Raw genomic sequence first — 56,615 nt, forward strand, 5'->3', positions numbered from 1 at the left:
CGCAAGAGCTGTCGCTGCCAGCGCAGCAACTAGTACCTTTTTCATATCTTTTTCCTTCCTGTTTTGGTTCAGAATGCCGAAAATGTTAGTGTTGTGAGTGTACGTTCGATGCCCTCTATGGGGCTGATGTTATCGTTGATGAAACGCCCGATATCTTGTCCTTCAGGGACGTAGATTTTCAGAAGAAGGTCAAAATCGCCACTGGTTGAGTACATTTCGGAGTGAACTTCCTTCAACAAGATCGCATCTGCGACGGCGTAGGTCTTGCCGGGTTTGCAACGGATTTGAACGAATAGGCAGGCCATCTTGAACTCCTTCTTATCCCTTCAGTTTAAAACGCTGAATCTTCCCAGTCGCGGTTTTCGGCAACGCTGCACAGAAAACTAAAGATCTTGGATATTTAAAAGGGGCGATAGTCGCCTTCACATGTTCTTGCAAAATCTGCGTGATCTCTTCTCCTGGTGAAAAGCCATCAGCCAAGACAACATGCGCTTCGACAATGTGTCCGCGATCGGTGTCGGGCACACCGATGACAGCGCATTCAGATACGGCCTGATGGGACAAAAGGGCCGCCTCGACCTCGGGACCCGCGATGTTGTAGCCCGAGGATACGATCATGTCGTCGTTGCGCGCGGCAAAGTGGAAATAGCCGTTTTCGTCCCGCGAAAAGCTGTCGCCGGTGATGTTCCAACCGTCCTTGACATAAGCGCCTTGCCGGTCCCCACGCAGATAGCGGCAACCGGTTGGGCCACGGACTGCCAGGCGACCCACTTCGCCATTTGGCACTGGATTGCCTACCGCGTCCACGACTTTGGCTTCGTACCCTGAAACCGGTTTGCCTGTGCATCCCGGGCGGTGATCGTCGAAACGGTTGGAGATGAAGATGTGCAACATCTCGGTGGCACCAATACCGTCAAGCATTGGCTTGCCGGTCTTCGCAATCCACTCATCATAGACCGGGGCGGGCAGAGTTTCGCCTGCTGATACCGCAGCGCGTAGAGACGACAAATCCGCGCCTTCATCCATAGCGCGCAACATGACACGATACGCTGTGGGCGCTGTGAACGAAACGGTCGCTTTATATTTCTGGATGATCTCGATCATATTGGGCGGGGTCGCTTGTTCCAGAAGGGTTGCCGTCGCACCGAAGCGCAGCGGAAATATCGCCAGACCTCCGAGCCCAAAAGTGAAGGCAAGGGGCGGTGAACCGACAAATACATCATCCGGTACCACGCCTAGGACTTCTTTGGCATAGCCATCTGCGATGATCAGCAAATCCCGGTGGAAATGCATGGTCGCCTTAGGTGTACCGGTGGAACCGGAAGTGAACCCCAAAAGGGCCACATCGTCGCGACCGGTTCGCACGGCGTCGAAGTGTACTGGCTTCTCCAACGCCAACCGATCCAGCTCTGCATCGTGGTTTGAAGTGCCGTCAAACCCCATCACGCGCAGGCCGAGGCACGCGGCTGCACAAAGCTCCATCTCGTCCATGAGGCGTGTGTCGCACAATGCGTAGGTGATTTCGGCCAGTTCGACATATTTCTGCAACTCACCAGCGCGCAGCATGGGCATGGTGTTTACCACCACCGCACCCGCCTTCGTCGCGGCCAGCCAACAAGCCACCATTGCCGGGTTGTTGGCCGACCGGATCAACACACGGTTACCCGGTTCCACACCCAAATCCTCTACCAGCACATGGGCCAGTCGGTTGGTCCAGTCGGTCAGTTCTTTGTACGTGCGCTGGCGACCGTTTCCGATTAGGGCGGTGTGATCGCCAAAGCCTTTGGCAACCATAGCATCGGTCAACTCGACGGCTGCATTCAGCCTCTCTGGATAGGAAAACCCGTCAAGATTGAACTCCGGCCATTGATCCGCCGGAGGTAGATTGTCGCGCGTGAAAGTGTCGATATGCGCGGAGGGTCCCAACATCACGCACCTCCTCTCGCTTCACTCAAAGTCTCGCGCGCGATGATCACCTTCTGAACATCGCTTGCACCTTCATAAATTCGAAGCGCCCGAATTTCGCGGTACAGCGTTTCGACCGGCGTCCCGCTACGCACACCGTCGCCGCCAAAGAGCTGCACTGCCTTGTCGATAACCTGTTGCGCCTGATCCGTCGCAAAAAGCTTGGCCATAGCGGCCTCGCGCGTGATCCTTGGCGCGCCCGCATCACGGGTCCAGGCGGCGCGATAGATCAATAGCGCTGCCGCATCAATATCCACGGCCATATCCGCGATATGACCTTGAACCATCTGTAAATCGAATAATGGAGATCCCTGGACGTGCCGCGAGGTGACACGACCAAGGGCTTCATCAAGCGCTCGGCGGGCAAAACCCAATGCCGCCGCAGCTACGGTCGCCCGAAAAACGTCCAGCACGGACATCGCAATCTTGAACCCCTGCCCCGGCGCGCCGATCATCGCGCTTTCTGGTACGCGGCAATCGGTGAAGCGCAGCGTGGCCAGCGGGTGTGGGGCGATCGACTCCAGTCGCTCGACCACCTCAAATCCGGTCAGATCGGGGGTAACGATAAAGGCCGACATCCCCTTGGCACGCGGTGCCTCGCTGGTGCGGGCGAACAGCGAATAGACATCGGCAATCCCCCCATTCGATATCCAAGTCTTTTCCCCGTTCAGAACAAAGTCACCCCCGTCGCGCGTGGCCGTCATCGTATTGGCAGCCACATCCGAGCCAGAACCCGGTTCCGTCAAGGCAAAGGCCGAGATCGCCTGCCCGGCGCGGGTTTTAGGCAACCACGCCGCCTTTTGAGCCTCGGTTCCAAACAGGGTGATCGCGCCGGTGCCGAGGCCCTGCATCGCGAAGGCGAAATCCGCAAGCCCGTCGTGACGGGCGAGAATTTCGCGCGCAAGACAAAGCTTGCGGACATCGAAAGCACCATCCTCGCTACTTGTCGGGCCAAGCGCACCAGCTTCGCCAAGCGCTGCCACCAACTGACGGCAGGCGGCATCGGTGTCTGTATGGTCAACGACCAGCGCGCCGGCCACGTCCTCGACATGGCGGGCCCAATCGCGGTGGCCGTCTTCGAAAAAGGGCCAATGGAGAAAGCTCTGATCCGCCATCAGTCGCCCTCGAACACCGGTTTTTCTTTGGCGACAAAGGCGTTGTAAGCGCGTCGGAAATCGTTGCCTTGCATACAGATAGCCTGCGCCTGTGCCTCGGCTTCGATGGCCTGATCAAGGCTCATGTTCCATTCCTGAGCCAACATGGTTTTGGTCATACCATTGGCAAAGGTCGGGCCAGAAACGATCCGCCCTGCCAACGCCAGAGCGTCAGTCTCTAATGTATCCGCTGAACTGATAGAGTTGAAGAAACCCCAGCGTTCGCCTTCTTCGGCACGCAGGGTACGACCTGTGTAAAGCAACTCGGCCGCGCGACCCTGACCAATGATCCGGGGCAGCATCGCACAGGCCCCCATGTCGCAGCCCGCAAGACCCACGCGATTGAACAGAAACGCTACTTTCGCGTCCGGACCTGCAATGCGCATGTCCGATGACATAGCCATGATCGCCCCGGCCCCAGCGCAGACCCCGTCCACGGCCGCGATCACAGGCTTTCCGCAATGAATCATTGCCTTGACCAGATCACCCGTCATACGCGTGAAGGCCAAAAGATCTTTCATCGACATCTTGGTGAGCGGACCAATGATGTCGTGCACATCGCCGCCGGATGAAAAGTTGCCGCCGTTTGGCAGGATCACGACTGCATGCACATCGTCAGAATAGACCAGCGCGCGGAACCAGTCGCGCATCTCAGCATAGCTGTCGAAGGTGAAAGGATTCTTGCGTTCGGGTCGGTCATGAGCGATGCGCGCAATGCCATTTTCGATGTCGCAACGGAAGTGTTTTGTCTCGCTCAGGGTCACGACGCGTCATCCTCTGTTCGTGCCTTTTCCAAAAGCCGAGACAGTGTCTCTGCTTCGTCCAGCGATAGCCCGCCAAGCAATTCGTCGACCCAAGCCTCATGGTGCTCAGCCAAAGTGTCAAAGGCCTGCTTCCCTTTTGGGGTCAGCCGCGCCAATTGCGCTCGACGATCTCCGGGGATCGCGACGCGCAGCGCCAATCCTTCTTCGGTCAGGCGGTCGACAATGCCGGTCACATTGCCGTTGGACACTTTCAGATACCCGGACAGATCGCTCATCTTCAGCCCATCTGGATGGCGCGACAGCGCCGCAAGCACGTCAAAACGCGGCAGGGTCGTGTCGTGTCCGTCGCGTAATCGCCGGCGCAACTCTGCCTCGATCCCGGCTGATAGTTTCAATAGCCGAAGCCAAAGCCGCAGCCGCGTTTTTGAGATTGGTTCTGGGATGGTTTTTGATTTTGCCTTCATATTTCACCTCCCGACATCGCAAGCGCATGGCCGTTGATGGACTTCGCTCCATCGGATGCAAGAAATAGAGCTGTTTCCGCCACCTCTGCCGGGGTCACAAGACGTCCTTGAGGGTTTGCAGAGGTCACCAATTTTGTGGCCTTTTCGCGGTCCACGTCGAACCGGGACATCAACCCTGTGATCGCAGTCTCTGCTAGATCGGTGTCTGTGAAGCCGGGACAGATCGCATTGCAGGTTATCCCGTCTTTGGCCGCATCAAGCGCAACCGCGCGGACCAAACCCAACACTCCGTGTTTTGCTGCGGTGTAGGCGGGGACTGATGGATTGCCCTTCAATGATGCGGTCGAGGCAATGGCAATCAAACGCCCGCCCGCGGACATGTCGCGCAAGGCTGCGCGGAAAGTCAGGAACGTGCCCGTCAGATTAACGGCCAGTGTGGTGTTCCAGTCTTCAAGCGAGGTTTCTCGGATTTTCACCGCAGAGCCACCACCGGCGTTCGCGATGACCACCTGAAAGGGTTTTTCAAAAAGCGCATTCACTTGCGCCTCGTTCGTGACGTCGGCTTCGACATGAGCCATGTTGCGCCCCTGCGCGGCGGCCTCGAGAACGGATGCCCGGCGTCCGGTGATCGTGACAGCGTCTCCCGCATCGGCAAATGCATGAGCAATAGCCTTGCCAATCCCGGTACCGCCGCCTGTCACCAGAACCCGCCTCATGCCTTTGTCACCTCTGCGTCTCGGTCGGCAAGTCGCCAGACCTGGTCACGTCCCGCAAGGTAAGGAAGCGGCCAATCAGGTGCTGCACGGTCACCGATTTTGGCGCCTTCGCGCAGTGTCCAATACGGGTCAGCCAAATGCGGGCGTCCGACAGCCACCAGATCAGCCCGCCCAGCCAACAAAATCGAGTTGGCGTGATCCGCCTCGTAGATATTGCCGACCGCCATGGTCTTCAGGCCTGTCTCATTGCGGATGCGATCGCTGAAGGGGGTCTGGAACATGCGGCCATAGACAGGCTTGGCGTCAATGCTTGTCTGCCCAGCCGAGACATCAATCAAATCAGCACCGGCCCCTGCAAACGCCTGTGCGATTGCAACAGCCTCTTCTGGCGTCACGCCCTGCGGACCCAACCAGTCGTTCGCCGAAATGCGCACCGACATTGGTTTGCGCTCGGGCCAGACCGCGCGCATTGCGCGGAAGACTTCAAGCGGCCACCGCAGACGGTTTTCAAGTGTGCCGCCGTAATCGTCAGTCCGGACGTTCGACACCGGCGAAATGAAGGACGAAAGCAGATAGCCGTGAGCCGCGTGCAGTTCGATCATGTCGAACCCTGCGCGTTCGGCCATTTCTGCCGATGCAACGAACTGGGCTGTGATTTCGTGCATTTCGTCACGCGTGATTTCGCGCGGAGTGGCGTTGTCTTTGGACCATGGGATAGCGGAGGCGCTGACGATATCCCAATTGCCTGCGGGCAATGGCGCATCCATCTGTTCCCAGCCCAACTGGGTCGAGCCCTTGCGACCGGAATGCCCTATCTGACAGCAAATTTTGGCGTCCGTCTCGGCATGGACGAAGGCCGTCAACCGCGCCCACGCGACCTCATGATCGGGCGCATAAAGCCCTGGACAGCCCGGTGTGATCCGGCCCTCTGCCGAGACGCAGGTCATTTCGGTGAATACCAAACCCGCACCACCCTTCGCGCGCTCGCCATAATGCACCAGATGCCAATCTGTTGGGCAGCCATCAACAGCCTTGTATTGCGCCATCGGCGAGACAACTACGCGCGACTTCAGAGACAAATCTCGCAATTTGAGCGGCGCAAACATCGGCGTACGCACAGGTGCGTCACCGGAAACACCAGATTGGTGCATGAACCAGCGCTCGGCACTTTCCAGCCAATCCTTGTCGCGTTCGCGCAGGTTCTCGTGGCTGATCCGCTGCGACCGGGTCAGCATGGAATAGTTCAGTTGCACGGGGTCGAGCACAAAATACCGCTCTACCATCTCGAACCATTCCATCGAATTGCGCGCGGCAGATTGCAGACGTAACACCTCCAGCCGCCGGTCTTCTTCGTACCGCGCAAAGGCGGTCTCCATATCGCGCTCGGCCTGCAACAAATCTGCAAGTGCAATCGCCGATTCCAGCGCTAGCTTGGTGCCAGACCCGATCGAAAAATGCGCCGTGGCTGCCGCATCGCCCAACAGCACGACATTGTCCTTGTGCCACCGTTCGCACATCACCCGGGGGAAGCGCAGCCATGCCGAGCCGCGGATGTGATTTGCATTGGTCATCAACGGGTGCCCACCCAGGTGATCTTTGAAGATCTCCTCACAGATCGCGATGCTTTCCCGCTGACTCAGATCGGCAAACCCATGGGCGTCGAACGTCTCTTGCGTGCATTCCACAATGAACGTCGCGGTGTCTTCGTCGAACTGATAGGCGTGCGCCCAAACCCAGCCCTTGTCAGTTTCTTCAAAAATGAAGGTGAAGGCATCATCGAACCTTTGATGGGTGCCAAGCCAGACAAACTGGCAGTGGCGCACGTCAATCTCTGGTTTGAATGTGTCCGCAAAATGTGCCCGAGTCTTTGAATTCAACCCGTCGCAGGCAACGACAAGGTCGTAGTCCTTGGCGTAGGTTTCGACACATTCAACCTCGGCCTCGAACTTCAAATCGACACCCAGTTCGCGCGCCCGGTCCTGCAACAGAAGCAGCAGCTTTTTGCGCCCAATGCCGCAAAACCCGTGGCCTGATGAGATCAGATGCTCGCCCTTATAACGCAGGGCTACATCGTCCCAATAGGCAAAATTCTCGCGGATGGCTGCGGCGCTTTTGGCGTCATTTTCAGCGAGATTGTCGAGAGTTTCATCCGAGAGAACAACACCCCAACCGAAAGTGTCATCGGCTCTGTTGCGCTCGAACACAGTGATCTCAAAACTCGGATCACGCAGCTTCATTGAAATTGCAAAGTAGAGGCCCGCAGGTCCACCACCTAAGCACGCAATTCGCATCTTCGTAGCCTTCTTCTCTCAGAACGTAGCTTTCTCCATCTCCTATTTTATTTCAAGTATAAAATTTCAAACTTAAATTTTTCATGCTTATAGATCCTGGTTCGAACGACGCCAGCAAGCGAGAACCGCAATGCCAGACTCAACCAACAGCCCGGAAGTCGCCCGCGCCAAGCCGTTTGCGCTGGATTGGTCACACACGTTTGGTCTGAATGATCGACGGACAGAGGAAGAGCGGATGGTGCACGACACGGTGCAGATCGCCCTTTAGATGGCCGATTTCCTGTTCATGGCAAAACAACGTTGTCCAGCCGCCAAGCGTTTGCACTGGCGATTGATCCTACCTGCGAATTGGCGTTGTGGCTCGTGCTACAATCTGTGGTTGTACTTGCGATGGCGCTTAAGGGCGCATAACACTTTTGGCCAAAGTCCGGTTTGTGAACTCAACCGCAGCGATGGCAAACCGAGTTCAATGGCGTTCAAGAACGGTGCTGCATGTATCAACATCAGAAACTCGGGTTCGACGCTATTTGTACAAGGCGCGGCAACCCCTAATCAGGAAGACCAAGCGCAACCGAAGCCTCTTCTGTAAGGGCTCGAAATTCAGTGTGACTCCTCGGAACGAGAGCCATTGCTTTTGATTTACTGAAACCCGGGTTTCTGCGTTTCGTTTCTTTTAGCCACTGCGACACTCCTTCGTCATTGCCAACCAATCGGTTTGTCATCGCCGCAAACATCGCGTGGCCCGCGTGCGCACCAGGCGTCAGCGCGGTTCGTTGTGCCCACTGAACGGCAGCATCATAGTCCTTTGCAGCAAGTGCGATCCACATCTTGTTGCAGAGCATGCCGCCACGCAGCGGGTCAAGCGGGCTAAGGGCAATGGCAAGGTCAGTCATTTCGTTTCCGCCAGCGTAATCCGATGTGAAAACCTTTGCCCAACTGGAAGCGTAACGGCCAAATGCATAATTCGGGCTTTCAAGGACCGCCCGGTCAAACCACGGTTTACTCGCCTCTGTATCTCCTGTCAGCCACAGGCTTCGGCCCATCACAACATTCGAAAACGGGTCCCGCGGTTGCAAAAGCACACTTTCCTCGGCGCTGCGCCTGGCAGCCAGTCGGTCCGCGGCAAGGTCTGACGAGTAGCCCAGAAACACGCGTTGGAAAGTGGTGAACGAAATCCCAGCATGCGCGCGTGCCAATGTTGGTTCCAACGTCACGGCGCGCTCGAACATCTTTCGGGCTATTTCCGTATCTGCCTTGTTGAACCTATACATGTGACGAATTCCAAGATGCAAGGAAGACCAGGCATCCAGGTTTTCTGCGTCATCCACATCTAAAAGCCGCGCCTCATGTTCCGGCAGCTCAAACTCGGAAATATTGAGTACAGCCCCGGCAATCTCGGTTCGCAAACGTTGCACCTCGTCAATCGGGGCCTCTTTACGAATTGCCCAGACCACCTCACCGGTGCGGGTATCTGCCATTTCAACATCTACATAAAGGCGACCCGCCAACGCCTCGACCATTCCAGAGATGCAGTATTGTGCACCGAGTAGCGACTTCACATCTTGAAATTCAATCGTTTGTCCACGAAACCTGAATGACGATCCGTGTGCAATGACCCGTAGCCAACGCACACTGGAAAGCGATCTGATCAATTCGCGCGGGATCGCATCTGCCAATGATCTTCCGACCTCTGGGTCGCCAATCGCCGAAAACGGCAGCACTGCAATACATGGTGGCGCCGCGACTGTTTTCTGATCGCTTGTTCCCGACGCTTCCTGAGTTTTAGCGCTTTCTATCGATACCAATTTTGCGGGTGCCACAAAGCGAAACCCTTGGCCGCGCAATGTACGGATGTATTTCTGAGCGCTCCCATCATCGCCCAATGCCTGACGCAGCGATTTTATGCGGCCAAGGATCGTCCAATCCGAAACCACGCGTCCAAACCAGACGCGTTGGACAATCTCATCTTTGGAAACCACCCGATGGCGGTTTTCGAGCAAAAGAACCAACAGATCGAAAACTTGCGGCTCAAGCGCGACAGCGGTCGTACCACAACGAAGCTCGCGGGTATCGGTGTCTAACGTAAAGGCATCGAACTCGTATCGCATTCTCGATCCGCCCCCTCGGTCTTGCCATTTTATCCCAAGCGAAGCCTCAAATATAGATTCCCAATCATCTCCCAAAAATCTCCCAATTGACTTCAAGCAGCGCAGGCGATGGCGCGGTAGAGCCATCGCATTCGGGCGATCCGCCCATTCAAGACAGAGATTGGAGAAAGACATGTCCCATCAAGAAACAAGATTGTCCGGAAGTCGGCCGACTTCAGGAGCAAAAGACGTTGCTGAGGATTATTTCAACGCCGCGATGCGCGCGTTCAACATATATCGGGGCGATCCCGTCGAGCTCGCTGACCAGGCGATCGAAGCCGCACCGGATTTCGCCATGCCGTATATTCTAAAAGCCTATCTGTTCGGGTTGGCAACCGAGCCTGAAGCAGCCATTGAGGCGCGCACCATATTGGCGACGGTGCGCCCTCTTGCGAGATCTGACCTGGAGAGATCTCATGTTTCGGCGCTGGACGCGCTTCTGTCGAACAATTGGACAGAGGCTGCCGTCAGGCTGGACCGCCATAACATGGAATTTCCACATGACATCCTGGGTCTGCAAGCTGGTCACCTGATGGACTTTTACCGTGCCAATGCGCGCGACATGCGTGATCGGATCGCCCGGGTTCTACCAAAGTGGTCCGAGGATCAACCGGGGTATTCCATCTTGCTTGGTATGTATTCGTTTGGACTGGAAGAGACCGGAGATTATGCCCGCGCTGAAGCCTTTGGTCGCGAAGCAGTCGAACGCGATCCCTTGGACTGCTGGGCGCAGCATGCCGTCGCGCATGTTCTGGAAATGCAAGGTCGTGCTGAAGACGGCATCGCTTGGATGGCATCTCGGGAGCCTCATTGGTCGGGTAACGACAACTTCTTCAAAGTCCATAACTGGTGGCACAAGGCGCTGTATCACCTCGACCTTGGCCAAGCCGACGAGGCGATCAACCTGTATGATGCGCGTATAAGAGACGGGAAAAGCGAAGTCGCATTGGATCTGGTCGATGCTTCGGCTTTGCTGTGGCGCTTGCATCTGGAAGATCACGACATTTCAGACCGATGGTCAGATGTCGCGGCCTGTTGGGACAACCACGCTGACGGCAAACTGTACCCATTTAATGATTGGCATGCAGCTATGGCCTATCTCGGCTCTGGCCGCGATGACGAAGTTTATCGGATCCTCGATCAGTATCGCAATTCACCCGCCGGTGGTGATGAGACATCGCGTTGGGCCGCTGCAACAGGACTGCCTCTGATCGAAGGGTTCCGGGCGTTCTGGGAGGGTCGTTACGCGGACGCGACCGAAGCGCTCCATGGTGCGCGGTTTATCGCAAACTCTTTCGGTGGCAGTCACGCGCAGCGCGATATCATCGATTGGACGTTGACCGAAGCCGCAGTGCGTTCAGGCAATCGAAATGCGGCTGAGGCCCTGGCAAACGAGCGGCTGGCAGTAAAGCCGCATAGCCCCATCAACAAGCGCTTCTTGGGTCGCGCCGGAGAGCAACCAAACAACGCCGTTGCCGTCGCTTGATTGCCACGGCCGGAAAGAAACTTACGCTGGCGCGACACGTTCGCGTCAGACAATCTGATTGGAAGGACAAACAATGAGAATTGATATCCGCCATGTAGAAGCACAAGATGTTTCGGACATCAAAGGCATTCTAACTGATGAATCAGTGATGCTGGGCACGATGCGATTGCCACATGTTGCAAACGCCAATGTCGAAGCGCGCATCAAGTCGGGACCAGGTGATTACAAACTGGTGGCAGAAGTTGATGGATGCGTTGTTGGCATCTGCTTTATGTCGACTGAACCGAACGTACCGCGCCACAACCACGTGGGCCAAATTGACCTGCTAGCAGTGCGCGAAGATTTCCAAGGCAACGGAATAGCCAAAGCGCTGCTGGGTGCAATGCTGGATTTGTGTGATAACTGGTTGCAGCTTGAGCGAACTGGTCTTTTGGTCTGGTCGGACAACACCCACGCCTTGGAACTTTATGAGGCGTTTGGGTTCGAGAAAGAAGGCGTAATTCGCAGATACGCACGTCGTCCGGGCGGGTATGCCGACGCTGTCATGATGGGTCGATTGTCGGATCGAGTATCGGCTGCAAGTGTGCGTAAAAGCAATCACGTGGTGCACACGCCGTGAAGGTCCTCCTACCAAGCAAACCCAACGCATCGAAGTAAGCCACCCCTTCGCCACCCAAAGGTTAACAAGAGACCCGAGACCCTGTAGGTTTATTTCGAAAACGTAGCGGCTATTGGAGCGGATTCAGAATGGCGCGACAGTTCCCTTTCGAAGCTGACAAGACCTTTCTCGTTTATGCCGGCACTGGCACCGACCTGATATTCAATCATGGTGTTGAGTTGCCCGGTTTCGCGTCGTTTCCATTGCTGGAAAAACCCGGTACCAGGGCGATATTGGCCAGTCAGATGCAGGCTCTTGTCGATCTCGCCGGTGAAATGCGCGTCGGGTGCATCCTCGACGCGCCCACATGGATGGCAAACGCCGACCGGTCAGCACCTTTGGGGTACGACGCCGAACGGCTTGTTGAAGTAAACAAAGATGCGGTCAGTCTAATGGAAGACGTACGCCAAGCTGCCGCGCGCGATGATGTACTGGTGTCGGCTTGTATTGGCCCGCGCTATGATCCTTACGCAGACGTACCACCGGTATCCATCGAAGACGCACGGCAATACCACGCCGCTCAAATGCACAGCCTGAAAGACACCAGCGTAGACCTGGTCACCGCATATACATTCAACCGGCCAAGCGAAGCAGCGGGATGCATCCTCGCCGCCCGAGACGCCGACCTGCCGATCATCATGTCTTTGGTTGTCGAAACAGACGGATGCCTTGCAGACGGTACCAAACTTGTGGACGGTATTGATCAGATCGACGCGGCAACCGACGCGTCTGCGCTGTTTTTTATGGTCAACTGCGCTCATCCGACCCACTTCGCCGGAGCGCTTGGCAACCACCCCCGACTTAGAGGTCTGGTGGCAAATGCTTCGAGTTGCTCGCATGCGGAACTTGACGAAGCCGATGAGTTGGACGAAGGCGATCCAATTGAACTTGGGAAACAAATTGCCGCGATTGCGCAGCAGAACCCGTCGATACATATTTTTGGAGGGTGCTGTGGCACCGACATGCGTCACCTGAAATCGATGGCAAGCGAATTGGTGTAGCCAACTTGGTTCGATCTTAGCGTTAGCGCTGAGATCTGACGTGATGCCGTGCCTCGCTTCCACAACCTGTTTGTGCGGCTCCTTACCGCCGCTCATCTTCAAGATACAGTGTTTTTTGGCAGTACCTGAATGCAGCCATCCGCCGAGCATTCGCAACAAATGCTAGGCCGAAGCTTTGATATGCTCACAGCAATGCAAAAAGACGGACCCAGAGCCCGCCTTCGCCTCAAGCATCGCGAGCACTTAAGTCAGCGCGGCGATGTTCTTGAGGCCGAGTTCATAGGTCTTGCCGAGCATACGATCAATGAAGAGACCGAAAATCCGGAAGACTGGATTGAAACCCATGTCCGAGGTCACGGTCCATGTCACGCAAGCGCCGTTGCCGGTCGCTATGGCTTCGATGGTTTGCACCGGTTTGCCCATCGCACCTAGATCGATGAGGTGCGTGACCCGCGTCGCGGTAACATCGGTCACAGTCTGGGTGCCTTTGCCCTCCTTTCCTTCGAAACGGAAGCCGGAACCAACACCTTCGGTAGGACCAAAGGGCGTGATTTTCAGGTTAAGTTAGTGAGGGCGCGTCAGAGACGAGGAACCTCGCTGTCGGTATCGGTCAATTGCAATAGCCCTGCTCGATCCGACAGAACCGTCATCGCCGCGCTGTGAAGGTCATCTGTTGCCGCCGCACATGCGTCTGCTACCAGTCGGACAGTGCGCCCGTCGTCATTCGCCTCGATGGCAGTTCCTAGAACACAGCAATCCGTAGCGACGCCGCACATAACCAGTTCGGCGTTCGGTGGCACCAGCGGTGAGGCTTCGTACCATTTGGCGAAGCGGTGGCTGGCCACAGACGGGCTTCCGTACCAGCGCTGGTCAAGCTCCCAAAGTGGTCGACTTTGAGGGTCCAACGCAAACTTATGCTTGGCGTAGTAGGACCGCCAACTTCCGTCAGGGTCACGCGGCGGCACAAAGCGGGTGAACAGCACGCGATCGCCAAAGGCATCTACCAGACGCACAACTTTCGCGGCGCAGTCTTCATAGCCCGGCACGAACCAGGGGCTTTCCGGGTTGCCGAACGCGGGTTGCATGTCGATCACAAGAAGCCACGGGTTTGCGGTCATCGACTTACCTCCAAAGAGCTCCAGAAGTCCCCGAACGCGCCCTGAAAAAGGGATAACGCCGGAAGAAGTGCGCCCCAGGTGTAGAAACTATCCGTGTCCACCTGATCGTTGATCTGCCCGTCCACAGCGCTGTAGTTTTCACCGCACTTTCGGTCGACCCAGTGTGTGTTGAACATGTCCAGGCTCTTTTCGGCCAACGCTCTGGCCTCGTCCAGCCGTTCGTATCGTATAAGCCCTTGATGCACCCAGAAATTCAAAGGTGCCCAAACCCGCCCACGCCAATACGTGTTGTCTTTGTACGCCGGTTGGTCGCGCGGCGCAGAAGGCAATGCATACGTCCCGCCGAACTTGGTATCGGGCCGAAGATATTTTACTAGGAGCGCTTCGACCTGATCTTCTCGCGCAGCACCAGCTACCATTGGAAAGAAAGACGTAGGTGCCAAAGCCTCGACGAATCTTCCACTGGTCAGGCGATTGGCGAATACCGAGCGGTTGTCGTCCCAAAGAAACTCTTTGATCTGAGCCTTGTGCCGCGCTGTCCGGTCAGACAACTCGGTAAAGTCTTCAGAGTGGCACAACAACTCCGCCATCGCCGCCAAAACTTCACCGTCGAGTGCCAGAAGGGAATTGAGCCCGACGTCGGCCGATTGCATAAGCCCTGTCTCAGGATCGAACTCTGCTTCGTCATGAACCGCCATGTTGTCCATCGCCGACTCGTTTCTGGCGGCCAGCTTGGTGCCTTTGTAAAGCCCGTCGCCTGGGCCTTTACTGGTGCCATAGGCAACCAATCCGGTATCCGCCAGCGCCCGATTGCGCCACCACCACCGATGGTTGGCCATGAGTTTCGGATAGGCCCATTTCAGAAACGCAAGGTCGCCTGTTGCCCGATAGATCGCCCAGATCACGTAAGACGCCATTGGCAGCTGTGAGCGATCCAGCCAGGCGTCATTGCCGGTCACGAGACAGGGGAAGTTACCCGCTTCGGTCTGATGGGCAAAGACGGCTTCGACGTTTTCTCGTGATTTCGATGGATCGAGCAGCGACCACAAGAGCCCATGGAACAGGATATCGTTCAACCAAACGCCGAACCCACCGAACTTTCTTGCACTCCAGTTGCGTGTGAGCGCTGTGTAGGGGCGTTTGTTCACCGGATCGAAGACATGGTTCCAGGCGAGGACATCGTGGACGGCCTGCAAAGCGCTTTCTACCTTCGGAGACGGGGCCGACTTTACGCGCTCAGATTCACCAATGTCGAGTTTGATCGACATCTCAGGCGTCTCGTCCAGATTGAAACGCAGGGCCAGAAATCTGCCTTTGGTGCTGCGGGACCCCAAATAGAAATACCCGTTGGTTTCAAGCTCGTCGATCAACCCAGCGGCATCGTCATGGGCGGTGACCAATAGTGGGCGATGTTTGCATTCGGCGCTAAAGGCGCTGCCTTCCATCGTGATCGCACCCGTCTCAGGGTCGAAATCAACGGCCGCACCTGACGGGGCGCTCAGACACAGGCAAACCCAATACCGCAGGCCCCATTCCCCGTTCGAGCGGCAGATCCAGGACAAATCCAAAGCATCGCCATACCTGTCGCAGGTCCAGTCAAGTTCTGTATCTTCGAACGAGGTAGTGAACTCGATCAGCCCATTACGGATACCGCGATGCCCGTATCGAATTTGATCACTCGGAGGAAGGTCTGTGGCGGATTCGGCCCGATCGGAATACAGCACCGTTGTCAGCTGCAGCCCGGTTTCGAGATGAAAAAACTCTGCCGGACGCTCGGCCGTCCATGTTCCCCAGCCAAAGGCATCACCGATCATGGCTCGCTTCCGATTGGCGTCAGCTGCGCGGTTTTCCATGTCAGCCAGACCGGGGAACCATCCTCAGCATGTGGCATATCCCGATCAAGCGCGATGGCCTTCATTCGACGTCCGTCGCTCAACTCGACGACACAGGTCGTCATCGCGCCAGCAAACACTCGTTGCACCATCTGGGCCTGAAGGCTGCCGATACCGTCGCCATTAGGTTTCTCCTGGGCAAGCGACAGGTTTTCGGGCCGGATTGCAAAGGATTGAGCCGTCTCGGACCCTTCCGGTAAAGCGATCAGGGACCCATCAGTCAGTCGCAGGCCACCGCCTTCGCGGGTGCCGTCAAAGACATTGGCCTCCCCCAGGAATTCGGCGGCAAAAGTGCTTGCCGGGCGATCATAAACGTCGCGGGGCGGGCCTGCCTGCACCATCCGACCATCCTTCAGAATGCCGATCTTGTCAGCAAGCGTCAGCGCCTCGTCCTGATCGTGGGTGACGAAGATCGTCGTGATACCGATCTCGCGCTGGATGCGTTTCAACTCGATCTGCATGTCGACGCGAAGCGCCTTGTCCAGCGCAGAAAGTGGCTCGTCCAACAGCAATACCCGCGGATTGGTTACGAAGGCGCGGGCAAGGGCCACACGCTGCCTCTGACCACCCGAAAGCTCGCTGGGCTTGCGATGCGCCAGATCCGAAAGCCGTACAAGCTCCAGCGCTTCGCCAACGCGCCTGGTCTCTTCCGAGGCGCCAACCCTTCGAACGCGCAGCCCAAAACCGATGTTGTCAGCCACGGTCATGTTGGGAAAAAGCGCATAGCTTTGAAACATCATGCCGATGTCGCGTTTTTCAACAGGGACGCGATCCACTTTCTCGCCACCGATCCGAATATGCCCGCTATCCGACAGGATAAAACCGGCGATGGTGCGCAGAAGCGTGGTTTTCCCGCTGCCAGAAGGGCCCAGCAGCGCGAAGAACCCACCATCTGGGAAGTCCATCGACACGTTGTCGAGCGCTTTCATCGGGCCAAAAGACTTTGTGACGTTCTCCACGACAACCTCGGCCATCAGCGGTCTCCTCCGAAGTTCGAAAATCGGGCCGCCAGCAGCATGATCGCCATGGAGATGACTATGATGATGGTCGAAACGGCGTTGATCTCGGGTGTGAAACCCTTGCGAATAGAAGTGTAAATCAGCACAGGTAGCGTCGCGTCGCCGGGCTCGGACAGGAAATAGGACACGACAAACTGGTCAAAGCTGACGGCGAAGGCAAAGAGACCACCGGCAATGATGCCCGGCAGAATCCAGGGCACGGTGACGCGCATGGTGACTGTCCAGGACGACGCCCCAAGGGATCGCGCAGCTTCCTCCAACGTTGGATCGAATGTTGCCAACCGAGCAGAAACCACCACGATTACGTAGGGCAACGCCAGGGCCACATGGCCGATCAGCACCGAGGGCGTGCCACGCCCCAGCCCGATGCCGAAGAAGAAGATCAGCATTGCCGTCCCCGTAATCAGCCAGGGGATCGCTATGGGTGGGAACAAAAGAACCTGTAACACCCGTTTGCCCGGAAAGCTGTAGCGGAACAGTGCGATCGAGGCGGCCGTGCCCAGCGTCGTCGCGATCACCGTAGTGGCGATGGCGATCAGCACCGAACGGATGGCGGCTGTCTTGATCGCGTCGTTGCTTGCCAAAGCTTCGTACCAATCCAGAGAAAACTTGAACGGCAGTTGATAGAATTGGGATTCGTTGAAAGACATCATCGCCATGATGAGGATCGGTGCGTACAGAAAGACTAGGATCAGAACCAGCCAGATGCATCCCAAAACACCCATCACGTGCGTGCATTCCGCAAGATCGGGCTTGAAAGCGCAAGGATCACCAGCACCACAGCAAGCAGTATGAAGGAAAGTGCCGCGCCCAGGGGCCAGTTGAATACGGCTGTGAACTGATCCTCGATCACGGTGCCATAGTAAGTACCGAAGCGCCCTCCGAGAATGCGGGGTTCCATGAACGAGCCCACAACGGGTACGAAGATCAGCACCGCGCCCGCCAAAAGGCCGGGCATCGACAGGGGCAGAATGATCCGCCACAGGATCGTCAGGCGTTTGGCACCCATCGACCGCGCGGCCTCGATCAACGAATTGTCGATGGCCTGCAGCGCCAGATAGGAGGTCAGGATCACATAGGGCAAATAGCTGTGCACCAACCCGATCACCACTGCCGTGGGCGTGAACATCAGGCCCAGACGAATGTCAAAAGGCAGCACCCAGTTTACCGCCAGTTCCAAAACGCCGTTGCCACGCAGCACGATTGCCCAGGAAAAGATCCGCACCAGCGAATTCGACCAGAAAGGCAAGATGATCAAAAGGAAAAGCGCCTCGCGCGAGCGGCCCTGGATCACCTTTGCCAACACCAATGCGCAAGGAAAGCCAAGCAGGACACAGATAACCGTGACCGTCAGGCCCAGCTTGATCGACTTCCACAAAAGCGAGGCATAGGTGCCGGTTTCGAAAAACGCTCTGTAGTTCTCGGACGTGTAGTACCAGTCAGCCTCAGGTCCAAAGGGAACGTCCGACAGAAAGCTGAAATAGAGCATGGCCGCAAGTGGCAGAAAGATCGCCACCGTCAGCCACAGATAGGCAGGGGTCAAAAGGCCCGCCGCGCGCCGCGTATCCTGTGAAAGAATGTTTGCCACGGGCAGGCCTCCTGTCAGGTCTTACTGCGCAGCTTTCAGCGCCTGCCACATCTCAAGATAGGCCTCGCGGTTCTCTTCCGAAACAGGCTCCATGAACTGGACCCGCGCAGCCACCTCTGGATCACCCAATACCTTGCGATTGAAGGCGTCCTCGGGCAGAGCTGCCGCTGCGGCAGCGTTGGCAGAAGCCGGTGCGCCATTCGCGTTCCATTCCGAGTAGAATGCCGGGTCGATCATCCAGTTGATGAAGGCATGGGCAGCGTCGACATTCTCTGACGAGGCTGGAACGGCCAGGCCGTCAAGCCAGCCGATTGCACCCTCATCGGGTACCACGAACTGCACCGGCAGGCCCGATGCAGCCGATCGCTCTGCGGAACCAGACCAATAGCTCGCCACGTCAAGTTCGCCCGCAGCCATGAACTGGTTCCAGTCGTTTTCCGAACCCCAGAAAGTGCGGATTTGCGGCATCAACGCACCGAGTTTGGCCTCGACCGCGTCCATGTCCTGGATGTCGTTGATGTTCTGGCCTGTCGCCAGCGCCGCCAATTGCACCGCCTCAACCGCGTCATCGCGGATCGACACACGCCCCTTATGGGCCTCATCCCACATAACGTTGATCGAGCTTGGCGTCTCGGAAATGGTTGAGGAGTTGATCGCGATCGAAGTCAGGCCCCAGGTCCACGGCACGCCATATAGTGAGCCGTCGACGTTCAGACTGTCATTGGCGGCAAAGTCCGGGGCCACATCGGCGAAATTCGCGACCTTCGAGGTGTCGATCGGTTGCAGCAAATCCTCGGCCAGCACGTCCGGGAAAAAGGCCGCGTTGATCAGCACCACGTCATAGGCGCCGGGGTTGGTCCTAAGCTTGGTGAGCATCTCCTGCTCCGAATTGAAATAGTCGTGGACGACGGTGTGGCCGGTCGCCTCGGTAAATGGAGCAAGCGCGAATTCCTGGTCCGTGCCATAGCCTTGCCAGTTCAAGACACGGATTTCGTCGGCCATCGCGCCCGAAGCGATCAGAACCAGCGCAGACGCTACAGCAGCCTGTTTTTTCATGTTCATGTCAGTCTCCCTTTCAATTTGGTTTTCCGTTGGTTTCTATCCCGCTTCTTTTAGGCGAAGCGTTTCCTCGATTGTGGTCAGGTTCGGCGCAGTTGCAGGCCCATGCCGCGTGGTCGAAATCGCGGCGGCGATATTAGCGTAGAGCGCGGCCTCGGCCGGGTCTTGTCCCCGTGCCAGGGCCGCGATGAAAGCGCCGATATGGGCATCCCCCGCGCCGTTGGTGTCTACCGCCACAACAGGGTGGCCTGGAACCCGCCGGTGGTGCCCGTCCCATGCCACGATAGAACCTTCACTTCCAAGACGAACCACGGCGCCACCGGCGCGACCCTCGGCCAGCCTTTGAGCGGCGTTCAACGGGTTGCGTTCGCTTGTCAAAACCGCGGCTTCGGCGGCATTCGCACTGACCCATGCCGCTCGGGACAGAACTGCTGCAATCGCTTCGGGTCGGACAGAAGCAATCAGCGGTCCGGGGTCAAATACGAGGTTTGGAATCTTCGGCTCAACCTCAATCCAGCGGGTCAAAGCCGGGCCGGAACCTTTGTAGTAGAGCGTATAGCCCGATATGAGGCTCCAATCGAATTCCGCCGTCGCTATGCGACGTAAGTCGGGCTCGGCAATATGTCCCTCGGCACCCTCAGCAGCAACGAATGTGCGCTCGCTCGCTTCGTCGATCATCACGGTGCAGCACCCCTGATCGCGCTCGCTATCGCGCGGGTGCAGGTATTCGATCCCTTCGGTGTCCAACGCGGCACGCACCATCTCACTCAGCGGACCGGTCCCCAAAGACCCGGCATAGATGACGGTGAGCCCCGACCGCTTGGCCGCCACCATGGCATTATACCCGCCACCGGGGGAAATATCGAAACCGTGCACGATGGTCTCGCTGCCCGGCCTTGGAACAGCCTCGACGCGGTAGATCAGATCTACAATCACACCATGAAGCTGCAGCAAGCGCGCGGGAGCACTCATGATACAACCTCCCTCGAATGGACGGGTGCGCGCCTACGCAAGGCAATTAATCCCTCCGATATGTCTTCGATTTCAAGGGCGTTCGCCGATTTCAGCCTTTCGAGATGCTCTTGCGGGAGTCCATCCATGCCACATCCCGACGCACACATTGCACAAGCCATCGCTCCGATCGTGTCGGTGTCATCGCCGATATTCGCCGCCAACAACCCCGCGCGCCAGACATCGCCCGCCGCCATGCGCATCAGGCCGAACGCAGCGGGGACAGCCTCGTGGCTGACCACCGAGGTGCCGACACTTTCGGCAAAGACATCCACCGGGACCCCCGCTCCCGCAAGTTTGACCGCATGCGCGATGCGCTCTGCCATGTCACCGATACCAGCCGTGTGGCCCCGTTTTTGTCCCAACTCGGCAGCTCTGATGGCGGTTTTGAAAGCAGCACTGTCACTGGCGCCCCAAACCCGCGCGCTGATGTAACCCGCCACAGCGGCCGCAGCGGCGATGGCCTCGCCAGTGTTGTGGGTCACGCGACATGTCTCTTCAACCGCAGCCACCAGAGCGTCGATATCCTCGGCCGGAACCATGATGCCCACAGGGGCGATGCGCATTGCCGCCCCGTTTGTTGTTCCCGACTTGCCCGCCTCTGCGGGGTTCGCTCCGTGGCGGATCGCCTCCAGTGCGGCTTTACTTGAAGGCCCGAGCAGATCCAAAAGGCCGCGCGCCTTAACCCCGGCTTCCCACTCAAGCAGGTCCTCTGTCCAACCTTTGGCGTCAAACGCACCCGGACAATCGATCAATCGGCGTGCCAAGAGAACGGTCTGCTCGGTGTCGTCGGTGACCTGGGCAGCATCAAGCCCGTCGGAAACCGGGTGGCCCGCGAATGGGGCCACGAACCCTTCTATGGTCCCATAGTTGCGGCGGATCTCTTCCCGCGTGAGGGTCTGTGACGGCATCCCGAGCGCGTCCCCCAAGGCCAGCCCGTAGAGCGTCGCCGCCGCCCGATCCCTCTCGATATCCTGACCTGCGGCGCTCATGGTCAAAACTCGAAGCTTAGGGCGAAGAGGTCAGGGTCCAGCAGGCTTTCGACGAACTCCACCACGCTGTTGTTCGCAGCGCGGCTAACCCTGCGAAGCTTCAGCATCGGCAGTCCGGGGTCGCAACCCAAAAGCGCCGCGTCCTCCTCGGACAAAGCGCGTTCCACACCAGCCCATTCACGCCCTCCAAGTGCAGTCAGGCCGCGTGATGTCAATGTCTCGGTAATCGAGCCTTCGACCAGGCCATGTTCGAGAACATTCGCAAACCCGTCGTGCCACGGGATACGGCTGCGTTCCAGCGATACGCCCCGCCCGGTTTCGACGCGGAACCGAATGCGGTCCACTTTCAGGCAATCACTGCCCAATGGCAGTTCGTGGCAATCAATCTCCATTGGGCCCCGCGACAAGGACAGGATACGGGATTGTAGCCTTGCGGCTTTTGCGGACAACGAAACCGACCATCCTGCCGCGCTGTCAATTACCTCTCCGTCATAGGTCACGAAAGATCCGCTGCCGACCCGCGTCGAGATCAGCCCCTTCTCGACGAGCAGAGCAAGGCTCTTGCGGATCGTATTGCGGCTCACCGAAAACCGGGAAACCAGCGCGGCTTCACTGGCCAGAGCATCCCCAAAGGCAATCCGCCCAGCACGGATATCTGCCTCGATGGTAGCAGCGATCCGCTCGAATTTCGCGAGATGGGCCATCTGTTCTAAGTTCCTCATCTAATAAGGAACAGGTTAGTACAGATATTTTGATGGTGTCAACATGGCCTGGTTTTTCGGACGCGCTTGATAGCTATTACCGCTCCCTCAAAGCTCGGCTATTTCCACCAACCGGTCATTGCCCAGAGGAAAAGGCCGACAAAGCCACGGAGAATAGGATTGCGAATAGGAATACCTCTGGGCATCTGTCGTAACGGGCTGCCACACGCTGGCTATCCCATCAGCACCTGCGCAAAGATGCCCTTATCGTTCCATCACGTCCAACGATCATCGAGCGTTTACGGGGTTTTCGCGGTTTTACAGAGGCCAAGATCCCGTTCAACTAAGTTGACCGTATTCCTTTGGTGTTTCAGGCCAGCGTGAGCCATCGGGGCTGCAAAAGACAATCTCGTAGAGAACCTGTTTTTCATCAACGCGAGGCGTGCCGTGGGACTTGGAAACAAAGCTCTAGAGGCGCGAACTGCGCGTCGCTCAACTAGGAAGGATCAGACAGTTCCCGCTCTCGTTGTTGAGACGTGAACCATCCCCATTTGCAGCAATCGATGGGCCCTGAGCCTTGCAAAAACGGCAAGTAAAACCCTCAGCCCGCAACGGACGTAAATTACAGCTTATTCACTGCCCTGATTCCGAGCTTCCAGCCGTTCCAAGTTTACGACCGTCGAAAGCATAATACGATCATGGCTCCAGTTTTGAGTTTGACGAACCGAGGCCGAGCCAATTGCAAGCACAACGACCAGGGAAAGTGTTAGGCCAAAGAAGATAGCTGACAATTGGGTTGTCTTCACTGGCGCGTCGGTCAAGGCAATCACACGCTGACGCAGAACACGCTTTGCTTTCGGCCCATTAACCAGGGCCACATGAAGAATACGCGGGACTTTCAGGTTAACCGATCGTGCGCAGTAGTCCAGCAAACAGGCCGTATAGTCGGTCGCCTCAATCCCTTTGCGCGAGACGACGGACTGATCGCATGCCAATTCGCGAAGCCGATCAAACTGATGCTTTATGGCCAGATAGGCCGGGTTCCAAAACAGCAGCGGGCGCAAAAGCTCGAAACCCAGCTCCCATTCCACGTCGAGTGCGCGGATATGCTGGAATTCATGTGCCAGAGCAAAGCGCAAATCGCGTGGCGAGTTCAGCAGATGGCTGGGCAAAACGACGTGACGGCGACGCAGGCCGCGTACAGCAAAGGGCACGGTCACGCGATCTGAAAGACGAATGTCCACTTTAGCCGATTGTCGCCATAGAAAGCTGGTCCGGACGGCCTTGCGAATTGCAAGCGCGTTCAGCGCAACCCGAATTGCCAGAACAGCCGCCAGCAAAGCAAGTACGCTCAACGCGAAAACCACAAAGGCAGAGCCGCCTGACAGGACATGATCAACCCAACGTTCGCGTGTGTTCAGAAGGGTTTCAAACTGCGCAGCCGGCATGGCGATTTCGCCGCGCAGATAGGCCGCCACTGCGATATCCCCCAGCGCGACAGCGCGTTCTGGCCACACCTGACTGACAAAGCTTGAAACACCCATCGCCAAGACCGGGCTGAGCATAACGCCGATGCAAAGTATCTTGAGCGAACGAAGCTGAGCAACAAAGCCGTACCGCATTGGCGTAAGCGACAATGTCCCACGCACTGCCAGCCAGATCAGCGCCGAAAATCCAAGCACAACGTTGAACTCAAGAAACGCATCGAGAACCGGTTTAACCGCTGTCATTTTGCAGTCTCCTCTCTACCAGTGCTCGAATTTCCTCCAAGTCATCTTCTGTCAGCCCTTCATCGTCTACCAGCCTAGCAACCAGTGTTGCGGGTGTATCGTCAAACAGGGTCCGGGAAAGATTCTGCAGCGACCGCGACTGGTACCTGTCTTTTTCCAGTAGCGGTCGGTAGGTCAGCGACTTGCCGTTCTTTTCGCTTTCGACGAACCCTTTTTCATCAAGGATCCGCAGAATGGTCGCGCCGGATGTGTAGGCGAGATTGCGATCAGGTGGCAGGCGATCAAGGACATCGCGGACCGAGCCCTGACCCAGTGCCCAGAGCTCGTTCATGAACTCCAGTTCCACTTCGGTCAGTAGATTGGATGTCTTTTTCTTTCGCATCGGTCCAAGTGTCGCCATTTCTTAGTATGCCTGCCAGACAAGCATCCTTTCATCATTTCTCAAAGCCTAAACTTTCCAGAAAACGAAAATGCCCCAGCCGATTGACAGGAAAAGCGGGGTCCAGACCGGTTGTCCAACCAATCCAAGCCAGGCGAGGAAAATGTACGCCGATCCCAGCAGCGTGATAAACAGACGATCCCCAAGCGTGGTCGTCAAACCCAGAACTCCGCGCCGTTCTATCCCGTCACGGAACTTGAAGCCCTCAAGCAAGCCGATCAGAGCTATGGCCGAGAAAATCCCGACAAATAGCGCCAGTGTTGCCGGAGTCCAGGCCATCCAGAAATCAGGCCACAACGGATCGGTCCAAGAGAAACCTTTTTCTTCTTGCTGGCCGACATTACCCCAACCGGCCTGTTGGGCAAATGCGGCAGTGGGGAGAAAAGGCAGGATGAGAAGACGTTTACGCATTTCGAACCTCACACACGTCCCATCGCGAAACCGCGCGCGATGTAGTTGCGGACAAACCAGATGACGATGGCGCCGGGAATGATGGTCAGGGTGCCGGCTGCGGCCAGCAGGCCCAGTTCATACCCTGCACTGGACGCGGTCCGGGTCATCACAGCGGCGATGGGTTTGGCTTCAACTGCGGTCAGCGTCTTGGCCAGCAGCATTTCCACCCATGAGAACATGAAACAGAAGAAGGCCGCCACACCCACACCCGCCTTGATGTTGGGCAGGAAGATTGTGACAAAGAAACGTGGGAATGAATAACCGTCGACATAGGCCGTCTCATCCAGTTCCTTCGGGATACCGCGCATGAAGCCTTCGAGAATCCACACCGCCAGCGGCACGTTGAACAGCGTATGTGCCAGCGCCACGGCCAGATAGGTGTCGAACAGGTGAATCGACGAGTAGAGCTGAAAGAACGGCAGCGCGAACACGGCTGCAGGGGCCATCCGATTGGTCAACAGCCAGAAGAACAACTGCTTGTCACCCAGGAACCGATAGCGCGAGAATGCATAGGCAGCAGGCAGGGCAACACAGACCGAAAGCACCGTGTTGATCGTCACATAGATGATCGAGTTGATATAACCCCAGTACCACGTCGGGTCGGTGAAGATCGTGACATAGTTCTCCAGCGTGAATGTCTGGGGGAACAGGGAAAAGCCCGACAGGATCTCGTTCGTGGTCTTGAAAGACATCGCCACCAGCCAATAAATCGGCAACATCAGGAACGCGATATAGAGGATCGGGATAAGAGACCGCTTCTTCATTGCGCGTCATCCTTTGTCATCAGAGTGTAAAAGACCCAACTGACCAGCAGCGTGATTGCGAAATAGATCAGGCTCATCGCCGCCGCAGGGCCAAGGTCGAACTGTCCCAGCGCGATCTTCACAAGGTCAATCGACAGCAGGGTGGTCGAATTTCCGGGGCCACCGCCGGTCAGAACGAAGGGCTCGGTATAGATGTTGAAACTGTCCATAAATCGCAGCAGGACAGCGATGGTAAGAACCGTTTTCATCTTGGGCAGCTGAATGTAACGGAACACCGACCAGGGGCTTGCACCATCGATCTTGGCCGCCTGGTAGTAGGCGTCCGGGATCGACACGAGCCCTGCATAGCACAGCAGTACCACCAAAGAGGTCCAGTGCCACACATCCATGACGATAACCGTGATCCAGGCCGACAGCGGCTGTTGGGTCATGTCATAGTTGATGCCAAGAACGTCATTCAGGAAATAGCCCATCAATCCGATTTTGGGCAGGGTGAAGATGTTCCACATCGAACCGACCACGTTCCATGGGATGAGCATCGGCAAGGCCATCAGCACCAGACATACAGGCACCCAAAACCCTTTGCGTGGCATCGACAGAGCCACGATAATACCCAAGGGCACCTCGATCAGCAGGATCAGGAAGGTAAAGAGGAACTGCCGACCGAGGGCCGCTTGGAAACGGTCCGAGCGCAGGATTTGCTCGAACCAGCCCAACCCTTCCCAGAAGAATTGGTTATTGCCGAAGGTTTCCTGCACCGAGTAGTTGACCACCGTCATCATCGGCACCAACGCGTTGAAAGCGACAAGCGCCAGAACCGGCAGGACAAAGAACCAGGCTTTTTGGTTTTCCGTTCTCATTGCGCCCGCTCCTCGGTTGCGATCCAGCCGTCGCGGTAGACGCGCGATTGTTCGGCTTTGAAATTCAGATAGACATGCGATCCGGGGTCGGGCGCGTTGTGTTCAGCGACAGCTTTCACTGCGGTATTGCCGACCATTGCGCTGACCACGAAATGCCGGCCAACATCCGACACTTTGGTGACATGTGCCGGAATGCCGGTCTCGCCAAAACTGATGTATTCCGGGCGGATACCCAGATCCGTGCGGCCGCCTTCGCCGTTGGTCGTACCCTCCAGCAGCACCTCGTGACCTTCAAAAATTGCACGGTCACCTTTGGCTTCGCACGGTAGGACGTTCATGCCAGGTGAGCCGATGAAATGGCCAACGAATGTGTGTTGAGGACGCTCGAACAAGTCCACCGGCGTGCCGATCTGGACCACTTCACCTTCCTGCATCACCACGACTTCATCGGCAAAGGTCAGAGCCTCGGTCTGGTCGTGGGTCACATAGATCATCGTGGCTTTGACGCGCTGGTGCAGTTCTTTCAGCTTGGACCGCAGCTTCCATTTCAGATGCGGATCGATCACGGTCAGCGGTTCGTCGAACATGACCGCGTTCACGTCGTCGCGCACCAACCCGCGCCCCATTGAAATCTTCTGTTTGTTGTCCGGGCTGAGGCCGCTGGCACGGGTGTTCAGCATATCCGTGACATCAAGCATCTCGGCAATCTCATCGACGCGGCGCTTGATCGTGGCCGCGTCTACGCCCCGGTTCTTGAGCGGAAACGCCAGGTTCTCGCCCACGGTCATCGTATCGTAGATCACGGGGAACTGGAAAACCTGCGCGATGTTGCGCTGATCCGGAGGGAGTGCGGTTACATCCTGGTCATCAAATAGTATCCGACCTTCAGAGGGGGTTAGAAGGCCGGATATGATGTTCAGCAGCGTAGACTTGCCGCAGCCCGACGGCCCGAGCAGAGCATAGGCCCCTCCGTCGCGCCAGGTCACATCAATTTCCTTCAGCGCATAGTCCTCGGGACCTTTCGGCGCGGGCATATAGCTGTGTCGCAGGTTGGAAAGCTTGATTTGTGCCATCTTAGGCCACCCTTTTGCCGTCTTGGCCGAAATACCGGCAATGGGCCGGGTTCATGTAGAAACTGTGATCCTCGCCCACCTGATAAGGATGCACACCGGCAGCCAAAGACACCCAGTCATCCGCCCCATGCCGAAAATGCGCGCTTGAATCTGAACCAGACAGCTCGGTCACGATAACACGGCCCGTCAGTTCGACATCAGCATCCGAAGCGCGAAACGGTGTCACTCGGTGCGGACGCACTGCCACCATGTATTCACCGTCAGCCATATCCGAGACAGACCAACCGCCACCGCCTTCCAGTTGAGCTTGCGCACCTGAAACGGTGATCCGGGCCACATTGATTGGCGGGTCCGAGAAGACGCGGGCGGCAGCCAGATTATCAGGATTGCGGTAGATATCCGCAGTCGGGCCAAATTGGGTAACGCGGCCGTCTTCCATCAGGGCAGTGTGACCACCCAGAAGCAGCGCTTCTTCAGGTTCCGAGGTGGCATATACCACCACCGCACCGCGCCCGGCGAACAGGTCCGGCAGTTGCTCACGCAATTCCTCGCGCAGCTTGTAGTCGAGGTTCGCCAAAGGTTCGTCGAGGAAAACGGCACGGCTTTCTTTGGCAATCGCGCGGGCCAACGCGGTCCGCTGTTGTTGACCACCGGACAATTCATGCGGACGGCGGTTTAGCATCGGGCGCAATTGCAGCAGGTCGGCCGCCTCTTCGACACGACCTTCGATTTCGGATTTTGCCATCCCCGCAACGCGCAGGGGCGAGGCGATATTATCGAAAACGGTCATATGCGGATAGTTCACAAAGAATTGGTGAACCAGGCTGATTTGCCGCTTCTGCGTGTTCAGCTTTGTGACGTCCTGCCCATCCATCAGGACCTTGCCCGAGGCCATTGGATCCAGCCCGGCCATCATCTTGATCAGCGAGGTCTTTCCCGATCCTGTAGCGCCCAACAATACGTTGAAATGGCCAGTCTGAAGCGTCAGAGAAGTCGGTTTGATATGGATGACGTTGCCAACCCGTTTGGTCGCGTCTTGAAGTTCAATCATGTCCGTGAATTCCGATCCCGCAGCGCAATCACGCTGTCTTGGTGTGGGGATGCCGCGAACGGCACCCCCGGTTGCTTTGGTTTACTGAGACTGCCAGCGCGCAACCAGTTCGTCATAGTTGACGGTCTGACCTTGCGGCTTTTCGTTCTCAAGCTTGGCCTTTGGCGAACCTGGCTTTTCCAACCAGAAGGCAGCGTCCTGTGGCTCGTTCAAGCGCGGACCACAGCCACCGTAGACACCGGCGCTTTCATCCGCGGCCTGCATCCGGGCCATGGTGATGTCCATCTCTTCTGCCAGACGGTCCATCGCCTCTTGCGGGGTGAATGCGCCCGAGTTCACGTCACCGATCTGCTGCCACCAGATCTGGGCCAGCTTCGGATAGTCCGGCACGTTGATGCCGGTCGGCGACCATGCCACGCGATCAGGCGAGCGGTAGAACTCGACCAGACCACCCAGCTTGGGCGCGCGCTCGGTGAACGACTCGTGGTTGACCGAGCTGTCGCGGATGAAGGTCAGACCCACATGGGACTTCTTCACGTCGACAGTCTTGGAGGTCACGAACTGAGCATAGAGCCACGCAGCCTGAGCACGATCTTCCGGGGTCGATTTCAGGAAGGTCCACGACCCCACGTCCTGATAGCCAACTTTTTGGCCTTCTTCCCAGTAGGGGCCATGTGGGCTGGGCGCCATCCGCCATAGCGGCGTGCCTTCGTCGTCAACAGTGTTGTTGCCTTCAGACTTCGGCTTTACCATGTCGGCGGTGAAGGCCGTGTACCAGAAGATCTGCTGGGCCACGTTGCCCTGGCTCAGCGCCGGTAGCGACTGATAGAAGTCATACGACGCCGCACCCGGAGGCGCATAGTTCCGCAACCACTCGTCCCATTTGCGGATCGCATAGACCGCAGCCGGACCGTTGGCGGCACCACCGCGCGAGACAGATGCCCCGACAGGGTTACAGGTGCCCGCTTCCATGCGGATGCCCCATTCGTCGACCGGAACACCATTCGGCTCGCCGACGTCACCGGCACCAGCCATAGACAGCCAGGCATCGGTCATACGCCACCCCAGGTCGGGTGCGCGCTTGCCATAGTCCATGTGGCCATAGATCGCGACACCGTCGACTTCTTTCACGTCATTGGTGAAGAACTCGGCGATGTCTTCATAGGCCGACCAGTTGACCGGAACGCCTAGGTCATAGCCGTATTTCGCCTTGAACGCGGCCTTGTTGTCTTCATCGTCGAACCAGTCCTTCCGGAACCAATAAAGGTTCGCGAACTGCTGATCAGGCAATTGGTACAGTTTGCCATCCGGACCTGTCGTGAACTGAATGCCCATAAAATCATCCAGATCCAAGGTTGGCGAGGTTGTCGCCGCCCAGCTGCCTTCCATCATATCGGTCAGCGGATAGGCCAGTTGCAGTCGCGAGTGCGTACCGATCAGGTCACTGTCATTGACGTAGCCGTCATAGAGGTTCCGGCCGGTTTGCATCTGCGTTTGAACGGCTTGAACCACTTCGCCTTCACCGAGGATCTGGTGATTGACCTTAATCCCTGTGATTTCCTCGAACGCCTTGGTCAGAACCTCGGATTCGTAGGAATGCGTCGGAATACCCTCGGACAGGACGTTGATTTCCATGCCCGAATACGGTTGTGCAGCTTCGATAAACCACTTCATTTCGGACAATTGCTCGTCCTTCGACAAGGTCGAAGGCTGGAATTCGTCGTCAATCCAACGTTGTGCTGCGGCTTCGTCGGCCCAAGCAGGACCGTGCCCCGCAATGACGGCCGCTGCCGCCACTGCGGAAAGTAGATGTCTCCGCATCTGTCTCCTCCCAAAGATAATGTGATCCGGCGCACACCGGATGACAAACAGCATCGGTGATATTCGGCGCCGCTGTCAAACTAAAATTTTAGTAATAGAGAGTTTTCGGTTTATGGCATTGTTTTTATTTACTAATTTATTACCGCTGGAATGCTAGAATTTGAATATACGTTCAAACATCGGCTGTCCGTTGGAGCTCAAAGCATCGCGAAATGGTTCGTTCAAAGTTGACTCAACATCAGCCGTTCCAACGCAATTTAGGTGAAAGACAACGCTGAACGTCGGCCAATTTCAAAGCTCAACTAGCATAGACGTCTGATAGGGCGTACCAAGGGCGGCGTGAACACAAAGTTGCATGCAGTTTGTGACAGTCGGGGACGCCCTTTGAATCTGTTTGTCACTGCCGGTCAGGTCAGCGACTACATTGGTGCGAAGGCCTTGATCAGCAGTCTGCCAAGTTTCGAATGGTTGCTGGGTGACCGCGGCTATGATGCCGATTGGATCAGAGAAGCGTTGAAAGACAGAGGGATACGCGCGTGCATCCCAGGCCGCAAACAGCGCATGACAGCTGTTCGATACGACAAGCGCCGCTACAAACGCCGCAATCGGATAGAGATTATGTTTGGCAGATTGAAGGACTGGCGTCGTGTGGCGACGCGGTACGACAGGTGCCCCAACGTATTCCTCTCAGCAATCGCTCTCGCCGCTTTGGTCATCTATTGGCTATGAGTCCTGAGCCTAGAGAAGTAACCTTCACTAACCTGAGACAAGAGAAGCAGTACTCCCGTCACGAGAGGATTCAAAACATAGCTGCGCCTTTCAAAAGCTTCTTTTGATACACTGACGAAAGGGGCGTTTTGGTCAGATATCCCATATAAACAAAACCATCGTGAGAGTTGTCACCCGTTGTATCAACGGAGGCCCACCCTGTAAGCGCACGTATGCTGTTACTACTGGTGTTTATCAGCGCTGCGCTGGAACGCCCATGAGGGTCACATATTTTTTCATCTTTCGCTCCCTGGGTAGGCGATTTGATTGAGTTGAGGCGCCGGCATTCAGTACGTATAACTCCTGTAGTAACTACAGGATCAAGTGGAGGCACTTCACATGATTGCGATAGGTGAGGCTTCCCGGCAATCCGGGGTCGGCATAGAAACCATCCGCTACTATGAACGCGAAGGTATCGTACCAAGACCCGCACGAGCTCCGAATAATCGTCGCCTCTATTCAGCGAGCGATGTTGGAAGACTTCGATTTTTGAAGAAATGCCGCGACCTGGGGTTTTCTCTCTCAGACGCAAAGGCGCTTTTGGAGCTGTCAGAAGGAAGTGCCGAAGACTGCCGGTCAGTGAAAGAGCTGGCCGAGGCACACATTGCCAGCGTTCGAAGCAAAATTGATGAGCTCAGACGCCTGGAGCAAGCTTTGAGTGAGCTTACAGCCAACTGTGATAGCGGAAACGTTCAATGCCCGATGCTGCAAAGACTGAGAACGATGGATGATATCTGACTCTGGCCACTATGGGGAAGCTCAGGATCTGAGATTTAGCCAGATCACGTCAGACCAAGGTCTGTGGTGCGATAACAGATTGTAGTTCATAGTCGATTTCACGATGAGAGAGAAAGTAACTGACCTGACGATTGGCAATTGGTCGTTGTCGCGAGTCTTTCTTGCGGCCTGCATTTTAGTGATGGGTATTGCTACCGCAATCGTCGGGGTTTGGGTGTCAAATCGAATCCAGAACGCAGTCGTACAAAACTCCGCCAACTCTGCCGCGCTATATATGGAAAGCGTAGTATCCCCGCTCAGTCAGGAATTGGCACATGGCGACCGCCTTTCAGACCAGGCGAGCCTGGCGTTGGACGAGATCTTCATGACCCAGCCAATGCGTGACCGTATCGTTTCCTACAAATTCTGGAAGCAAGGCGGTGTGATTGCGCATGCCTCGGATACAGACATCATTGGAAATCGTTTCAACCCAACGGATGATCTAAGGCGGGCGTGGAACGGTGACATATCCGGCTCTTTCGAAGAGCTTGATCATGCCGAGAGCGCCGCCGAGGCGGCATTGGGGATACCACTGCTTGAAGTTTACAGCCCCATCCGCGAACTCTGGTCCGGCGAAATCATCGCAGTTGCGGAGTTCTACGAAAGAGCTGATCAGCTTGAGTTAGACTTGGCCAAGGCCAGGCGAACAAGTTGGTTGGTCGTCGGTTCCGCATTTCTGGCAAGTACTATTGTTCTGTATTCCATCGTCGCAATCGGTGACAAAACAATTCGACGACAGGGAGCTCTTCTCAAACAGCGCCTGACAGAAAGTGAGAGGATGGCCGAGCAGAATGCCCGTCTGCGCTCGCGTGTGGTCGAGGCGTCAGAAAGACATGCCACGCAAACAGATCGATTTCTCAAGAAGCTTGGTGCCGAGCTACATGACGGTCCTGCGCAATACCTGTCGCTCGCCGCCCTTAGACTGGAGGCGGCGTTTTCCAAAGAGTCCGAAAGACCTAAAGAGGCAGAGGAAATTCAACAGTCTTTGCAAAAGTCTCTGGCTGAAATTCGTGCAATATCGCGAGGGCTGTCCGCGCCAGATATCGACAGCCTTTCACTCGTCGATGTTGTGAAGAGAGCCGTAGAGGATCACGCCGAACACAGCCCGTTGCGACCGGATATTTCATTCTTGGGTGGCCAGGCTCCAGTATTGTCATTGTCCGACAAGCTGTGCGTTTTTCGGTTCCTTCAGGAGACGCTTTCCAATGCCGCGAGGTATGCTCCAGCATCCAACTGCACGGTTATCTCTGAGGCACAGAACGACCGCATAGTTGTAAAGGTCAAAGACGACGGACCTGGATTTGACAGGTCAGAAGAAACCGCGTTGCGAGACGATGGTGGCCAGGGGCTTATGGGCTTGCGAGATCGGGTCGAGAGTATTGGTGGCCGGTTCGAAGTCGCATCGAGACCTGGCGAAGGCACCACCATTGCTATGACACTCTTTCCCAGAAAGTTAGGCACATCATGACTACATCTGTCGTAATAGCTGATGATCACCCGATATTCAGGGATGGTTTGCGACGCACGTTAGATGAAGCTGATGGTTTTGAAGTTTTGGCCGCTGGGTCCAACGCTGACGAGGCAGTATCGCTGGTCGGCACGTATCAGCCGGACATAGCCATTCTTGACCTCTCTATGCCCGGTGGCGGGATAAGCGCGACACGTAAAATTGCGGCAATGGAAAATCCACCCAGCATTGCAATCTTGACGGTCTCAGAGAACAGCAGCGATGTCGCGGACGCCTTGGAGGCGGGCGCAATTGGGTACATTGTGAAGGGAGTAACCGCGAGCGAACTAACCGCTTCCTTACGCAGCATCGCTGCGGGTGAAGGGTTCGTTTCTCCGGGCTTGGCTTCGCGGGTATTGCTTCAAATCAACGCTGACAGCGGCATGTCTGTTAACAGCGGCATTCTCGATGACCTTACGCATCGTGAGGAAGAAATACTTCGACGTGTGGCCAAAGGATTGAGTAATCGTGAAATCGCTGACGAGTTAGACCTCCAGGAAAAAACCGTGAAGCACTACATGACGGCAATCCTGTCCAAGCTTCATGCGCGAAATCGGGTAGAAGCCGCGCTTATTGCACATGATGTTTGGAACAATGGAGATTAGCTGCGGTCTCTTTGACGACGATGACGGCCTCTCGTTAAGAGAAGCCGCCAACGATTATCGACTAGTTGCTGTTCAGTTGGCAACCGACTGCAACCTCCGGCGATCAGAGGCCGTCGCGGTTCTTTCAACAACAGTCCGGTTGTACGGGTCTTTCAACTCGTAGCGCCCAAACTCGATCTCCTCTTTCCAACCATTGGCATAGTTCACTTCGATATTGTTGCCTTGGCGTTCGATTTTCGTGGGCCGACTTCCAGTAGTGCCGCCTTGCCCAGCAGAACGCACGCTGTCGATTGAGATACCATTCGCCAAAGACCGAAGCCTTGAGACGTCCGCACCGGTCGCAGGGCGCTCCTCAACAGTTCGGTTTTGAGCGTTCTTTCTCTCATACCGCCCGTTTTCGATCTCCTCCTTGGTTCCGTCGGCGTAACGCACTTCAATCCCGTTAGCGTTTGTTTCGACCTTTGTTATCCCGGCCGAACCCGACGGCTTGCCCCCTGCTTGAGACCGATCCTTCTTTCCGCTGCCTCTATTGGAGCGTTTCGAGTCATCATCGTCATCGTCATCGTCATCGTCATCATCGTCGTCGCGACCACTTTTGCCTGATCCTGAATTGTCGTCACGATCATCATCTCGGTCGTCGTCGCGATCATCGTCTCTATCGTCATCACGATCATCGTCCCGGTCACCACCACGGCCGCTATTACCCGACCCCGAGTTGTCGTCGCGGTCATCATCTCTGTCGTCGTCACGATCATCATCCCGATCATCGTCGCGACCATCCCCGTCTTTCCCCTTGCCGCTCTTGGCAAAGGCATATGACGGTTCAAACTGTAGGCGACCATCGGCATCAAACGCTGGCACATAAGGCGTCGCCGCAATCAACGAAGCCAACGCCGCTGTACTAAGAAGTTGACCCAGCTTTCTTTGAATTTTCATTTTCGCCTCCAATTCTGATCATCACGCGTCGTGACATTGAAGACAGGTTACGTCTGGATCGGCTTTCCCACATCGGGCTTAGGTCTGACGAATTTCAAGCCGAACGTCTTAGTCTGATCAGTCAATCCAAGCGAGTTTCGCTGAGCCATGTGACCAGTTCAGTGGGAACTAACCCCGTCACCCTTCAACTCGTCATCAGGTTCGAGGTGAATGACAAAGACCGAACCCGGATACAAACGATCCAATTCGTCCTCGATGTCATTGCAAATATCATGCGCCGCGCTGACTGGCATTCTGCCGTCCACAACAAGATGGAACTCCACGAAGATGACATTTGCGGATCTGCGCCCTTTGAGGTCGTGGTACTCTAAGGCCGCGCCGAGATTTGCTTCGATTGCGTTGGAAACAGTCTGCAAGTCATGATCCGAAAGGGTCACATCCATTAGGCCATCGACAGACGCCCGAATAACTTTCCAGCCCTCCCACAAGATGTTCAGCGCAACAAGAATTGCCAGGATCGGGTCGAGGATCAGCCAGCCGGTGGCAAGCGCCAGTAGCAGACCTGCGATAACACCAACTGAAGTCATGACATCTGTAAAAATGTGCCGGGAGCTTGCCTCCAATGCAGGCGAACCCTCGCGCCTGCCGATTTTGAGCAATAGGTAAGCCCATGCGCCATTCACACCCGTTGCAATAACATTGACGACGATTCCAAGCAGCGGTGCATCCTCAAGATGCGGGTTTGGGAGCGCCAGCACAGCTTCTCTGATGATCAAGAACGCAGCCAGCACAATCAGTACGCCCTCGACGACGGCAGAAAGATACTCGGCTTTTTTGTGACCAAAGGGGTGGTTTTCATCAGGGGGTTTATTGGCAACCCGAACTGCGAAGTATGCCAGCAACGCCGCAACGACATTCACGGTAGATTCCATTGCGTCCGACAGCAATGCCACCGAGCCTGTCAGCCACCAAGCCAACAGTTTTAGAGCCAGTACCGCAATGGATATCGGAATGGACCAAAGAGCGATTTTTTGTGTCATTCCGTCACGACCCTTAGTCAATCGTTACAAATGATCCTGGGAACAGGTGAGCGCCCGTACTTAACACGCAAGACAGGAGTTGGGTAACAATGAATAGGGCCACAGGGTCGGTCATGCACGACCGGCTGTAGTGAATGGCTCCAGCACCATAGTGTCATACATCCGTTACTTGGATGGACCTGATGGTTACATAGAGCTAGCATCTGTGATCAAAACAGCACGAAGGGAGACACACATGTCGAAGTTCACCAACAGAAAAACTGCTCATGGGGTTGTTGCACTCGTAATCTGCTGTATCGCTGCGACTGCACACGCGCAATCGGCAGGCGAGGAGATGTCGTTTTTCATCACTAGTGTGGGCAAGGGGGACGGTGCAAATCTAGGCGGCCTCGAAGGCGCCGATGCTCATTGCAATGCGCTTGCCTCCGCGAAGGGTTCTACCAAGACTTTTGCGGCCTATCTGAGCACCTCAATGTCCATTGATCGCAGCACCGACCCGATGACAATCACCAATGGCGTTTCTGCTCGCGACCGGATCGGATCGGGTCCGTGGTACAATGCCAACGGAGAGCTCATCGCCAACAACGTTGAGGACCTGCACAGCAACAGCGTGAACATTAATCTACAGACCGCGCTCGACGAAAATGGTAACCCTGTCAATGGGCGTGGCAGTCAGCCAAACAAACACGACATTCTGACCGGCTCCGATTCCGCGGGATACTTCTCGACGGCAGGAGGCGACACAACATGCAGTAACTGGACTTCGAATAGTGAAGATGGATCTGCGATTGTCGGGCACCATGATCGTGTAGGTCTCAACGATGCTCGAAACATGATATCCTGGAACTCATCGCACGGCTCGCGCGGTTGCGGAGAGGAACATCTGCCACGTTCAGGCGGGGCAGGTCTGTTTTATTGCTTTGCAACGGACTAATCGGGCAGCATTGGTACGCGTGACGCCCGCATTGAACCTGACATTACCAAGTCAGTTTGGGGGATCGCGTTTTGGAAGCGGTTTTTGGGCGGAAATAGTCTAAATGCCGCTTCGTTGCGAGTTTACTAAATTGCAATGCTTGGGTGAGAAGGTTCAGTTTGGGCTGCTTCAAGTCACTTATGTGCAAGTCAGCGAAAGGCGCATCCGAGGAGGATACTGGACATTGCAATGTTGGCCGGTTCCCGAAAGTCGACATTGCCGTGGTCGACACTGAACCCAAAGGTGTCCATGTTGCATTGTGAATTAGCGGCAGCGACAAATCAGGGTGCAGTCGTCAACGTTTTGAGGAGCGCATCGAATTGACCCTGCGACGTGCTGATGTCAAGCGGCGAACGTAGCCATACTGCGATCTTGGAAACTGTTATGATTATTGGCCGCTTTGATTGCATAGTCAGGCGATGGTCACTGTCCCGAATTGGTTTTCGCGATACTGCAAAGCAGATCGACATGTTTGTCCAACCACTCTTCGTCCAGTGCCTCGTGGCGTATGAGCTTGCGGAAATAAGGTGCCGCGACTGCTAGTTCTATGAGCTGGTCAACCGGAATGTCGGCGGTGATCTCACCGCGACCTACTGCGGCTGCAAATACTGCTTCAACACTCGCGAACCTGTCTTTCATGAATTCCGTTATCACTAACCTTGCTTCTTCGTCGGTGGACGCAGCAGCGACCACCTGAGGCGCGATTTGGCCCCACGGTGTGTCATTCAAGGCTCCCATCAGTACACCGAGTAACCAGCGCAGGTCAGATCGTAGCGGGCCATCGGTTTTGGGCGGTATGTTTGGCGGTGTTGCGATGCGCCGGAATGCTGCATCACGCAGACTGCGCGCATCTGGCCAGTGCCTGTAAAGTGTACTGCGCGAAATGCCCGTTGCCTTTGAAACTGCGCCATGAGTTACGTGCAGCACGCCTTCATCCATCAGTATCTTTTGCGCAGCATCAAGCGCAGTCTGTCGTGTGGCGATCAGCCTAGGATCTTCTTTCAATCACTCCTCCTATAGAACAATTTGTTGCATAGTAGAACATTTTGTCCTAAAAGTATGGTCGGCCAAAACCTAAATCCCAAAACTCAATTCCACAAACACGTCTTGTCAAAATGGGAGCGTATCAATGTTCAAAGTGGCAGCAACCCCGCTGGCGGTACTCTTATCGATGGGCGCGACAACCGCATTGTCCGAGAGTGGCACTTACGAGCTGGATCCTGGGCACAGCCAGGTATTGTTCAGCTACGACCACATCGGGTTCTCAGAAACGTTTGGAATGTTCTCAGGTTTTAGCGGCGAGATAGAGTTCAGCGAAGATGATCCGTCTGCGTCATCTGTCACGGTGTCTATGCCTGTAAAATCCATGATCACGGGCTGGGATGCCCGTCTGCAACACTTCATGTCCGATGACTTTTTCAGCGCGAGTGACGGTGATGTGGTCACATTCGCCTCAACCAGCATTGAAGTGACCGGGGACAATACCGCAAATATTTCTGGCGACCTGACCATGAATGGCGTCACCAAACCTGTTGTTCTGGAAACAACGCTCAACAAGTCAGCGCCATATCCGTTTGGCCAAAAAGTGGGCACGCCGACTTTGGGGCTGGCTGCCACGGCGACTATCGTGCGGTCTGAATTCGGACTTGGGGCATTTGCGCCAGCGGTGAGCGACGAAATAGAGCTCTTGATCAATATCGAAGCATTAAAGGCTGAGTAATGTGTGCAAGGGCGCTGATACTGCGGTGAGCGCTCATTCTTAACTTTTGACGGGCTGGCAACAAAAATGAATGTGTTCCTTAAACTACTGGCGGTTGCTGCGATAGCGGTGGCGTTGACGTGCCCGTTGGCATTCGCACAAGAGCGCTCCTTGCCGGAGCGCACCTCGCCCCGTCCCGAAACGACAAGCGGCGTACCGCATATTCAGATCGGTGTCGAAATTGATGCCGATTTGGCCAAGCTATTGCTGGAGCGTGTTGCGCAATTCCCAGGGGTCACGCTTGGCCCGACACGCATATCACTTCCTGGCGCGATTGGCTTTCAGCTTGATCCCGACATGTTGTTGTCTCAACCGAGCTCTATCGTCGGTGGGTTTGAATTTGCGCATATGCATCCTGATGGCAGCTTGCATGCTTCGCTGCATCCGGCAATGGCGCGACGGGCGATTGAGGCTGGCTGGGCCGTAGCTCACCCTTGGGCCAATCAACGTCCCGGATGGAGTGGCTTTGTCATGATCTATACTCCGACTACACCAGAAGAGCTGGATGTCGTCATTGATCTGGTGGAAAGTTCGTACACCTTCATCACCGGCAAAACCTTGGGCTAAATGCCCACCTGCTGACCTTTCCGTTGCTGACTAATGCGCAGGTCAGCCAGTATTCAGCCTTGCGCGGATATACAGATGATCCATGTTCCACTGTTCCGGACGGACATGATCCAGAGATGTGGCGCACCCACAATAAGTGCAGCTAGGATGTAAATGGCGACACATCCTCGAAACTTGTCAAAACCTCATACCCCCAGTAGGTATTTGGTATGTTTCGCTTGGTCCTGTCGATACTTCTTGTTGTTGCATTCTCTGGCGCATCCGCAGCGTCCGTGAAGCATGGCTTGACTCATGGATCGGATCACTCTGGTCATCATGCTCAAATGGCAGGCGACGATCCGTTGGCTAATGCCGAGAAAGCTGTTGCGGATTGTTGCGACACCACCAGCGGCATGAGTTCAGCATCCTGTTTTGGTGATCTTGTCGCCACGGCGGGGATTTCGCCGATTGCTCCATTGGCGATCTCAGAGTGTGGTGTGACGCAAGCTGATTCCGATTTTTCGGGCCTCGCAATGGGCGTCCCTACCGGTCCTCCGAAAGCCTGAGCGGCAACGGGCGCCCGCCCGCAATCCGTTCAAATTTCACATCAAAGGACCGACAGACATGATCACACGTCGTCACTTCACCACACTGTCTGCAACTGCTCTCATCGCGACCGCTCTTCCCGTCCGAGCAGGCACCCCAATGCATGTGCTAAGCTCACCAGGTTGCGGATGTTGTCACGCATGGGCCGACTTGGCTCGCGCACGTGGCTACGCCGTAACCATTGAGGAACTGACCGACCCCGAGGCACAGAAGTCAGCGCGGGGTATCCCGCTGAACCTCGCATCCTGTCACACCGTTGAAGCCGATGGTTATGTCTTTGAAGGCCATGTGCCGTTTGAAGCACTGGAAGCCGTGTTGAAGGATCAGCCTGACATTACAGGGCTTGCCGTTCCTGGCATGCCAATGGGCTCCCCTGGTATGGGCGATGATCCGTCCGTCCGTTACGACGTCATTGCATTTGGGGGAGAGGCTGGGGCCGGTACAGTATACTATGGGCGCACCTACAAAGGCTTGTAGGTGCGCTCATAACGCTGCATTCCCAACATTGTTTTCATTGAAGAAAATCTGGGAATCTTGCCCATAACTCTGCGCGGTATTTGCGCATAAGATTGAACGATTTGCCCATAAGTTTGCGTGCCACGGAGAACCTATCGAACAAACCAGCTCCTGTGGCTTATCTGCAATTTTCAAATGCAACTTATTCCCAATCGCCAGCAGATGAGCGCCACGTCTTAGCGTCCGCATCCCAAATACTAGCGGTGACGCAAGGCGTTGGGTTTATTCCGTCGCAATTGGATCCATGAATATCCGCAACAACAACGCGTTGACGCCCAAAATCAACAACCGTCCAGCCCTGGTTGAGCAAGGATTGAACCTCCTCTTCAATCAAGAAGTGCGACATGCATCCGCCAGTTCCGCAGTAAAGAGATGCGGCGCTCGAACACGCAAAATCAGACTCATTCAAAACCCAGTCGCGTTGTAGATCTCCGTCGAGATCGACCCTTTCAACCGCGCCCCAGGCTATGTCAAACTGACCGTCGTTGAAATCCGCGCAGGCTTGTGCCGCCAGATCAACCTTCGCCTGCAAACCGGGCGGGAGTTGCGATACATCAGCCGCGACAGCTGGTGAGGTCCAAACAAGGCCCGAAGCAAGCATAACCCCGGCGACCAAACATTTCATCTGACGCGCTATTTGGGAAGCTGGTTGGAAGGAGGTATCAATTGCACTGATCATACCTGTAGTCCCCATATTCCAGCCAGTTTGCCGAGCGTTCGCTAAAAATCAGAAACTCGGACCTGTCCTCCCCAAGCAGGGCGACGACAAATCCAGCGGGCGGTACAGAGTTTCCGAAGTAACTGTAGGCCGTCATGGCTCTGATCGACTCGCCGTTGACCGTTACTCGCGCGTCCCACTCCCCCTCTGGATTGTCCAAAATTACGGGTTCGATCACGCGCTCTATCGCTCCTCCACCACAATAGACGATGCCTTCGGGCGCTTCGTAGGAGGCCCCCTGGTTAATTTCTGACTCGCAGGCGGAACGAAGGGACCGAATTGCCGCGCTGGAACCCTTCAAGTCAAAGATTCCGTAGCTGGCATCTTGATCAATCATCGACAGATTAACCGATGCATTGGCCGCAAGCTGGTCCAGTACAAAACCATAGTCTCGCTGACTATTGAAACTGACCTCGACAGGATAATTGTCGACGATCTGCAAAGCCGCGTTTTCTGCGCCAACCTGAAATGCTCCAACTTCGGTGGTGCCGTTCTTCAAGAAACGAATGGAAAGCCCCTGCTTGTCCGCAATGTCCTGGCTGTCCTCGAATCCAGCCGGAGCAAAGCGAATACGGTCACACTGAAGTTCCAGCGTCATGTTTCCTGTCTGAATAAACGCATTGGGGTTGGGCCCGGAGCTGAACGACCACTCCGCTGATGCTGTGGTCGCCACTGCCATCAGTAGCATTCCAATGGAAATGGTTTTGCAGCTCATTTTTTTCTCTCCATTGAGTTACGGTTCGCACTGTCGTTCAGCAGAAGTTCCAGCCAATTGCCCCGGCAACCAGATCAGGACACAGGTTCGCCGTATTCGTTTGCGCCTTCTTGGGAAGGTCGTGTCAGCCACCAGATCATCAGGATAGACAGAACCAATTGAAGAATTGAGACAACAACAATACCGGTCACGCCCAGTACTGCCGCGGGTCCCCGTAATGCATCGGGGTTTTCGGTCCCTTGCTCCAATACCGAAAAGAACGCCACCCCACCCAGCATAACAAATAGCGTTGTAATGCTGAGCGCCATCGGCAGCAGCAAATACCAGCCAGGTCGTCCTGAATCATGCAGCCTTCGCCAACCGGCGGCCAGCATAGGTATGAGAACAGCCAGCTGGAAAACAGAGGACAGGACCCGAGATCCCTGGCCTGTTTCGGGGTTGGTCCCGAATATGATCGTATCCAGCACAGCTAAGGCAGCACTCACGAGAACCACAAACAAGAAGAACCACCAGTATTCTGAGCGTATAGCCCGACCGGAGAACTGGAAGTATTTCGAGAAACACGTCTTAACGGCTTCACCAAATCCCATCTTTCAATCCCTTCATTGTTTTTGTGCGGCCTCAAATCGCTTCGCCGCTCAGGGGAACACACTCGTAGCTCCCACTTACTTTTTTGTTTGAACGCAGAGGCCTATCGTACGAGAGCGTAGAGAAATTTACGCGCGGAAAAAATATTGATTTATTACAAATTAGATTCAAACATGCGAATTCGACACAACTTTATTTTACCTCCGTTGTTGTCGTTGCTGCTCGCTGTGCCGAGCCCTTTCGACTTCTGGAGTGAGTACTGGCGGTCGGAAGGCACGTTACAATGATTGAGCGCTGGGAGGACGCGATGCTCAGACTTAACGTACTCGCCCTCTTTCCAGAGTTTGCTCTAGCATTTGCTAGTGACTTCATTCGGCCTTCACACGTTAATGTCGGCCCCGATAGTTAACGAAATATCGTCCCGCCGACCAAGCACACCGCAGCAAGTTTTGGGAAAGGTTGTCACAGGATCAAGGTATGTTCAATTGGCTGCACAGAGGCGCTCAGCGAAAACTACCGCTGGGAGTTGAGCCAGTTTGGTGTCGATGTCGCTGTCATCGAGCCCGGCGGCTTTCCGACGAACTTCTTCACTAACCTCATTCAGCCGTCCTCGCGCGACCGGGATGCAAGCTATGGCGAATTTGCCGGAGCGCCCGAGGCCATGCTGCAAAGCATGGGGGAATCCCTGGCCAACAACCCGCTACAGGTTCCGCAGATCGTGTCGGACGCGGTGCTTGAGGTGATCCATGCCACGCCTGGACAGCGGTGGTTCCGCAATGAAGTGGACAAGAGAGGTATGGAAGACCCTGTCATTCCGACAAGCTTGCAAACGGAAAAGGCAACCGAGGTGCTATTCACCGCCTACGATATGGAAGGTATGATGAAGCTGAAAACTAACGTGGCCAACGCTGCCTAATACCATCAGGCAGGTTTGGATTTTTCGGACCTTTCGATCCAAGACAGGCTTAGGAGGAGCTTGGCCGATGACACACCCCGCATTTACCTCAGACTCTGTGGCCGTGATCACCGGGGGTGCTTCCGGCATTGGCCTCGCCGCCGCAGTGAAGTTCGCGCAAATGGGAATGCGCATTGTTGTTGTTGATCGAGACGCCGAGAAACTGGCGGCCGCGGCAAACATAGTGTCGGCCGTTGGCGCGGCCGATGTTATGACGTCTGAGACAGATGTCCGTGATCGTGCGCAGTCAGAGGCGTTGGAGCGGATGGTGGCAGACCGCTACGGAGGGACAGATATCCTGATGAACAATGCCGGTGTCGGAGGCAAATCATCGACCATTGGGGACGCTGCGGCTTGGGACAATATGCTGGGTGTAAACCTGTGGGGTCCGATCCACGGCACCCAGGTCTTCGCGCCAAACATGATCGCCCGTGGCAGACCAGGCGCAATTATCAATACAGGGTCCAAACAAGGCATCACGACCCCGCCAGGTAACCCGGCTTACAATGTCTCAAAGGCGGCTCTCAAAGCCTTTACCGAGGCACTGTCCCACGAGCTCAGAACGGGTCCAGGTCATCAGATTACCGCGCATCTACTGATCCCTGGATTCGTCTATACCGGCATGATCTCCGCGCCCGAGAAGCCTGCATCTGCCTGGACCGCTGAGCAGACTGTCGACTTCTTTGTCGAAAGCGTGAACCGCGGGGATTTCTACATCCTCTGCCCCGACAATGACGTTTCACGCGACACTGATGAGAAACGCATCGCTTGGAACGCTGGAGACATCATTGAAAATCGCCCACCTCTTAGCCGATGGCATCCAGACTATAAGGAAGCGTTCGCGGACTTCATGGCGAAGTCTGGCTGATAATCGCCATAGCCCAAAAATCATGACGAGTTGACGATTGAAGACTGCCGGCAGCTTTACCGGTTGTCGGCAGCCTGAGTTCTGAACAGCCAAAAAGTTCGATATGATGAAACAAATGGTTTTCAGAATGCTTCTTGACGTAGCGGCGCCGAACAAGCTGCGGCTTGTTCCGGCTCTCAGGGCTGAGAAGCGCGGCGTGTCAATTATTTTCCGGCGGTTAACTTCGGTAGAATTGTTGGCCGTTGTCCTGATCCTGTTTGCAACGGCGACCCTAACCAGTGCTACAGCACCTCTCGTCAATCTCTGACGGCTTAAAGTGTTTAGGAAACATCGACTGCAGCACAAACAGGCAGATCTTCAAAGCCTCCGAGGGTTTGAAAATATCTGAGTGCAAATGGTAGTCGGTCCAAAGCCCTTCCAACAAAGCAACCAACGCGTCTGTTGCAAGTTTGGCGCTTACATCCTCGTACTCGCCTTCGCGCTTTATTTGTTCCAACAACTCCAGGATCACCGCGCGGAAACCTTTGTCTCGCGAGTCGATAAAAGGAAATATGTGAGGGTTTGAGAGCGCTTCAGCCCGAAAGGAAAACCAGATCGCGACGTCCCGCGCATTAAGGACCAAAGGGTCGAAATCTGCCCTTATGATAGAGATTAGCTTGTCTGCCGGGTCTAACTCTGGATGGACTGCAATGGCCTTCCACTGCTCCGCGTAGCGGACTGACAACTCCTCAGCCACCCCAAGAAGCAGCTTTTCCTTGGAACCAAAGTGTAGGTTGACCATCCCTTGCGATAATCCCGACAACTCTTGGATTCTTGCCGAAGTTGTTCCGCGTATTCCGTATCTATAAATGGCGTCCGCAGCCGATTGGATCAGCAGCTTTCGGTTCTGCAATTTACCCAGATCTCGGGCATTGGTTGGGGTATCACGCTCGAGAGTAATCTTATTTCTCCTTCGCTGGGTTAGTCGCCTTTGTCTTCTCGCATTTAGCAGTACGACAGTTCAAGGATTGACATTGAATGAATGCTTGTTCATTTTGTGATTTATATTACATTAAGGTGCTGCATGAACCTTTTCAACTCCGACTTTCGGTCCATACGAGAATGGGACAACGAACATTTCCTGCACCCGTGGGAAGGTATGTCACACCTTGGTCAAAATGAACGAACCTTTGCCGAAAGCGGACTTGGCGTTCATGTCGTCACAGAGGACGGAAAGCGCCTGATAGACGGCCCTGCTGGCATGTGGTGCGTTCAATTGGGCTATGGAAACACCGAGATTGCCGATGCTATGGCTCAGCAGGCGAAAGAGATGGCGTATTTTTCGCCCTTCAACAACGCCAACTCAACTCCGGCCCGTTTGGCACATGAAATCGCCAAGAGAACGCCGGGAGATTTGAACCATGTATTCTTCACGACCGGTGGTTCAACGGCCGTGGATAGTGCGCTGCGGTTTGTACAGTTCCGCAATAACCTGCTGGGAAAACCTCAAAAGAAAATCGTGATATCGCGACAGAAAGCTTATCACGGATCGACTTATCTGGCGGCGTCAGTGTCCGGAAAAGAGCGCGACAAAGGTTGGCTGGACCAGGCAAGTCACCTGACGCGTTTCCTACCGAATGTGAATCCGTATACACGTCGCTCCGATCAGACGGTCGACGATTTTCTGGACGAAAAAATAGCGGATCTGGAAAACATGATCCTGCAGACTGGAGCAGACAAAGTCGCCGCTTTCATCGCAGAACCGATCCTGTGCTCTGGAGGCGTCATCGTGCCGCCGCGGGGGTATCATCAGCGCTGTCTTGAAATCTGCCGGAAGTACGATGTCCTTTACATTTCAGACGAGGTCGTCACCGGGTTTGGGCGACTTGGGCATTGGTTTGCATCCGAAGACGTCTTTGGGATTAAGCCCGACATCATAACCTGCGCCAAAGGCATGACGTCTGGGTACGTACCCATGGGGGCTTGTATCATCTCTGACCGGCTGATTGCAGATGTAAGCGGAAATAATGCACAGAACGCTACGTTTTCAAACGGCTTCACTTACTCAGGCCATCCAGTGAGCGCGGCGGCAGGCCTGAAGACGATTGAAATCATGGAGCGCGACGGCGTTCTGGAACATGTCCGTGCAATCACGCCGCTCTTCGAAGAGCGCCTCCAGGCGCTGGCAGATTTGCCGCTCGTCGGTGATACGCGCGGCATGGGGTTGGTTGGCTGCGTCGAATGTGTTGCAGACGCAAAAGCAGATAATGCACTGGACCTAGATAAATCTGTCGGCGCCCTGATTGATCATCATTGTCAGGAGAACGGGTTGATCCTGCGGCCGATTATCAACATGTGCGTGTTTTCCCCACCTCTGATCATTACGGAAGGTGAGTTGAGCCAGATGTTCGACATCCTTGAAAAAGGTATCCGGCTGGCAACCGAAGACCTAAAGCAGCAGGGTACGTTTAAACCTTAGGAACCACCTCGGCGCGCCATCGCAATTTTCATGGTTGCGATACCTTCGCTTAAGTGCGCTGCGTTTACCCTGCCCGCATCACCTCTGGTGGCAATTTGATCGGGAACTTGGACCGAACCTCCGCATCCGCCTTGCTGCCAAAATAGTTTGGATAGTGATTGGACAGAATATCGTTCACGACTGACCGGCTCCGTTCAAACATATCCTGACGACCGGCTTTTTCCCAAGTATCGGTTAGCTCCCGATCCATCAGGGTTGGATAGACATACTCAGTCTCCATGTATTGCAAGGTCTGCGTGTTGCCGAGGAAATGACCGGGATCAATTGCACATTCGTGGATGACGTCGACCGACAGTGTGTCGTCGCTCACCTCGATACCACGCAGGGTTCGTGAGATCATGCCCGCTGCCTCGTTGTCGATGACCATGGACTCAAAGCTGCAACCCATCAGGCTGCCAAGCATACCGCCAAATTCGCAGAGCCTGTTGGCCCCGGCATGGGCCGCCAATGCGAAAGTTAACGCCTTTTCCAGACCGTATTGTGCGTCAGGGATCTTGGAATCCGTCATGCCGCAACCGACGCTGGTCGGGAGGTTGTAGAAATTGCCCATTTGGATAGCTGCCGCGGATATCAACGCCTGCTCACCACTGCCACCCGTGAATGAACCAGTTCGCAGATCAGTAATAAACGGCCAAGCTGCAAAGACGACGGGGGTGCCCGGGTTAATCAGATTGGCAATTGCGACGCAAGATAGGGTCTCGGCTACGGCTTGCGCCAAAGTCCCGGCCAGAGGCGCAGGCGACGTCGCCCCAGCTTGTGGCGGAACAGCCAAATCGCAGACAAGCCCCATCTTCGCTGTATCAATCAGGATCTCCAAGTTTTCCCGCCCAAACCGGAGCGGGGATACTATGGGACAACCGCCAAAAATGACCGAGGGTTTCTCGAGGAATTTACCCTCGCCGCCTGATGCCAGATCGAAAAGATGGATTGCGTCCTGAATGTGCTCTCGGGTGCGGAACGTCAGACAAGATGGTTTTTCGCTACCCGCCAGAATGGCGTAGAGCATGCTCATGTCGTGCTCGTAGTCCTGCGGCACATCCGTTGCCAGAACTGTATCACCGGTCATGTGGATGTTGTCGAGCCGGTCAACCAATCGGGTAAAGTCGTAAATGTCTTTGAGTGTCGACGGCCGGTAACTGCGAGTTTCCGCATTAAACGTTGTCACAGCGGTGCCGGAGTTCGCATAGTACACCTTGTCTTTGGTGCAGTGCATGTCATCCTTACCGGCCCGCGATCCGCGTGCATGGACATAGAACTCACTGGCCGCCTTAGCCAAAAGATCTTCCATCAACGCGCGAGGGAAGCACAGTCTACCATGCTCGTTCACCGTCGCCCCTTTAGGCAGCACGAGATCAAGAACTTCCTGCGTTGGATCACCGACGCCCGTACGCTCCAGAATGCTAAGGGCGGCCTCGTGAATATTTGACATGTCAGCATCTGAAAGGGGCTTGTAGCGCCCCCCCGAAATGCCCGGCCAGATTGCTTGCGAAGCGACGTTGCTGGTTCGCACGGCTGCACGTGCTTCGCGCCCACCCCCGCGCCGTCTTGATCTGCGCTTCGTTAATTCTGTCATAGTATTTCTCCGAATTCTGAGCGTGTCAGATCATGCTGAAGTAATTTCGATAGAAACCCGGAATACTCCATTCCATCTCGGACAGCGGTCCCGGCACGAAGCGGTGGGAGTTCACGCCCTCTTGGTTGTGACGGATGATCCGCTCATCATCGAGAGACGTGACATGCCAGAGCCATATCAACGCGTCCTTATGGTAGTCACGACCCTCTTCTGCGTCGCCGCGCACATACCAGACGATCTGAATATCCGTTTCCTGCAGCGCGCGTGGGACGAACCGGTAGCCAACCACGTGATCTGCATAAACAAGGAAGTAGTTCAGTGTCCCGATCCCCAGATCGGTGGCACCGCCATCGTGACCTTTCAGTTCACCCAAAGGCGGCGCCAGCGAAGCGCCATCCTTACTACCGGTCAAATAGCCGGGAAACAGCGGGTAGCGGCGCCAATAGACATCTGCACCCGGGGCGAGCGCGTTATCTCCGGTCAGGTCCAGCTCCTCAACGGGCACTCCGGCTTCTTTCATCCGCTGATGAAGTGCGCCGCTGAACTCCAGAACCTGAGCGGGGTCTTTCAACGAATGGCTGCGCGAATAGTCCTGATGAGACGGCGCGCAGTGGTAGCATTCCAGGTAATTCTCCAACGCCAGTTTCCAATTTGCTGGAACCGGGTATGAGGCTTCATGAGCGACCTTCAGGTTTTCAAATTCGAACGGTTTTGACAGTGGGGCCAACTGCACCAACGCAGCATCTAGCGGCGGGGCGTCTTCAGCTGCGCAGACAAAAATCAGACCTTGGAATATCTTCACCTGAACCGGGAACAATCCGTATTGGCCCGGGTCGAAATTCGACCCCATTGAACGCCCGTTTCGTAGCTTGCCGTTCAGATCAAAAGTCCACGCATGATAGGGGCAGATGAAATTGCGTGCCTTGCCTTTCCGTTCAATGCAAACCCGCGATCCCCGGTGGCGGCAAACGTTCAGATGCGCGCGCACCTCACCTTCGCGATCCCGAACGATGATGATGGACTCGGGCCCATAGTCGAACAGGAAATAGTCCCCCGGTTCTGCGACCTGACTAACATGGCCGACCCAGATCCAGTTACGGTTCCAGAACGCGCCGATATCGTTCTCGTATACTGCTTGAGACGTATAGAAGTGACGAGGCAGGGCGAACCCTTCCTGTTGCGCGTCCATTAAATCGCGCATTACTTGCAGGTCATCTTTTGGCATTGCGCACCTCATGCAGATTCAAGGGAAATGACTTCCCGGCGGAAGAACTCACGGTCGATGTCGTCCGCGTTACGTTCGAAATTCCGGGCAGCCATGTGACCCGAATATACAGCATCCGCGATCAAGCCGGGGTTTGCGGCATCTCCGATTAATTCCAACGTTTTCAGCGGACTTGCTGTCAAACCGCAAAGCTCGTCGTAAAGAGTGGTTTCTCGCATTCGCTGCGTCACCAGTACCACGGAGCTGCATTCAATGGAGTTCTCTCGCCCCGTGTAGACGCACTGCAATGTCGCCTGGCCGGGCGCGACACCGGCCAAGGTCTGGGACAGGTTCAGACGAACGCCTTTTTCCAACAGACTGCGTTGCACTTTAGTCTGCTCCAACGTCAATTCGGTAAACGGCGAAACTATTGAGGCCGGCGTTACAAAGACAACCTCTCGCCCGACCTGAGCCAAATGATCAGCCAAGACTCCACCGAGATAGGCTTGATCATCATCGTAGACCACAATCGGGCCGTCCTGCGGCATGACTCCGGCCACAATGTCTTCCGGAGTGAAAATCTGAGAACCTAAACCGATTGGTGCACCGTGAAATGCAGATTTCCCGCGCCCGTCTCGCCGCCATTTTGCGCCGGTTGCAACAAAGACGTTCGGTATACCCAACTCGATGACCTCACTGGCTGACAAACGGCTGTCGGTGAACAGTTGAACGTTCCCGCGTTGTTGCAGGTCGTAGATTCTGTGATCTGTCACGCGCTTCCAAGCGGATAGCCCGGTCAGGGCAGCTTCCTGCATCACACGGCCGCCGAACTCTTGCTTTGCTTCCGCCAGAGTTACCTCGTAGCCCCGCCGCGCCAATTGCATGGCGCATTCAAGTCCGGCTGGTCCGCTGCCGACAACAAGCGCGGCTTCCTCGTTTACCCGGCGCTCAATGATCTCAGGGTGCCATTTCCTCCGCCACTCTTCACCCATAGTCGGGTTTTGGGTGCAGCGTATTGGGACGCCTAGAGAGTCGGATGAAACACAGATATTGCAACCGATACATTCACGTATTTCTTCGATGCGATCTTCCCTAATTTTGTTGGGCAGAAACGGATCGGCGATGGATGGTCGCGCCGCGCCGATAAAATCAAGGATGCCCTTCCTGACCAGTGACGCCATCAAGTCCGGCGACGTAAGACGCCCGACGCCCACAACAGGCTTAGAAGTCACCTGTTTCACGAACTCGATATATGAGGTCTGAAAGCCGTCGCGGGGCTCGAACCGAGTCGTCGCAGAGTCGTTGCTCCAATCCGCCACATTAACATCCCAAAGGTCTGGAAGCTGGGCTAGCAATTCGACTACTGCACGGCCTTCTTCCTGCGCTTGCATACCCTCTGACCCGAGCATTTCATCAACCGCAAACCGAAGTGCAATGGCGCAATCATCTCCAACCTCTTCCTTGGTTTCTTCCAGAAGCTCGCGAGTCAGTCGCACCCGGTTCTCCAACGAACCTCCATATTCATCCGTCCGATCATTGAACTGTGGCAGCAGAAAATGATGAGGCAATGTCATGTGATGCCCCGCATAGACATACACAATGTCGAACCCGGCTTCGCGCGAGCGACGAGCCGCCGCGCGATGCCACTTGCGAAATTCTCGAATGTCAGCCTTGTCCATTGCCCTTGCCTGTTTCGGGTATGGAGTCTGCAAGACAAGTTCTGACGGGGCCAGCAGAGGCGCTCGGGTCAGGTGGTTTTGGGCATGGTGCCCGTTATGCGCCAATTGGATTGCCGCGAGCGAGCCCTTCTCATGAATTGAGTTGGTTATCAGACGCAGTGCAGGAATATCCTGATCGTCCCAAATTCGGTTTTCAGAATAAGGAGACAAATCCGAAGTCGGATGAATCTCGGCCTCCTGAGTGGACACCACCGCCCAACCGCCCTCGGCTTTCATCGCCCGCAAAGCAGCTTCGGCCTGAGGTCGCAAATGACCCAAACCATTGCAGTGGGGCACTTGGTAGAACCGGTTTCGAGCCGTTACTGGCCCGATCTTGACCGGTTCGAAGAGAACAGAATATTCGTCAGCGCCTGACATTGCCGCGCTTCCTCCAAGTAAATTGGAATTTGGTTCGTGGGAATGGAAGGACTTCTACGTCCCCACCATTCCCGGCTGTGTTGTAAGAGTGCCCTTAGAAGCCAGCTTTGATGCGCTCGAATTCCTTCAACATCTTGGCCTCCAGCTCGGGGTTAACAGCGTCAAAGAACAGGCTGCCTTCAAAGAAGCTGTCCACATCCGAAAACCCGTAGGTTTCGATCAGCTCTGGGTCTGCCTGTGCAAAAGCGTCTTCGTTGGCGTGGGCGTAACCCCAGCTTTCAATAATGTATTTACCGCTTGCCGCAGAGCTGAGCGCGTTCAGCATGTCATAGACTTGCTCATCCGACTGCTTGGCAGATTTCAGATGCACATAGCCGCAGACCCAAGTCGCGATACCTTTGTCTACATCACGCATCATGACCGCTGGCGTTTCGTTCCAGATCAGGTTCAGTTCCGATTGGTTCCATCCCCAACCCAGCGTGACCTCACCGCTGGCAATTGCCTGATCCAGTTGGCCGGCGTCAGACCAATAAAAGCGCACGTTCGGATGAATCGCGCGCAGGTAGTCCGCCGCTTTTTGGAATTCCTCGTCACTCATATCGGTATAGCTGGAGGCGCCAGTTGCCAATGCCGCCATTGCAAAGGCACTGGAAGCGGCGTCCGGAATGGCGACTTTGCCCTGATATGCAGGATCGGCAAGCAATTGCAGCGAAACATCATCTGCCGAAATCATATCGGTTCGATAGATAAGACCAGTATTGCCCCATTCGAACGGAACCATGTAGGTCTGCCCATCAATGGTGATGCCATCGACCTCTTTGATCTTGGGCATCAGCTTGTCCCAGTTTTCCAGCTTGCTGGTGTCAATCGGCTTGATCATGTCTGCCGCTACCCACTTTCTCAGGGCATCCGTGCAGGGATGGGCCAAATCAGCTTCAAAACCGGACTGAAGCTTTGTGAACGCTTCTTCCACGCTGCCAAAATAGGTGTAGCTAGGCGCACCGCCGTACTTTTCGACATAGTCGCCGTAGAAACCCTGATCCTCATATCCGGACCAGTCAAAAACGGTCAGATCAGCGGCGTTCGCCAGAGTTTGGCTGGCGGCAAAGGTGGCAACTACTGCTGCCATAAGTGATGCTGTTTTACTCATTTGTCTCCTCCCAAAGATTCACGTTTACCCAAGTCAATCACCGAGGCGCTTTGAACGCCAAGCCAGACGGTATCGCCGCGCGTGTGATCGACCGTGTGAAAGTAGTTTGGTACTGCGACGGCGATACTGTCTTTCAGACCATCGACGCGCACATAATAGTGGACACTCTCTCCATAAAAGGCGACGTCCGAAACCTCGCCCTGAACAAGAGCATCGTACCCATCCGGCTTTTCCGCACTGATTTCCAATTGCTCAGGACGAACGCCGACAAGAAGTTCCTTGTCATGCACCTGGACGTTGGGGTTCACCCCGATTTCCATCTTCCCTAAGCCCTTAACGTTGACTTCAAGCGTTTCAGCATTCTCTGCAGTCACTTCGGCATCCAGAAAGTTCATTCCACCGATGAAAGAAGCCACTTCCCGGTTACACGGTTGGGAATACAGGACCTCTGGCTTATCCACCTGCTTGAGCTGCCCCGCAAACATGACGCCTATACGGTCGGACATGGTCATCGCCTCGTATTGGTCATGCGTGACCATTACAAAAGTTATTCCAAGCTTCTGCTGAAGACGGCGCATTTCCAATTGCATCGCTTCGCGCAGATTTTTGTCCAACGCAGATAAAGGCTCATCTAGCAGTAAAACCTTGGGTCGCATGACGAGCGCGCGGGCGAGCGCTACTCGTTGCCGCTGACCTCCCGACAACTCGTTGGCCTTACGGTCCTGCAGGCCGCCCAGTTCAACCATCTCAAGCGCCTCGGCAACGCGTTCTTTAATTTCCTTCCGCGAAAACTTGGTCTTGCGTAATCCGAAGCCAACATTGTCGCCGACATTCAGGTGCGGAAAGATCGCATAACTTTGGAACACCATATTGGTGGGACGCTTGTTGGCAGGCACCTCTCCCATCGTTCGACCATCGATCCGGATCTCGCCTTCTTCGTGATCTTGAAAACCCGCGATGATGCGCAAAGCCGTCGTCTTGCCGCATCCCGAAGGGCCAAGCAGCGAAAAGAACTCACCCTCTTTCAAGGTCAGGTTCAGATCGGACACAGCCACAAAGGAACCAAAGCGTTTTTCGACGCCCTGAATTTCGATGATGTTCTGTTCGCTCATCTTATTCGTTTCCTTTGGCTTCAATCTGACGATTGGATGGAACGGCGGCGGAAATATTCGGCGATCAACAACAGCAGCACCGAGGACAGCAAAAGCAGCGATCCTAGGGCCAACGTGTTGGGCAATTTTGCCGGGAAGCGGATCTGGCTCCAGATATAGACCGGCAATGTCGGGCTGTTCCCGGATAAGAAAAAGGCCAGGACGAACTCGTCAAACGACACCGTAAACGTTACCAAAAGGCTGGCGACAATACCCGGCGCTACGATTGGGAGGGTAACACGCCGAAACGTTCCCACGACGCTTTCACCAAGATCGAATGCAGCCTCCTCCAAGGACTGGTCGAAATCGTCAAACGCAGATTTCATGATCGACACGGAAAATGGCAACGCCACGAACACATGCCCAAGGATCACGGTGGCCAGCGATGGTTTCAAGCCGATGCTGATGAACAGAACCAGCATCGAACTGGCCACGATGATGCCGGGAATGACCAGTGGAAGCATGACCAGTCCCTCAGACAACTCACGCCCCGTGAAACGATACCGAACGTAGGCGCGAGCTGCGAAGAGACCCAGAGATGTTGCCATCAGGGCAGTCACGCTGCCGACGATCAACGAGTTCACCATAGCCTGTAGCAGCGTGTCCTGCTGCCCCAACTGTGCGTACCACTTCAACGTGAATCCCTTTAGTGGGAAGGCTACGATAGTTCCGTCGTTGAACGAAAACAGTGGCAATAGCAAAACCGGCAGGTAGAGAAACACCAGATAGGCAATCGCATAAACCAGCAACCATGAGAAACGAAATGCCTTGGTCATCTGATCCTCCGGCCCAATGCGGTGACGACCACCACGAACAGGATTGCAACGCAGCCGACCGAAAGCATGGCAAGAAGAGACAGGGTTGCACCCAACGGCCAGTTATTGGCGGCACCAAACTGCACTTGGATCAAGTTCGCCACCATTTTGCCCTGGGATCCACCGACTAAGGCCGGAGTGACGTAATCGCCCACCGTTGGGATGAAAATGATCAGGCAGGCCGCAATGACCCCCGGCACCGTCAGAGGCAGTGTCACGCGAACGAACCTTTCAAGCTTGTTGCAGCCAAGGTCGGTTGCAGCCTCCAATACGCTGCGGTCGATCTTTTGCAGCGATACATAGATCGGCAGGATAGCAAACGGTGCCCAGGCGTGGGCAAGCGTAAGGACAACAGCGAATTCGTTGTAGAGCAAGAATGTCAGCGGCTCTTGTATCAAACCAAGTGAAATCAGCGCAGAATTCAACACCCCATTGAAGCCAAGAATTAGTTTCCAACTGAACACGCGCAGAAGGTAGCTGCTCCAAAAGGGAATAGTGATCAGCAACAGCCAGAGGGTCTTCTTCTGTGTCCGAAACGCGATGAAGTATGCAATCGGATAGGCAAGACAAACCGTTGCCAATGTCACCGCGCCTGCAATTGCGACCGAACGGATCATTAGGTGTCGAACCAATGGGTCTGTAAACGCCTCTTGGTAGTTTGCCCAAGTCAAGGTCCGGTCGATCTCAACATAGGTCTGGGTCCAAAAACTGTAAGCGACGAGAATGCAAAGCGGCACGGCGACGAGCAGACCGACGTAGAGCGTCGCAGGTGCGCTCAGTGCGAGGCCCTTGCCCGTTTCACTTCGTAGTACTCTGGCCATTCTTCCCTGCTGAACTTTGCTTTTTTGGTGGCGCGACCATGTCGATCACAAAATGGACAATCGTCCATTTAAATCTGGAATTATTAGACTAGTTGTGTCAACTGATAATTTCGAAACCGGGGATGGCCAATTTCACACTAGCCGCTAGAAGGCACCGCAAGAGACTGAAAACAAACAGAGCCGCCTGAACCAATGACTGGAAGACGACAAGAAATACGCGAGCGAAACCGCCTTTCCCTGATTGAGGCAGTACTCGACTCGGTCGCAGAGAAAGGGATTTCCGAGACCTCAGTCAGCGAAATCATTCAACGGGCCGAGCTGTCCCGTGGCATGATTCACCTTCATTTCGGCGGCAAGGACAACTTGGTTGACGAAGCCGCCCGCTACTCATCCGAACAATACTACAATGGAATTTATGACTTGTTGGAAACGACCGGGCAAACCGGACAGGAACATATTGAGATGATTGTTCGGGGCGACTTGAGTGAAACTATTCTCAATAAGAAAAACGTTTCCATTTGGTACGCGTTTCGAGGCGAGGCCCGAAATAGAGCAGCAATCGCTGCGTTTTCAGATACCCGCGACGCCAAGCTTCGTAATCTGGTTTTCAACGCTTTCGCTCGAATTGCGAAAGAAGCCGGAGCCGAACACCCTAATCAAGTTGCTAGGGACGCTACACACGGCACACTCGCAATGCTGGAAGGCATGTGGACCGATTACCTACTCCACCCGGATTCATTTGACCGCGACGAAGCGATGAGAATTGTTTTTCGTTTTCTGCGGGCAATGTTCCCGAAGCATTTTGACCTGAGCGGCGCTTTGTTGTCTGAGTAGAGCTTGAGACAGGTTTCCCATCTAGTCACTAAAGGACCGGAGAATCCACATCTTTCAGCCATCATGATGGAAGCACGGTACGAACGCAAAAAATTCAATTAATCAGGCGCTATCCGCAAATCAAAGTTGATGAATGGTGTCTTAAAAGTCTGCGATAAATCCATAAGGGGACGGTGCGAAGTTCAGTATCCGGGCTAAAATACAATGTGGAAGAAGGCATTTTTGGTAAGCCCACAAGGAGAATTCATGATCAAGTTCATACCTAACTTTCTATTCGCAGCAGTGCTTTGCACGATTCAATACTTGTCTAGCCCCCGTGTTATGGGCCATCTCGGACTAGAGTTTCGGGGACTGGTGGG

General features: G+C 55.3%; 57 protein-coding genes and 1 pseudogene (1 of these 58 running past the window's edge). 17 read left to right on the forward strand and 41 right to left on the reverse strand.

Translation table 11 applies throughout. The features are described 5' to 3' along the window. The 8 genes in view from GOW40_RS14540 to GOW40_RS14575 are tightly spaced (at most 23 nt apart) and all read right to left on the reverse strand, a layout consistent with a single transcriptional unit that may run on beyond the window. Window positions 1-45, reverse strand: partial view of an ABC transporter substrate-binding protein gene (locus tag GOW40_RS14540; RefSeq protein WP_171131125.1) — the 5' end (the start) only. 1,086 nt of this gene lie to the left of the window's left edge; the window shows 45 of its 1,131 coding nt (coding positions 1-45); the start codon lies at window positions 43-45; its stop codon lies off the left edge, out of view. Between the two features lie 23 nt (window positions 46-68). Further along, window positions 69-305, reverse strand: coding sequence for an Lrp/AsnC ligand binding domain-containing protein (locus tag GOW40_RS14545; protein WP_171097995.1), 237 nt, complete (start codon window positions 303-305; stop codon window positions 69-71). 13 nt (window positions 306-318) lie between these two features. After that, window positions 319-1,929, reverse strand: coding sequence for an AMP-binding protein (locus tag GOW40_RS14550; protein WP_171131127.1), 1,611 nt, complete (start codon window positions 1,927-1,929; stop codon window positions 319-321). After that, entirely contained in the window at window positions 1,929-3,080 is a 1,152-nt protein-coding gene (locus GOW40_RS14555) for an acyl-CoA dehydrogenase family protein (protein WP_171131129.1), read from the reverse strand. Before GOW40_RS14555 ends, GOW40_RS14550 begins: the two co-directional genes overlap by 1 nt. Beyond that, window positions 3,080-3,883, reverse strand: a complete 804-nt coding sequence (locus GOW40_RS14560; protein WP_171131131.1) for an enoyl-CoA hydratase family protein — start codon at window positions 3,881-3,883, stop codon at window positions 3,080-3,082. Before GOW40_RS14560 ends, GOW40_RS14555 begins: the two co-directional genes overlap by 1 nt. Then, a complete protein-coding gene (locus GOW40_RS14565; RefSeq protein WP_171131133.1) occupies window positions 3,880-4,347 on the reverse strand; it encodes a MarR family winged helix-turn-helix transcriptional regulator in 468 nt (155 codons plus the stop codon). Before GOW40_RS14565 ends, GOW40_RS14560 begins: the two co-directional genes overlap by 4 nt. Next, window positions 4,344-5,063 carry an SDR family NAD(P)-dependent oxidoreductase gene (locus GOW40_RS14570; RefSeq protein WP_171131134.1) on the reverse strand — a complete coding sequence of 240 codons (720 nt, stop codon included), beginning with the start codon at window positions 5,061-5,063 and terminating at the stop codon, window positions 4,344-4,346. Before GOW40_RS14570 ends, GOW40_RS14565 begins: the two co-directional genes overlap by 4 nt. Then, the gene (locus GOW40_RS14575; protein ID WP_171131136.1) at window positions 5,060-7,354 is read right to left on the reverse strand and encodes a bifunctional salicylyl-CoA 5-hydroxylase/oxidoreductase; all 2,295 of its coding nucleotides are present in this window, start codon (window positions 7,352-7,354) and stop codon (window positions 5,060-5,062) included. The genes GOW40_RS14570 and GOW40_RS14575 overlap by 4 nt, the downstream gene beginning before the upstream one ends. Before the next feature lie 130 nt (window positions 7,355-7,484). On the opposite strand from GOW40_RS14575, the gene GOW40_RS14580 reads away from it, so the two are divergent. Further along, the gene (locus GOW40_RS14580) at window positions 7,485-7,622 is read left to right on the forward strand and encodes a hypothetical protein (protein WP_171136471.1); all 138 of its coding nucleotides are present in this window, start codon (window positions 7,485-7,487) and stop codon (window positions 7,620-7,622) included. 280 nt (window positions 7,623-7,902) lie between these two features. Here GOW40_RS14580 and GOW40_RS14585 read toward each other — a convergent pair whose 3' ends face one another. Next, window positions 7,903-9,462 (reverse strand): winged helix-turn-helix domain-containing protein, encoded by a 1,560-nt coding sequence (locus tag GOW40_RS14585; protein WP_171131140.1) that lies wholly within the window; start codon window positions 9,460-9,462, stop codon window positions 7,903-7,905. Window positions 9,463-9,634: 172 nt separating this feature from the next. Between GOW40_RS14585 and GOW40_RS14590 the strand changes: the two genes are divergently transcribed. The 3 genes from GOW40_RS14590 (at window position 9,635) to GOW40_RS14600 (ending at window position 12,646) form a co-directional block, all read left to right on the forward strand. Then, window positions 9,635-10,987, forward strand: a complete 1,353-nt coding sequence (locus tag GOW40_RS14590) for a tetratricopeptide repeat protein (RefSeq protein ID WP_217352312.1) — start codon at window positions 9,635-9,637, stop codon at window positions 10,985-10,987. Between the two features lie 73 nt (window positions 10,988-11,060). Continuing rightward, window positions 11,061-11,606: a GNAT family N-acetyltransferase gene (locus tag GOW40_RS14595; protein WP_171131142.1), complete on the forward strand. Its 546-nt coding sequence runs from the start codon at window positions 11,061-11,063 to the stop codon at window positions 11,604-11,606. Window positions 11,607-11,734: 128 nt separating this feature from the next. Beyond that, on the forward strand, window positions 11,735-12,646 hold the full coding sequence (locus GOW40_RS14600) for a homocysteine S-methyltransferase family protein (protein ID WP_171131144.1): 912 nt from the start codon (window positions 11,735-11,737) through the stop codon (window positions 12,644-12,646). Window positions 12,647-12,889: 243 nt separating this feature from the next. Here the strand turns inward: GOW40_RS14600 and GOW40_RS14605 are convergent, their stop codons facing one another. From GOW40_RS14605 to GOW40_RS14690, 18 genes are all read right to left on the reverse strand, one after another. Beyond that, window positions 12,890-13,120, reverse strand: coding sequence for a hypothetical protein (locus tag GOW40_RS14605; RefSeq protein WP_254444454.1), 231 nt, complete (start codon window positions 13,118-13,120; stop codon window positions 12,890-12,892). Between the two features lie 104 nt (window positions 13,121-13,224). Beyond that, complete coding sequence (locus GOW40_RS14610) at window positions 13,225-13,764, reverse strand: cysteine hydrolase family protein (protein WP_171131146.1); 540 nt, start codon at window positions 13,762-13,764, stop codon at window positions 13,225-13,227. Beyond that, window positions 13,761-15,578, reverse strand: coding sequence for a trehalase family glycosidase (locus GOW40_RS14615; protein ID WP_171131148.1), 1,818 nt, complete (start codon window positions 15,576-15,578; stop codon window positions 13,761-13,763). The genes GOW40_RS14610 and GOW40_RS14615 overlap by 4 nt, the downstream gene beginning before the upstream one ends. Next, complete coding sequence (locus tag GOW40_RS14620) at window positions 15,575-16,630, reverse strand: ABC transporter ATP-binding protein (protein ID WP_171097964.1); 1,056 nt, start codon at window positions 16,628-16,630, stop codon at window positions 15,575-15,577. The genes GOW40_RS14615 and GOW40_RS14620 overlap by 4 nt, the downstream gene beginning before the upstream one ends. Continuing rightward, window positions 16,630-17,400: an ABC transporter permease gene (locus tag GOW40_RS14625; RefSeq protein WP_171131150.1), complete on the reverse strand. Its 771-nt coding sequence runs from the start codon at window positions 17,398-17,400 to the stop codon at window positions 16,630-16,632. The genes GOW40_RS14620 and GOW40_RS14625 overlap by 1 nt, the downstream gene beginning before the upstream one ends. Next, window positions 17,400-18,263 carry an ABC transporter permease gene (locus tag GOW40_RS14630; protein ID WP_371731851.1) on the reverse strand — a complete coding sequence of 288 codons (864 nt, stop codon included), beginning with the start codon at window positions 18,261-18,263 and terminating at the stop codon, window positions 17,400-17,402. The genes GOW40_RS14625 and GOW40_RS14630 overlap by 1 nt, the downstream gene beginning before the upstream one ends. 21 nt (window positions 18,264-18,284) lie before the next feature. Next, complete coding sequence (locus GOW40_RS14635) at window positions 18,285-19,325, reverse strand: PotD/PotF family extracellular solute-binding protein (RefSeq protein ID WP_171131152.1); 1,041 nt, start codon at window positions 19,323-19,325, stop codon at window positions 18,285-18,287. Between the two features lie 36 nt (window positions 19,326-19,361). Then, complete coding sequence (locus tag GOW40_RS14640; RefSeq protein WP_171131154.1) at window positions 19,362-20,294, reverse strand: PfkB family carbohydrate kinase; 933 nt, start codon at window positions 20,292-20,294, stop codon at window positions 19,362-19,364. Beyond that, complete coding sequence (locus GOW40_RS14645; RefSeq protein ID WP_171231069.1) at window positions 20,291-21,325, reverse strand: ADP-ribosylglycohydrolase family protein; 1,035 nt, start codon at window positions 21,323-21,325, stop codon at window positions 20,291-20,293. The genes GOW40_RS14640 and GOW40_RS14645 overlap by 4 nt, the downstream gene beginning before the upstream one ends. Window positions 21,326-21,327: 2 nt before the next feature. Beyond that, the gene (locus GOW40_RS14650; protein WP_254444455.1) at window positions 21,328-22,029 is read right to left on the reverse strand and encodes a GntR family transcriptional regulator; all 702 of its coding nucleotides are present in this window, start codon (window positions 22,027-22,029) and stop codon (window positions 21,328-21,330) included. A gap of 626 nt (window positions 22,030-22,655) precedes the next feature. Next, window positions 22,656-23,756: a M56 family metallopeptidase gene (locus tag GOW40_RS14655; RefSeq protein WP_171131158.1), complete on the reverse strand. Its 1,101-nt coding sequence runs from the start codon at window positions 23,754-23,756 to the stop codon at window positions 22,656-22,658. Then, window positions 23,743-24,138: a BlaI/MecI/CopY family transcriptional regulator gene (locus tag GOW40_RS14660; protein ID WP_171097950.1), complete on the reverse strand. Its 396-nt coding sequence runs from the start codon at window positions 24,136-24,138 to the stop codon at window positions 23,743-23,745. Before GOW40_RS14660 ends, GOW40_RS14655 begins: the two co-directional genes overlap by 14 nt. Window positions 24,139-24,204: 66 nt before the next feature. Then, window positions 24,205-24,606 carry a DUF2160 domain-containing protein gene (locus tag GOW40_RS14665; RefSeq protein WP_171131160.1) on the reverse strand — a complete coding sequence of 134 codons (402 nt, stop codon included), beginning with the start codon at window positions 24,604-24,606 and terminating at the stop codon, window positions 24,205-24,207. A gap of 8 nt (window positions 24,607-24,614) precedes the next feature. After that, entirely contained in the window at window positions 24,615-25,412 is a 798-nt protein-coding gene (locus GOW40_RS14670) for a carbohydrate ABC transporter permease (protein WP_170401963.1), read from the reverse strand. Then, the gene (locus GOW40_RS14675) at window positions 25,409-26,272 is read right to left on the reverse strand and encodes a carbohydrate ABC transporter permease (RefSeq protein WP_170670891.1); all 864 of its coding nucleotides are present in this window, start codon (window positions 26,270-26,272) and stop codon (window positions 25,409-25,411) included. Before GOW40_RS14675 ends, GOW40_RS14670 begins: the two co-directional genes overlap by 4 nt. Beyond that, on the reverse strand, window positions 26,269-27,345 hold the full coding sequence (locus GOW40_RS14680; protein ID WP_171131162.1) for an ABC transporter ATP-binding protein: 1,077 nt from the start codon (window positions 27,343-27,345) through the stop codon (window positions 26,269-26,271). Before GOW40_RS14680 ends, GOW40_RS14675 begins: the two co-directional genes overlap by 4 nt. A gap of 1 nt (window position 27,346) precedes the next feature. Continuing rightward, entirely contained in the window at window positions 27,347-28,396 is a 1,050-nt protein-coding gene (locus tag GOW40_RS14685; protein ID WP_171097944.1) for an ABC transporter ATP-binding protein, read from the reverse strand. A gap of 81 nt (window positions 28,397-28,477) precedes the next feature. After that, window positions 28,478-30,217 carry an ABC transporter substrate-binding protein gene (locus tag GOW40_RS14690; protein ID WP_171097942.1) on the reverse strand — a complete coding sequence of 580 codons (1,740 nt, stop codon included), beginning with the start codon at window positions 30,215-30,217 and terminating at the stop codon, window positions 28,478-28,480. Window positions 30,218-30,529: 312 nt separating this feature from the next. Between GOW40_RS14690 and GOW40_RS14695 the strand changes: the two are divergent. From GOW40_RS14695 to GOW40_RS14710, 4 genes and pseudogenes are all read left to right on the forward strand, one after another. Further along, window positions 30,530-30,946: pseudogene (locus GOW40_RS14695) on the forward strand (IS5 family transposase); the annotation flags it as partial. Window positions 30,947-31,324: 378 nt separating this feature from the next. After that, the gene (locus GOW40_RS14700) at window positions 31,325-31,723 is read left to right on the forward strand and encodes a MerR family transcriptional regulator (protein ID WP_171131164.1); all 399 of its coding nucleotides are present in this window, start codon (window positions 31,325-31,327) and stop codon (window positions 31,721-31,723) included. Between the two features lie 103 nt (window positions 31,724-31,826). Continuing rightward, a complete protein-coding gene (locus GOW40_RS14705; protein WP_171131166.1) occupies window positions 31,827-33,230 on the forward strand; it encodes a sensor histidine kinase in 1,404 nt (467 codons plus the stop codon). After that, window positions 33,227-33,874 carry a response regulator transcription factor gene (locus GOW40_RS14710; RefSeq protein WP_171131168.1) on the forward strand — a complete coding sequence of 216 codons (648 nt, stop codon included), beginning with the start codon at window positions 33,227-33,229 and terminating at the stop codon, window positions 33,872-33,874. The genes GOW40_RS14705 and GOW40_RS14710 overlap by 4 nt, the downstream gene beginning before the upstream one ends. Before the next feature lie 72 nt (window positions 33,875-33,946). Here GOW40_RS14710 and GOW40_RS22060 read toward each other — a convergent pair whose 3' ends face one another. Both GOW40_RS22060 and GOW40_RS14720 read right to left on the reverse strand, forming a co-directional pair. Next, window positions 33,947-34,810, reverse strand: coding sequence for a hypothetical protein (locus GOW40_RS22060; protein ID WP_217352313.1), 864 nt, complete (start codon window positions 34,808-34,810; stop codon window positions 33,947-33,949). Window positions 34,811-34,968: 158 nt separating this feature from the next. Continuing rightward, complete coding sequence (locus GOW40_RS14720; RefSeq protein ID WP_171131170.1) at window positions 34,969-35,850, reverse strand: cation diffusion facilitator family transporter; 882 nt, start codon at window positions 35,848-35,850, stop codon at window positions 34,969-34,971. A 235-nt stretch (window positions 35,851-36,085) separates the two neighbouring features. Here GOW40_RS14720 and GOW40_RS14725 point away from each other — a divergent pair, with 235 nt between their 5' ends. Further along, the gene (locus GOW40_RS14725; protein ID WP_171131172.1) at window positions 36,086-36,784 is read left to right on the forward strand and encodes a hypothetical protein; all 699 of its coding nucleotides are present in this window, start codon (window positions 36,086-36,088) and stop codon (window positions 36,782-36,784) included. Between the two features lie 462 nt (window positions 36,785-37,246). Here GOW40_RS14725 and GOW40_RS14730 read toward each other — a convergent pair whose 3' ends face one another. Continuing rightward, window positions 37,247-37,828: a TetR/AcrR family transcriptional regulator gene (locus GOW40_RS14730; protein ID WP_170657913.1), complete on the reverse strand. Its 582-nt coding sequence runs from the start codon at window positions 37,826-37,828 to the stop codon at window positions 37,247-37,249. Between the two features lie 124 nt (window positions 37,829-37,952). On the opposite strand from GOW40_RS14730, the gene GOW40_RS14735 reads away from it, so the two are divergent. From GOW40_RS14735 to GOW40_RS14750, 4 genes are all read left to right on the forward strand, one after another. Further along, window positions 37,953-38,543 (forward strand): YceI family protein, encoded by a 591-nt coding sequence (locus tag GOW40_RS14735; RefSeq protein ID WP_171131174.1) that lies wholly within the window; start codon window positions 37,953-37,955, stop codon window positions 38,541-38,543. 66 nt (window positions 38,544-38,609) lie between these two features. Further along, window positions 38,610-39,149, forward strand: a complete 540-nt coding sequence (locus tag GOW40_RS14740; RefSeq protein WP_171131176.1) for a luciferase family protein — start codon at window positions 38,610-38,612, stop codon at window positions 39,147-39,149. A gap of 323 nt (window positions 39,150-39,472) precedes the next feature. After that, complete coding sequence (locus GOW40_RS14745; RefSeq protein ID WP_171231070.1) at window positions 39,473-39,694, forward strand: hypothetical protein; 222 nt, start codon at window positions 39,473-39,475, stop codon at window positions 39,692-39,694. Window positions 39,695-39,884: 190 nt separating this feature from the next. Beyond that, entirely contained in the window at window positions 39,885-40,211 is a 327-nt protein-coding gene (locus GOW40_RS14750; RefSeq protein ID WP_217352314.1) for a DUF411 domain-containing protein, read from the forward strand. Window positions 40,212-40,392: 181 nt separating this feature from the next. Here GOW40_RS14750 and GOW40_RS14755 read toward each other — a convergent pair whose 3' ends face one another. The 3 genes from GOW40_RS14755 to GOW40_RS14765 form a co-directional block, all read right to left on the reverse strand. Then, window positions 40,393-40,929 (reverse strand): hypothetical protein, encoded by a 537-nt coding sequence (locus GOW40_RS14755; RefSeq protein WP_171131180.1) that lies wholly within the window; start codon window positions 40,927-40,929, stop codon window positions 40,393-40,395. Then, window positions 40,913-41,683: a hypothetical protein gene (locus tag GOW40_RS14760; protein ID WP_171131182.1), complete on the reverse strand. Its 771-nt coding sequence runs from the start codon at window positions 41,681-41,683 to the stop codon at window positions 40,913-40,915. The genes GOW40_RS14755 and GOW40_RS14760 overlap by 17 nt, the downstream gene beginning before the upstream one ends. Before the next feature lie 74 nt (window positions 41,684-41,757). Continuing rightward, window positions 41,758-42,273, reverse strand: coding sequence for a DUF805 domain-containing protein (locus tag GOW40_RS14765; protein ID WP_171131184.1), 516 nt, complete (start codon window positions 42,271-42,273; stop codon window positions 41,758-41,760). 524 nt (window positions 42,274-42,797) lie between these two features. Here GOW40_RS14765 and GOW40_RS14770 point away from each other — a divergent pair. Next, window positions 42,798-43,187 (forward strand): hypothetical protein, encoded by a 390-nt coding sequence (locus GOW40_RS14770; protein WP_171131186.1) that lies wholly within the window; start codon window positions 42,798-42,800, stop codon window positions 43,185-43,187. Between the two features lie 67 nt (window positions 43,188-43,254). Then, window positions 43,255-44,094: an SDR family oxidoreductase gene (locus GOW40_RS14775; RefSeq protein WP_171136467.1), complete on the forward strand. Its 840-nt coding sequence runs from the start codon at window positions 43,255-43,257 to the stop codon at window positions 44,092-44,094. Between the two features lie 271 nt (window positions 44,095-44,365). Here the strand turns inward: GOW40_RS14775 and GOW40_RS14780 are convergent, their stop codons facing one another. Further along, window positions 44,366-44,986 carry a TetR/AcrR family transcriptional regulator gene (locus tag GOW40_RS14780; protein WP_171131190.1) on the reverse strand — a complete coding sequence of 207 codons (621 nt, stop codon included), beginning with the start codon at window positions 44,984-44,986 and terminating at the stop codon, window positions 44,366-44,368. A gap of 171 nt (window positions 44,987-45,157) precedes the next feature. On the opposite strand from GOW40_RS14780, the gene GOW40_RS14785 reads away from it, so the two are divergent. After that, a complete protein-coding gene (locus GOW40_RS14785) occupies window positions 45,158-46,552 on the forward strand; it encodes an aminotransferase (protein ID WP_171131192.1) in 1,395 nt (464 codons plus the stop codon). A gap of 64 nt (window positions 46,553-46,616) precedes the next feature. Here the strand turns inward: GOW40_RS14785 and GOW40_RS14790 are convergent, their stop codons facing one another. The 7 genes from GOW40_RS14790 to GOW40_RS14820 all read right to left on the reverse strand — a co-directional run bounded on the left by GOW40_RS14790 (window position 46,617) and on the right by GOW40_RS14820 (window position 55,422). Beyond that, entirely contained in the window at window positions 46,617-48,185 is a 1,569-nt protein-coding gene (locus GOW40_RS14790; protein ID WP_171231071.1) for a trimethylamine methyltransferase family protein, read from the reverse strand. A 25-nt stretch (window positions 48,186-48,210) separates the two neighbouring features. After that, window positions 48,211-49,410 carry an aromatic ring-hydroxylating dioxygenase subunit alpha gene (locus GOW40_RS14795; RefSeq protein WP_171131196.1) on the reverse strand — a complete coding sequence of 400 codons (1,200 nt, stop codon included), beginning with the start codon at window positions 49,408-49,410 and terminating at the stop codon, window positions 48,211-48,213. Window positions 49,411-49,418: 8 nt separating this feature from the next. Beyond that, entirely contained in the window at window positions 49,419-51,485 is a 2,067-nt protein-coding gene (locus GOW40_RS14800) for an FAD-dependent oxidoreductase (protein ID WP_171131198.1), read from the reverse strand. A gap of 94 nt (window positions 51,486-51,579) precedes the next feature. Continuing rightward, on the reverse strand, window positions 51,580-52,635 hold the full coding sequence (locus GOW40_RS14805) for a PotD/PotF family extracellular solute-binding protein (RefSeq protein ID WP_171131200.1): 1,056 nt from the start codon (window positions 52,633-52,635) through the stop codon (window positions 51,580-51,582). Beyond that, window positions 52,632-53,747: an ABC transporter ATP-binding protein gene (locus tag GOW40_RS14810; RefSeq protein WP_171136465.1), complete on the reverse strand. Its 1,116-nt coding sequence runs from the start codon at window positions 53,745-53,747 to the stop codon at window positions 52,632-52,634. Before GOW40_RS14810 ends, GOW40_RS14805 begins: the two co-directional genes overlap by 4 nt. 20 nt (window positions 53,748-53,767) lie before the next feature. After that, a complete protein-coding gene (locus GOW40_RS14815; protein ID WP_170642952.1) occupies window positions 53,768-54,562 on the reverse strand; it encodes an ABC transporter permease in 795 nt (264 codons plus the stop codon). Further along, window positions 54,559-55,422, reverse strand: a complete 864-nt coding sequence (locus tag GOW40_RS14820) for an ABC transporter permease (RefSeq protein ID WP_171131204.1) — start codon at window positions 55,420-55,422, stop codon at window positions 54,559-54,561. Before GOW40_RS14820 ends, GOW40_RS14815 begins: the two co-directional genes overlap by 4 nt. Before the next feature lie 192 nt (window positions 55,423-55,614). On the opposite strand from GOW40_RS14820, the gene GOW40_RS14825 reads away from it, so the two are divergent. Continuing rightward, the gene (locus GOW40_RS14825) at window positions 55,615-56,256 is read left to right on the forward strand and encodes a TetR family transcriptional regulator C-terminal domain-containing protein (RefSeq protein WP_171136464.1); all 642 of its coding nucleotides are present in this window, start codon (window positions 55,615-55,617) and stop codon (window positions 56,254-56,256) included. Window positions 56,257-56,615: the final 359 nt, after the last annotated feature.

This window comes from Ruegeria sp. HKCCA6707 (assembly GCF_013033515.1).
Taxonomy (GTDB): Bacteria; Pseudomonadota; Alphaproteobacteria; order Rhodobacterales; family Rhodobacteraceae; genus Ruegeria.

Excerpts from the sequence above, each read along its gene's own strand:
- GOW40_RS14545 (WP_171097995.1), bottom strand. The coding sequence starts at position 305 with ATGGCCTGCCTATTCGTTCAAATCCGTTGCAAACCCGGCAAGACCTAC.
- GOW40_RS14550 (WP_171131127.1), bottom strand. The coding sequence starts at position 1,929 with ATGTTGGGACCCTCCGCGCATATCGACACTTTCACGCGCGACAATCTA.
- GOW40_RS14555 (WP_171131129.1), bottom strand. The coding sequence starts at position 3,080 with ATGGCGGATCAGAGCTTTCTCCATTGGCCCTTTTTCGAAGACGGCCAC.
- GOW40_RS14565 (WP_171131133.1), bottom strand. The coding sequence starts at position 4,347 with ATGAAGGCAAAATCAAAAACCATCCCAGAACCAATCTCAAAAACGCGG.
- GOW40_RS14570 (WP_171131134.1), bottom strand. The coding sequence starts at position 5,063 with ATGAGGCGGGTTCTGGTGACAGGCGGCGGTACCGGGATTGGCAAGGCT.
- GOW40_RS14575 (WP_171131136.1), bottom strand. The coding sequence starts at position 7,354 with ATGCGAATTGCGTGCTTAGGTGGTGGACCTGCGGGCCTCTACTTTGCA.
- GOW40_RS14580 (WP_171136471.1), top strand. The coding sequence starts at position 7,485 with ATGCCAGACTCAACCAACAGCCCGGAAGTCGCCCGCGCCAAGCCGTTT.
- GOW40_RS14585 (WP_171131140.1), bottom strand. The coding sequence starts at position 9,462 with ATGCGATACGAGTTCGATGCCTTTACGTTAGACACCGATACCCGCGAG.
- GOW40_RS14590 (WP_217352312.1), top strand. The coding sequence starts at position 9,635 with ATGTCCCATCAAGAAACAAGATTGTCCGGAAGTCGGCCGACTTCAGGA.
- GOW40_RS14595 (WP_171131142.1), top strand. The coding sequence starts at position 11,061 with ATGAGAATTGATATCCGCCATGTAGAAGCACAAGATGTTTCGGACATC.
- GOW40_RS14600 (WP_171131144.1), top strand. The coding sequence starts at position 11,735 with ATGGCGCGACAGTTCCCTTTCGAAGCTGACAAGACCTTTCTCGTTTAT.
- GOW40_RS14610 (WP_171131146.1), bottom strand. The coding sequence starts at position 13,764 with ATGACCGCAAACCCGTGGCTTCTTGTGATCGACATGCAACCCGCGTTC.
- GOW40_RS14615 (WP_171131148.1), bottom strand. The coding sequence starts at position 15,578 with ATGATCGGTGATGCCTTTGGCTGGGGAACATGGACGGCCGAGCGTCCG.
- GOW40_RS14620 (WP_171097964.1), bottom strand. The coding sequence starts at position 16,630 with ATGGCCGAGGTTGTCGTGGAGAACGTCACAAAGTCTTTTGGCCCGATG.
- GOW40_RS14625 (WP_171131150.1), bottom strand. The coding sequence starts at position 17,400 with ATGGGTGTTTTGGGATGCATCTGGCTGGTTCTGATCCTAGTCTTTCTG.
- GOW40_RS14635 (WP_171131152.1), bottom strand. The coding sequence starts at position 19,325 with ATGAACATGAAAAAACAGGCTGCTGTAGCGTCTGCGCTGGTTCTGATC.
- GOW40_RS14640 (WP_171131154.1), bottom strand. The coding sequence starts at position 20,294 with ATGAGTGCTCCCGCGCGCTTGCTGCAGCTTCATGGTGTGATTGTAGAT.
- GOW40_RS14645 (WP_171231069.1), bottom strand. The coding sequence starts at position 21,325 with ATGAGCGCCGCAGGTCAGGATATCGAGAGGGATCGGGCGGCGGCGACG.
- GOW40_RS14650 (WP_254444455.1), bottom strand. The coding sequence starts at position 22,029 with ATGGCCCATCTCGCGAAATTCGAGCGGATCGCTGCTACCATCGAGGCA.
- GOW40_RS14655 (WP_171131158.1), bottom strand. The coding sequence starts at position 23,756 with ATGACAGCGGTTAAACCGGTTCTCGATGCGTTTCTTGAGTTCAACGTT.
- GOW40_RS14660 (WP_171097950.1), bottom strand. The coding sequence starts at position 24,138 with ATGCGAAAGAAAAAGACATCCAATCTACTGACCGAAGTGGAACTGGAG.
- GOW40_RS14665 (WP_171131160.1), bottom strand. The coding sequence starts at position 24,606 with ATGCGTAAACGTCTTCTCATCCTGCCTTTTCTCCCCACTGCCGCATTT.
- GOW40_RS14670 (WP_170401963.1), bottom strand. The coding sequence starts at position 25,412 with ATGAAGAAGCGGTCTCTTATCCCGATCCTCTATATCGCGTTCCTGATG.
- GOW40_RS14675 (WP_170670891.1), bottom strand. The coding sequence starts at position 26,272 with ATGAGAACGGAAAACCAAAAAGCCTGGTTCTTTGTCCTGCCGGTTCTG.
- GOW40_RS14680 (WP_171131162.1), bottom strand. The coding sequence starts at position 27,345 with ATGGCACAAATCAAGCTTTCCAACCTGCGACACAGCTATATGCCCGCG.
- GOW40_RS14685 (WP_171097944.1), bottom strand. The coding sequence starts at position 28,396 with ATGATTGAACTTCAAGACGCGACCAAACGGGTTGGCAACGTCATCCAT.
- GOW40_RS14690 (WP_171097942.1), bottom strand. The coding sequence starts at position 30,217 with ATGCGGAGACATCTACTTTCCGCAGTGGCGGCAGCGGCCGTCATTGCG.
- GOW40_RS14700 (WP_171131164.1), top strand. The coding sequence starts at position 31,325 with ATGATTGCGATAGGTGAGGCTTCCCGGCAATCCGGGGTCGGCATAGAA.
- GOW40_RS14705 (WP_171131166.1), top strand. The coding sequence starts at position 31,827 with ATGAGAGAGAAAGTAACTGACCTGACGATTGGCAATTGGTCGTTGTCG.
- GOW40_RS14710 (WP_171131168.1), top strand. The coding sequence starts at position 33,227 with ATGACTACATCTGTCGTAATAGCTGATGATCACCCGATATTCAGGGAT.
- GOW40_RS22060 (WP_217352313.1), bottom strand. The coding sequence starts at position 34,810 with ATGAAAATTCAAAGAAAGCTGGGTCAACTTCTTAGTACAGCGGCGTTG.
- GOW40_RS14720 (WP_171131170.1), bottom strand. The coding sequence starts at position 35,850 with ATGACACAAAAAATCGCTCTTTGGTCCATTCCGATATCCATTGCGGTA.
- GOW40_RS14725 (WP_171131172.1), top strand. The coding sequence starts at position 36,086 with ATGTCGAAGTTCACCAACAGAAAAACTGCTCATGGGGTTGTTGCACTC.
- GOW40_RS14735 (WP_171131174.1), top strand. The coding sequence starts at position 37,953 with ATGTTCAAAGTGGCAGCAACCCCGCTGGCGGTACTCTTATCGATGGGC.
- GOW40_RS14740 (WP_171131176.1), top strand. The coding sequence starts at position 38,610 with ATGAATGTGTTCCTTAAACTACTGGCGGTTGCTGCGATAGCGGTGGCG.
- GOW40_RS14745 (WP_171231070.1), top strand. The coding sequence starts at position 39,473 with ATGGCAGGCGACGATCCGTTGGCTAATGCCGAGAAAGCTGTTGCGGAT.
- GOW40_RS14755 (WP_171131180.1), bottom strand. The coding sequence starts at position 40,929 with ATGATCAGTGCAATTGATACCTCCTTCCAACCAGCTTCCCAAATAGCG.
- GOW40_RS14760 (WP_171131182.1), bottom strand. The coding sequence starts at position 41,683 with ATGAGCTGCAAAACCATTTCCATTGGAATGCTACTGATGGCAGTGGCG.
- GOW40_RS14765 (WP_171131184.1), bottom strand. The coding sequence starts at position 42,273 with ATGGGATTTGGTGAAGCCGTTAAGACGTGTTTCTCGAAATACTTCCAG.
- GOW40_RS14775 (WP_171136467.1), top strand. The coding sequence starts at position 43,255 with ATGACACACCCCGCATTTACCTCAGACTCTGTGGCCGTGATCACCGGG.
- GOW40_RS14785 (WP_171131192.1), top strand. The coding sequence starts at position 45,158 with ATGAACCTTTTCAACTCCGACTTTCGGTCCATACGAGAATGGGACAAC.
- GOW40_RS14790 (WP_171231071.1), bottom strand. The coding sequence starts at position 48,185 with ATGACAGAATTAACGAAGCGCAGATCAAGACGGCGCGGGGGTGGGCGC.
- GOW40_RS14795 (WP_171131196.1), bottom strand. The coding sequence starts at position 49,410 with ATGCCAAAAGATGACCTGCAAGTAATGCGCGATTTAATGGACGCGCAA.
- GOW40_RS14800 (WP_171131198.1), bottom strand. The coding sequence starts at position 51,485 with ATGTCAGGCGCTGACGAATATTCTGTTCTCTTCGAACCGGTCAAGATC.
- GOW40_RS14805 (WP_171131200.1), bottom strand. The coding sequence starts at position 52,635 with ATGAGTAAAACAGCATCACTTATGGCAGCAGTAGTTGCCACCTTTGCC.
- GOW40_RS14810 (WP_171136465.1), bottom strand. The coding sequence starts at position 53,747 with ATGAGCGAACAGAACATCATCGAAATTCAGGGCGTCGAAAAACGCTTT.
- GOW40_RS14815 (WP_170642952.1), bottom strand. The coding sequence starts at position 54,562 with ATGACCAAGGCATTTCGTTTCTCATGGTTGCTGGTTTATGCGATTGCC.
- GOW40_RS14820 (WP_171131204.1), bottom strand. The coding sequence starts at position 55,422 with ATGGCCAGAGTACTACGAAGTGAAACGGGCAAGGGCCTCGCACTGAGC.
- GOW40_RS14825 (WP_171136464.1), top strand. The coding sequence starts at position 55,615 with ATGACTGGAAGACGACAAGAAATACGCGAGCGAAACCGCCTTTCCCTG.